The 57,671-nt window shown below is 46.1% G+C and carries 47 protein-coding genes and 1 tRNA gene (1 of these 48 only partly in view); 15 read left to right on the top strand and 33 right to left on the bottom strand.

Going from position 1 to position 57,671, the window contains the following annotated elements:
- The 5 genes from FBY58_RS06635 to FBY58_RS06655 form a co-directional block, all read right to left on the bottom strand.
- Positions 1-473, bottom strand: the 5' portion of a protein-coding gene (locus FBY58_RS06635) for a response regulator (RefSeq protein ID WP_141920094.1). 322 nt of this gene lie to the left of the window's left edge; only the first 473 of its 795 coding nucleotides appear in the window; its start codon is at positions 471-473; its stop codon lies off the left edge, out of view.
- A gap of 234 nt (positions 474-707) precedes the next feature.
- Positions 708-1,463: an alpha/beta fold hydrolase gene (locus FBY58_RS06640; RefSeq protein WP_141920096.1), complete on the bottom strand. Its 756-nt coding sequence runs from the start codon at positions 1,461-1,463 to the stop codon at positions 708-710.
- Positions 1,464-1,682: 219 nt separating this feature from the next.
- The gene (locus FBY58_RS06645; RefSeq protein ID WP_141920097.1) at positions 1,683-2,708 is read right to left on the bottom strand and encodes an aspartate-semialdehyde dehydrogenase; all 1,026 of its coding nucleotides are present in this window, start codon (positions 2,706-2,708) and stop codon (positions 1,683-1,685) included.
- A gap of 100 nt (positions 2,709-2,808) precedes the next feature.
- Positions 2,809-5,034, bottom strand: a complete 2,226-nt coding sequence (locus FBY58_RS06650) for a S9 family peptidase (RefSeq protein ID WP_141920098.1) — start codon at positions 5,032-5,034, stop codon at positions 2,809-2,811.
- A gap of 266 nt (positions 5,035-5,300) precedes the next feature.
- The gene (locus FBY58_RS06655) at positions 5,301-6,101 is read right to left on the bottom strand and encodes an inositol monophosphatase family protein (RefSeq protein ID WP_141920099.1); all 801 of its coding nucleotides are present in this window, start codon (positions 6,099-6,101) and stop codon (positions 5,301-5,303) included.
- A 256-nt stretch (positions 6,102-6,357) separates the two neighbouring features.
- On the opposite strand from FBY58_RS06655, the gene FBY58_RS06660 reads away from it, so the two are divergent.
- Together FBY58_RS06660 and bfr are read left to right on the top strand one after the other, a co-directional pair.
- On the top strand, positions 6,358-6,531 hold the full coding sequence (locus FBY58_RS06660; RefSeq protein ID WP_141920101.1) for a bacterioferritin-associated ferredoxin: 174 nt from the start codon (positions 6,358-6,360) through the stop codon (positions 6,529-6,531).
- Positions 6,532-6,649: 118 nt separating this feature from the next.
- Positions 6,650-7,141, top strand: coding sequence for a bacterioferritin (gene bfr, locus FBY58_RS06665; RefSeq protein WP_141920103.1), 492 nt, complete (start codon positions 6,650-6,652; stop codon positions 7,139-7,141).
- Positions 7,142-7,272: 131 nt separating this feature from the next.
- On the opposite strand, the gene FBY58_RS06670 is transcribed toward bfr, so the two are convergent.
- The 5 genes from FBY58_RS06670 to FBY58_RS06690 form a co-directional block, all read right to left on the bottom strand.
- Positions 7,273-7,704, bottom strand: coding sequence for a Fur family transcriptional regulator (locus FBY58_RS06670; protein ID WP_141920105.1), 432 nt, complete (start codon positions 7,702-7,704; stop codon positions 7,273-7,275).
- Positions 7,705-7,961: 257 nt separating this feature from the next.
- Positions 7,962-8,375: a MucR family transcriptional regulator gene (locus tag FBY58_RS06675; protein ID WP_011241196.1), complete on the bottom strand. Its 414-nt coding sequence runs from the start codon at positions 8,373-8,375 to the stop codon at positions 7,962-7,964.
- Between the two features lie 175 nt (positions 8,376-8,550).
- Positions 8,551-9,027 (bottom strand): ribosomal protein S18-alanine N-acetyltransferase, encoded by a 477-nt coding sequence (gene rimI / locus FBY58_RS06680; protein ID WP_141920107.1) that lies wholly within the window; start codon positions 9,025-9,027, stop codon positions 8,551-8,553.
- A complete protein-coding gene (gene tsaB / locus FBY58_RS06685) occupies positions 9,024-9,650 on the bottom strand; it encodes a tRNA (adenosine(37)-N6)-threonylcarbamoyltransferase complex dimerization subunit type 1 TsaB (RefSeq protein ID WP_141920109.1) in 627 nt (208 codons plus the stop codon). The genes rimI and tsaB overlap by 4 nt, the downstream gene beginning before the upstream one ends.
- Positions 9,650-10,201 carry a NifU family protein gene (locus FBY58_RS06690; protein ID WP_141920110.1) on the bottom strand — a complete coding sequence of 184 codons (552 nt, stop codon included), beginning with the start codon at positions 10,199-10,201 and terminating at the stop codon, positions 9,650-9,652. Before FBY58_RS06690 ends, tsaB begins: the two co-directional genes overlap by 1 nt.
- Positions 10,202-10,650: 449 nt before the next feature.
- Between FBY58_RS06690 and FBY58_RS06695 the strand changes: the two genes are divergently transcribed.
- Complete coding sequence (locus FBY58_RS06695) at positions 10,651-12,039, top strand: DEAD/DEAH box helicase (protein WP_141920112.1); 1,389 nt, start codon at positions 10,651-10,653, stop codon at positions 12,037-12,039.
- A gap of 297 nt (positions 12,040-12,336) precedes the next feature.
- On the opposite strand, the gene ubiA is transcribed toward FBY58_RS06695, so the two are convergent.
- Positions 12,337-13,272, bottom strand: coding sequence for a 4-hydroxybenzoate octaprenyltransferase (gene ubiA, locus FBY58_RS06700; protein WP_141920114.1), 936 nt, complete (start codon positions 13,270-13,272; stop codon positions 12,337-12,339).
- A 256-nt stretch (positions 13,273-13,528) separates the two neighbouring features.
- On the opposite strand from ubiA, the gene purE reads away from it, so the two are divergent.
- Together purE and FBY58_RS06710 are read left to right on the top strand one after the other, a co-directional pair.
- Positions 13,529-14,068 carry a 5-(carboxyamino)imidazole ribonucleotide mutase gene (gene purE / locus FBY58_RS06705; RefSeq protein WP_141920116.1) on the top strand — a complete coding sequence of 180 codons (540 nt, stop codon included), beginning with the start codon at positions 13,529-13,531 and terminating at the stop codon, positions 14,066-14,068.
- Positions 14,065-15,153 (top strand): 5-(carboxyamino)imidazole ribonucleotide synthase, encoded by a 1,089-nt coding sequence (locus tag FBY58_RS06710; RefSeq protein WP_141920118.1) that lies wholly within the window; start codon positions 14,065-14,067, stop codon positions 15,151-15,153. Before purE ends, FBY58_RS06710 begins: the two co-directional genes overlap by 4 nt.
- Positions 15,154-15,230: 77 nt before the next feature.
- Here the strand turns inward: FBY58_RS06710 and FBY58_RS06715 are convergent, their stop codons facing one another.
- Together FBY58_RS06715 and FBY58_RS06720 are read right to left on the bottom strand one after the other, a co-directional pair.
- Complete coding sequence (locus FBY58_RS06715) at positions 15,231-18,128, bottom strand: pitrilysin family protein (protein ID WP_141920120.1); 2,898 nt, start codon at positions 18,126-18,128, stop codon at positions 15,231-15,233.
- 131 nt (positions 18,129-18,259) lie between these two features.
- Positions 18,260-21,106 carry a pitrilysin family protein gene (locus FBY58_RS06720; protein ID WP_141920122.1) on the bottom strand — a complete coding sequence of 949 codons (2,847 nt, stop codon included), beginning with the start codon at positions 21,104-21,106 and terminating at the stop codon, positions 18,260-18,262.
- 192 nt (positions 21,107-21,298) lie between these two features.
- On the opposite strand from FBY58_RS06720, the gene clpB reads away from it, so the two are divergent.
- The gene (gene clpB, locus FBY58_RS06725; protein WP_141920124.1) at positions 21,299-23,893 is read left to right on the top strand and encodes an ATP-dependent chaperone ClpB; all 2,595 of its coding nucleotides are present in this window, start codon (positions 21,299-21,301) and stop codon (positions 23,891-23,893) included.
- A 143-nt stretch (positions 23,894-24,036) separates the two neighbouring features.
- Here clpB and FBY58_RS06730 read toward each other — a convergent pair whose 3' ends face one another.
- Complete coding sequence (locus FBY58_RS06730; RefSeq protein WP_141920126.1) at positions 24,037-24,627, bottom strand: thiamine phosphate synthase; 591 nt, start codon at positions 24,625-24,627, stop codon at positions 24,037-24,039.
- 158 nt (positions 24,628-24,785) lie between these two features.
- Here FBY58_RS06730 and FBY58_RS06735 point away from each other — a divergent pair, with 158 nt between their 5' ends.
- Positions 24,786-25,211, top strand: coding sequence for a JAB domain-containing protein (locus tag FBY58_RS06735; RefSeq protein ID WP_141920128.1), 426 nt, complete (start codon positions 24,786-24,788; stop codon positions 25,209-25,211).
- Positions 25,212-25,435: 224 nt separating this feature from the next.
- Entirely contained in the window at positions 25,436-26,374 is a 939-nt protein-coding gene (locus FBY58_RS06740) for a diacylglycerol kinase family protein (protein WP_260432133.1), read from the top strand.
- A gap of 121 nt (positions 26,375-26,495) precedes the next feature.
- On the opposite strand, the gene FBY58_RS06745 is transcribed toward FBY58_RS06740, so the two are convergent.
- The 9 genes from FBY58_RS06745 to FBY58_RS06785 form a co-directional block, all read right to left on the bottom strand.
- Positions 26,496-28,202, bottom strand: coding sequence for a TolC family protein (locus FBY58_RS06745; RefSeq protein ID WP_141920130.1), 1,707 nt, complete (start codon positions 28,200-28,202; stop codon positions 26,496-26,498).
- Positions 28,199-29,290, bottom strand: coding sequence for an HlyD family secretion protein (locus tag FBY58_RS06750; protein WP_141920132.1), 1,092 nt, complete (start codon positions 29,288-29,290; stop codon positions 28,199-28,201). Before FBY58_RS06750 ends, FBY58_RS06745 begins: the two co-directional genes overlap by 4 nt.
- Positions 29,291-29,298: 8 nt before the next feature.
- Positions 29,299-29,532, bottom strand: coding sequence for a DUF1656 domain-containing protein (locus tag FBY58_RS06755; protein ID WP_141920134.1), 234 nt, complete (start codon positions 29,530-29,532; stop codon positions 29,299-29,301).
- On the bottom strand, positions 29,529-31,559 hold the full coding sequence (locus FBY58_RS06760; RefSeq protein ID WP_141920136.1) for an FUSC family protein: 2,031 nt from the start codon (positions 31,557-31,559) through the stop codon (positions 29,529-29,531). Before FBY58_RS06760 ends, FBY58_RS06755 begins: the two co-directional genes overlap by 4 nt.
- A 448-nt stretch (positions 31,560-32,007) precedes the next feature.
- On the bottom strand, positions 32,008-33,021 hold the full coding sequence (gene holA, locus FBY58_RS06765; RefSeq protein WP_141920138.1) for a DNA polymerase III subunit delta: 1,014 nt from the start codon (positions 33,019-33,021) through the stop codon (positions 32,008-32,010).
- Between the two features lie 8 nt (positions 33,022-33,029).
- Positions 33,030-33,629 (bottom strand): LPS assembly lipoprotein LptE, encoded by a 600-nt coding sequence (gene lptE, locus FBY58_RS06770; RefSeq protein WP_141920140.1) that lies wholly within the window; start codon positions 33,627-33,629, stop codon positions 33,030-33,032.
- Positions 33,630-33,640: 11 nt separating this feature from the next.
- Positions 33,641-36,184: a leucine--tRNA ligase gene (gene leuS / locus FBY58_RS06775; protein WP_141920142.1), complete on the bottom strand. Its 2,544-nt coding sequence runs from the start codon at positions 36,182-36,184 to the stop codon at positions 33,641-33,643.
- A 17-nt stretch (positions 36,185-36,201) separates the two neighbouring features.
- On the bottom strand, positions 36,202-36,642 hold the full coding sequence (locus FBY58_RS06780; protein ID WP_141920144.1) for a DUF3576 domain-containing protein: 441 nt from the start codon (positions 36,640-36,642) through the stop codon (positions 36,202-36,204).
- Between the two features lie 313 nt (positions 36,643-36,955).
- Positions 36,956-37,588, bottom strand: coding sequence for a LysE family translocator (locus FBY58_RS06785; RefSeq protein WP_141920146.1), 633 nt, complete (start codon positions 37,586-37,588; stop codon positions 36,956-36,958).
- A gap of 198 nt (positions 37,589-37,786) precedes the next feature.
- On the opposite strand from FBY58_RS06785, the gene FBY58_RS06790 reads away from it, so the two are divergent.
- A complete protein-coding gene (locus FBY58_RS06790; protein ID WP_141920148.1) occupies positions 37,787-38,248 on the top strand; it encodes an Lrp/AsnC family transcriptional regulator in 462 nt (153 codons plus the stop codon).
- A gap of 48 nt (positions 38,249-38,296) precedes the next feature.
- Here the strand turns inward: FBY58_RS06790 and FBY58_RS06795 are convergent, their stop codons facing one another.
- The gene (locus FBY58_RS06795) at positions 38,297-39,082 is read right to left on the bottom strand and encodes a deaminated glutathione amidase (RefSeq protein WP_260432182.1); all 786 of its coding nucleotides are present in this window, start codon (positions 39,080-39,082) and stop codon (positions 38,297-38,299) included.
- A 57-nt stretch (positions 39,083-39,139) separates the two neighbouring features.
- On the bottom strand, positions 39,140-39,979 hold the full coding sequence (locus tag FBY58_RS06800; RefSeq protein ID WP_141920152.1) for a porin: 840 nt from the start codon (positions 39,977-39,979) through the stop codon (positions 39,140-39,142).
- Between the two features lie 469 nt (positions 39,980-40,448).
- Here FBY58_RS06800 and FBY58_RS06805 point away from each other — a divergent pair, with 469 nt between their 5' ends.
- Positions 40,449-41,549 (top strand): FAD-binding oxidoreductase, encoded by a 1,101-nt coding sequence (locus FBY58_RS06805; RefSeq protein WP_141920154.1) that lies wholly within the window; start codon positions 40,449-40,451, stop codon positions 41,547-41,549.
- Between the two features lie 61 nt (positions 41,550-41,610).
- Here the strand turns inward: FBY58_RS06805 and FBY58_RS06810 are convergent, their stop codons facing one another.
- Positions 41,611-42,501, bottom strand: coding sequence for a hypothetical protein (locus tag FBY58_RS06810; RefSeq protein ID WP_141920156.1), 891 nt, complete (start codon positions 42,499-42,501; stop codon positions 41,611-41,613).
- A 295-nt stretch (positions 42,502-42,796) separates the two neighbouring features.
- Here FBY58_RS06810 and FBY58_RS06815 point away from each other — a divergent pair, with 295 nt between their 5' ends.
- Positions 42,797-44,119 carry a lipopolysaccharide biosynthesis protein gene (locus tag FBY58_RS06815; protein WP_141920158.1) on the top strand — a complete coding sequence of 441 codons (1,323 nt, stop codon included), beginning with the start codon at positions 42,797-42,799 and terminating at the stop codon, positions 44,117-44,119.
- Between the two features lie 368 nt (positions 44,120-44,487).
- On the opposite strand, the gene glyS is transcribed toward FBY58_RS06815, so the two are convergent.
- On the bottom strand, positions 44,488-46,536 hold the full coding sequence (gene glyS / locus FBY58_RS06820; protein ID WP_141920160.1) for a glycine--tRNA ligase subunit beta: 2,049 nt from the start codon (positions 46,534-46,536) through the stop codon (positions 44,488-44,490).
- 3 nt (positions 46,537-46,539) lie between these two features.
- Complete coding sequence (locus FBY58_RS06825) at positions 46,540-47,412, bottom strand: glycine--tRNA ligase subunit alpha (protein WP_141920162.1); 873 nt, start codon at positions 47,410-47,412, stop codon at positions 46,540-46,542.
- A 328-nt stretch (positions 47,413-47,740) separates the two neighbouring features.
- Between FBY58_RS06825 and FBY58_RS06830 the strand changes: the two genes are divergently transcribed.
- The gene (locus FBY58_RS06830; RefSeq protein ID WP_141920164.1) at positions 47,741-48,778 is read left to right on the top strand and encodes a TraB/GumN family protein; all 1,038 of its coding nucleotides are present in this window, start codon (positions 47,741-47,743) and stop codon (positions 48,776-48,778) included.
- 180 nt (positions 48,779-48,958) lie between these two features.
- Here FBY58_RS06830 and FBY58_RS06835 read toward each other — a convergent pair.
- The 3 genes from FBY58_RS06835 to FBY58_RS06845 all read right to left on the bottom strand — a co-directional run bounded on the left by FBY58_RS06835 (position 48,959) and on the right by FBY58_RS06845 (position 51,323).
- Positions 48,959-49,035, bottom strand: a tRNA-Pro gene (locus FBY58_RS06835).
- A 54-nt stretch (positions 49,036-49,089) separates the two neighbouring features.
- Positions 49,090-49,473, bottom strand: a complete 384-nt coding sequence (locus tag FBY58_RS06840; RefSeq protein ID WP_260432134.1) for a hypothetical protein — start codon at positions 49,471-49,473, stop codon at positions 49,090-49,092.
- 338 nt (positions 49,474-49,811) lie between these two features.
- Positions 49,812-51,323, bottom strand: a complete 1,512-nt coding sequence (locus FBY58_RS06845; protein ID WP_141920167.1) for a mannitol dehydrogenase family protein — start codon at positions 51,321-51,323, stop codon at positions 49,812-49,814.
- 526 nt (positions 51,324-51,849) lie between these two features.
- Here FBY58_RS06845 and FBY58_RS06850 point away from each other — a divergent pair.
- The gene (locus tag FBY58_RS06850; RefSeq protein WP_260432135.1) at positions 51,850-53,262 is read left to right on the top strand and encodes a deoxyribodipyrimidine photo-lyase; all 1,413 of its coding nucleotides are present in this window, start codon (positions 51,850-51,852) and stop codon (positions 53,260-53,262) included.
- Positions 53,263-53,373: 111 nt separating this feature from the next.
- Here FBY58_RS06850 and FBY58_RS06855 read toward each other — a convergent pair whose 3' ends face one another.
- Complete coding sequence (locus tag FBY58_RS06855; protein ID WP_260432136.1) at positions 53,374-54,468, bottom strand: purine nucleoside permease; 1,095 nt, start codon at positions 54,466-54,468, stop codon at positions 53,374-53,376.
- A 165-nt stretch (positions 54,469-54,633) separates the two neighbouring features.
- Positions 54,634-55,806, bottom strand: coding sequence for an MFS transporter (locus tag FBY58_RS06860; protein WP_141920168.1), 1,173 nt, complete (start codon positions 55,804-55,806; stop codon positions 54,634-54,636).
- A 245-nt stretch (positions 55,807-56,051) separates the two neighbouring features.
- Between FBY58_RS06860 and FBY58_RS06865 the strand changes: the two genes are divergently transcribed.
- Together FBY58_RS06865 and FBY58_RS06870 are read left to right on the top strand one after the other, a co-directional pair.
- Positions 56,052-56,663 (top strand): recombinase family protein, encoded by a 612-nt coding sequence (locus tag FBY58_RS06865; RefSeq protein WP_141920170.1) that lies wholly within the window; start codon positions 56,052-56,054, stop codon positions 56,661-56,663.
- Between the two features lie 267 nt (positions 56,664-56,930).
- Positions 56,931-57,539, top strand: a complete 609-nt coding sequence (locus FBY58_RS06870) for a LysE family translocator (protein WP_141920171.1) — start codon at positions 56,931-56,933, stop codon at positions 57,537-57,539.
- The last annotated feature ends 132 nt before the right edge of the window (positions 57,540-57,671 follow it).

Below are 57,671 nucleotides of genomic sequence, written 5' to 3' on the forward strand. Positions count from 1 at the left end.
GTTTCGATATCGAAAGCGATAATCGGCTCATCTTCGACAATAAGAACCTTGCTGTGAATCTGACGATCGATTTCGGCAATGGCTTCTTGTAACCACTGATCGATCTGAGCATCGGAAACACCCATCAGATAGGCAGCATCCTTGGGTGAGAAGCCTTCCATTGCGGTCAGGAGCAAAGCCTGCCGTGATTTCGGCGTAATCGGTGACAGACGGCTATAGGCGATACCAGCCTTGCCTTCTTCATCGTGATTAGCTGCCGACAGGCTTTCGGTATGTTTTTGCCATAAACGATGGAAAACCGTGTAAAGGCCAAGGCGCGGTTCGACGTCACGCGGGAAAATTTCGGGTGCCGCAATAATGGCTTCCAAAGTAGCCCGAACCAATCTGTCACCTGACGTCTGATCTCCAGTAAGAGCCCGTGCATAACGACGGAGTAAAGGGAGATATGGCGCTATTTGCTGTCCCAATGGCATAAAGATGAAAACTCCTGCAAAAAAAAGACCAAAAAATTGGGTAACTGTAAAAATGAAAGTGATATTACAAAGCCATTATATCTCTACCCGAGAGCAGCAGAATTCGCGAATCAACCATTGTAACCTAGCAAAAACAGTTATTACTGTTGAGCATTATAAAATTTATCCATCTCTGAAAAAAGCCAGTTCATTCACTTTCTGAGTTTTAGAAAATCACTGACAAAGACGTATCCATTACGGTTTTTTTACAAAATCAGCTATTTTAACGGCTAATGCCCCCTGCCCCACGGCGCTCATATGATCACCCGGCACCCATGCAAGCATGGCATCCGGTAGCGTTTCTTTCAAATTGAGCGGCGATCCATTAAAGCGATCTTTCTCTCCCGATAAAACCAATGTCGTGACGGCTATTTGTGATATTTCATCAGGCGATAGCGGGAACTGACTTTCAAGCAAAGCTAGCATCGCCGTTTTGTTACATCCAGTCTGGCGAAGAAAGCTTTGTATGAAACGTTCCGAAGAGCCTTGGGGAAAGCGATCCTGACCAAGTGCGCGTTTAAAAAGCGCAAGATTAAGGCCAATATCGGTCAAGCCTGTTAGCCCCATCCCTGCGAGGATCAGTTTTTTGGGAAGATTTTTGCCCAAGCAAAAATGAGCGGAAATACGCGCCCCAAGGGAGTAACCACCCAGAATCCAGTTTTGCAATCCAAGATGGTCGATTAGGTCGTGGCAATCCTGTGTCAGAATAGCTTTTGGCCAAGAGGGAGAAGGCGAATATCCGCTTTCACCATGTCCCCGTAGATCCGGCATAATGACCCGAAAGCCTGCCTGTGCCAAAAAGGCAGCATGACCAGGTTGTATCCAGTTTACCGAGGCTGAAGAAAAAAGCCCATGGAGTAAAACAAGGGGAATACCGTCACCTATTTCGTGCCATGCCAATTTGATGCCATCATGAGCCGTAAAATATGCCGTTTGCAGTGAAGCGGCCATAAAACCATTCCAGTTTACACATTAAATCAAAATCTATTGTTGGAATAAGTTTATAATACAAAAACAAGAATTATGAAAATCTATTTCAAGAAAATTGAGAAAATATTTTTATGTATTTTAAATTACATGTAATTTTAACTTAAACTTTAAAACAAAAAGGCGGCCTATTCTAAATAGTCCGCCTTTTAAAAAATTATTATTTATGTGTTCTTAAGGGTATCAGCCTTTTTTCAAATGGCGACGTCCCAGCAATTCAGCAATCTGGACAGCATTCAAGGCTGCACCTTTACGGAGATTGTCGGAAACAACCCAGATAACCAAACCGTTATCAACCGTCGGATCTTCGCGAATACGGCTGATATAGGTAGCGAAATCGCCTACGGCTTCTGCCGGGGTGATGTAACCACCATCTTCATGCTTATCAACGACCATGACACCCGGAGCTTCGCGCAGAATTTCACGAGCCTGATCGGCGGTCATTTCATTTTCAAATTCAATATTAACGGCTTCAGCATGGCTGACGAAGACCGGAACACGGGCACAGGTGGCAACCAATTTGATCTTGGGATCAAGAATTTTTTTGGTTTCAACGACCATCTTCCATTCTTCTTTGGTGAAACCATCATCAAGGAAGACGTCGATATGCGGAATGACGTTGAAAGCGATCTGCTTGGTGAATTTTCTCGGTTCGATCGGGTCGCCCACAAAAATGGCACGGCTCTGTTCGAACAATTCATCCATGCCCGCTTTACCAGCACCGGAAACCGACTGGTAAGTCGTTACAACAACACGTTTGATTTTGGCAGCGTCATGCAACGGCTTTAAAGCAACCACCAACTGAGCTGTCGAGCAGTTCGGGTTAGCGATGATATTCTTCTTTTTGTAAAGATCGACGGCTTCCGGATTTACTTCCGGCACCACCAACGGCACATCCGGATCCATACGGAATAAAGAAGAGTTATCGATAACCGTGCAACCTGCGGCAGCGGCAATCGGTGCATATTTTTTAGTGGCTTCTGATCCGACAGCGAACAGGGCAATGTCCCAGCCCTTCCAATCGAAGTTTTCGATATTCTGAACCTTCAGGGTTTTACCAGAATCACCAAATTCAACTGGCGTTCCCTGGCTGCGTGCTGATGCCAGAACAGCGATTTCGTCAATCGGGAATTCACGTTCAGCCAAAATCGCTAACATTTCACGGCCTACATTACCGGTAGCGCCCGCGACTACGACCCGATATCCCATTATTTTCTCCACTTATACTTATCAGTCTAAACCGTATTAACGCGCCATCCTTTATATTATTTTATCTAGGATGGAATGACTGATATAAAAAAAGAGTTATTTATCGTTGCTCACGACATTTTGTTGTTCTATCGAGAAATTTCTCAATCATATGCCATAAATGGCGTTGTTTTTGTTCACCGGCGATTCGATGTGTTTCACCCGGATAGGCCATAAATTCGAAAGATTTGTCACCTTCCTGTAATTTCGAGACCAGAGCAACCGAGTTATCGAATACAACATTATCATCGGCCATACCATGAATAAGCAGCATCGGATCCGATAATTTCAAAGCATCGGTAAGCGCATCAGATTGTTGATAGGGCAACGGATCGGTTACCGGATTCCCTAAAAAACGTTCGGTATAATGGGTGTCATATAATTCCCAGCGAATGACTGGCGCACCAGAGACCCCTGCACTATATTGACCTGGGGCTTTTTGTAGTAATTTTTGCACCATATAGCCGCCGTAAGACCAACCGAAGACAGCGATCCGTTTGGCATCCACATAGTTTTGCGATTTCAGCCAATTCAGCCCCGTTAACTGGTCTTCAACTTCGACAGTTCCCATGGCTTTATAAATCGGGTCTTCAAAGGCTTTGCCGCGTCCAGGGGAACCACGACCATCTATTGAAAAGACAATCCAGCCTTTGGAAACCAAATATTGATGTAAAGGCGGCGTCCAGCCTTGCAGTACCTGACGTCCAACATCGGGGCCGTTATAGACTTGAATAAAGACAGGGTATTTTTTGCCAGCGACTTTTTGTGGCGACAGCATTTTATAATAAAGCGGCGTGCCGTCATTGGCTTTTAGACTACCAAATTCAGTCTGGGCATGATTGGCAACATAAGGCGCATAAGGATGGGAAGCATCCAGCTTGTTTTCTTCGATCCAGCTAAGGCGCTTGCCTTTGGTGTCAGCTAGATAAACCTGTGGTGGCTGTGCCGTATTGGAACGGCCAACGAGCACGCGATTAGCCTCTTTATCCATGACCGCACTGTTATACCATCCGGCTTCGGTGAGCTGGCGTGGCTCGGAAGGATGGCGATAATCTATGACATAGAGATGTTGTTCGATTGGCGTGGATTTATTCGCAAGGAAATAAAGGAGGCCTTTTTTCTGATCGAGGCTGACTACGCCAAAAGTCATCCATTTACCTTGGGTAAGTGGCGTCCATTCGCCGTTTTTCCAATGGTAAAGATGGCGGTAGCCGCTTCTTTCAGAAGCCCAGATCAAGCTGCCATCTTTTAAGACCCGAAGATCACTATGGAGATTAATCCAGCTTTTTGAGCGTTCAGAAAAGAGGACGCTGCTCTCTCCGGTCTGGCTATTGACCTTTAATAAGTCGAGATGTTGTTGGTCGCGGCTTTCCCGTTGGACATAAACAGTTTTACCGTCCGGCGCCCAGTCGACCCGAGCCAGATAGATGTCATCATTATTGCCGAGATCGACTTTTACTTTATCCGAGCCATCTGGATTCATCAGATAAAGCGCGATTTTTGCGTTAGGGGTGCCTGCTGCTGGATAGCGTTGTTGATAGGTTTGCGTCCCGTTGGCACCAATTGCAGCGCGGGTCACAATATGCACCTGACTTTCATCGACTCTGGCAACGGCAATCCGGCTGTCATCCGGCGCCCACCAATGGCCTTTTGTCCGGTTCATTTCTTCCTGTGCCACGAATTCAGCAGAGCCCCATGTCAGGCTGCCACCGCCATCTTTGCTTAAGGCTTGTTCATGGTTGTTTTTGAGGTCAATGACGAATAAATTCTGATCCCGAACAAAGGAAAGGTAATGGCCGGTAGCCGAAACCTGTGCATCGACTTCGGTCGCGGCGGTATGGGTTACTTGTTTGACCGAACCATCAAGAGAGGCAAGATAGAGATCACCATCTAAAGGCACCAAAATGCTTTTACCGTCGGGTGACCAATTATAGCTGACAATGCCTAAGGTGCCGCCTACCCGCGCCCTTTCCCGCCGCATCTTTTCAGCTTCGGAAATTTCAGCACCGGAGCCGACTTTCTTGGAATCAATCAGCATCCGTCTGTCGCCTGTGGTGGTATCAATCGCCCATAAATCATAACGATTAAGATCATCAGGACGAGGGCGCAGCAAAGTCGCGTAACGCCCGTCGGGTGAAAGGGAGAGCGCCCGTGGCGCTGAACCGGATAAGGACGGGCTGGCAAAGACCCTGTCTAAAGTTAAACGGTCTGCCAAAGCAGGGGTGGACATCATAACAGCAGCAATCGCGCCTATCAGAATTTTGGACATGGGCATTAGGTAAAGCATGTCACTGGTTAAAACGCAATTGCCTCACTTGAAAGAAGCGCAAAGCCTTCTGAAAGTTTATTTTGAGATATCGTAATTTTGAATGGGCTTATTTGGGGATGAGAAAGCCGCATTTAGCGAACGCTATCAAGCATCTGGACTGTTTGTATCTCTATTTAAGGTGAATAACCGGCGGCCAATCCAGCTTTGATTGAATGTCTATATTAAAAAAAGCGGACTTTAAGTAAAAAGCCCGCTTTTATGCGCAAAAACTTATTTTATAAAAATTAACGTAAAAGCGATTCTGCGACATGATCCCACATTGCAGGAGAATTCGCCCCTAGCATGCCATGGCTACAATCGGAGGTTTGATAAGCAGATCCATCAAAACGTGCCAATTTGCCACCGGCTTCTTCCAGAAATAAAGAACCTGGAGCGTGATCCCAAGGCCAGCTGCGCCAGAAAACGGCAGCATCATTTTGACCCAGAACAATCCGCGGGTATTGTTCACCTGCACAAAGGGGAGATGGTGCTAAAGTAATGCCGTGGCTGAGGGGATGATGCTTGTCAAAATCAGGATGGAGATTGTCTTCTGTCACCCGTGCAGACAAGGCCACAACGGGGATATCCTGCCCTGTGCTTCGGGTGGTGACGCGTTCACCGTCAACAAATGCACCGTCACCTCTGGAAGCGTGACACATCCGCCCCGAGACAGGATCAAGAATCCAGCCAGCCTGTGGCACACCATCGCCCAGCAAGGCGATCATCATGGCATAAGGCGTTTTACCCGCTGCATAATTGCCAGTGCCATCCAGTGGATCGACCGTCCAAGCCAAGCCTTTTTTAAGATTTTTTAATAAGGACGTATCAGCGGCGGTGGCTTCTTCACCCACAATATAAGCTTCAGGCAGAAATTTGGCTAACTGCTCGGTGATGCGTTTTTCCGATTCCTTATCGACTACGGTGACGTAATCACCGGGTTCTTTTTCGGCGATTTCATTTTCCGATAAATGACGAAAACGCGGGACAAGTAAATCATTAGCGACTTCATACATCAGAGTCGCAACAGCTTTATAAAGTGGATGCATCAGTTCCTCCGGCAAATAGCCTGGTCATTACCTGCCCTTTTCCTCTATTTATTGGGCGGCAATCAAGGGAATTATGTTGAAACACCCCTGCCATTTTTTCGGTCAGTCAAATTAAAGTGCTGAAAAGCACAGAAATTTTCCAAAATATTTTATAAACTTTTGCGAATATCAATATTGATACTTGTTATCATTATCACAAATGCTATGTTTTAAGGAGAAAATGCTTTGTAAATATTGAGGAAAAAGGGGTTTCAGAGTGATTATTTGCCATTGTAACACTGTCAGTGATCAAGCGATCAAAGCGGCCGTGCGGCAAGGTGCAGTCACACCGGGACAAGCTTATAAAAAAATAGGGATAAAATTTTGCTGCGGAAAATGTGGTAAATGCGTCCAAAAAGTTATTTCAGAAGCACAACAAGAGACAGTTTAATTTAATTTTTATTATTTTATTATAAAAATAATGCACAGAAAAAATATTATGTGCAACTCGATAAGGGCTACCTCGTTTATAACCAGATAGGGTTGTTAACAGGAAAAGGTAGTATCTTATGAAGGGCAATAAAGAGGTCATTGACCATCTTAACGCACTTTTGAAAAGTGAACTGACTTCAATCAATCAGTATTTTCTCCATTACCGCATCGTTGAAGATTGGGGTATCGATAAGCTGGCTGAGCTTGAACGATCCAATTCTATTGATGAAATGAAACATGCGGATAAATTGGCCAAGCGCCTTTTATTCTTAGAAGGCTTCCCGAATTTTCAGGATATGGGTCACCTCAGAATTGGTGAAAATGTCGAAGAGGTCATTAAGGCTGATTTGGCATTAGAAGCCGAGGATGCCATTCCGCTCTATAAAAAAGCGATCGAATGCTGTGAAAAACACAGCGATTTTGGAACCCGCGATCTTCTTTTATCAATTTTGACGGAAGAAGAAGGCCATGCCGATGGATTGGATACTCAGCTAAAATTGATTAAGCGTATGGGTATTCAGGGATATATTCAGCTTAACAGCCAGACAGCGGAAGCTTCTGAAGAATAAACGCAGATAGAATTATCGCGAAACAAGAAAGGCGACAGGCGCAAAGTCTGTCGCTTTTTTATTTGATAAACGAAAGACAATCACAAGATATAAGCCAAGAAGAGAAAGCACTCGGCTCGTAATGAGAATGTTTATTTAGATAATTTGACCGGACGGTCTAATGGGACACCGTATAATTCGAGACGGTGATCAACCAATTTATATCCCAGACGCTCAGCGATCATTTTTTGCAGAACTTCCATCTGTTCATCTGAAAACTCGATGATGCGGCCAGATTCTACGTCAATTAAATGATCATGGTGGTCTTCAGGAGAAGCCTCATAGCGAGCACGGCCATCGCCAAAATCATGTCGCTCTAGAATACCGGCTTCTTCAAATAAGCGCACGGTACGATAAACTGTGGCGATAGAAATACCGGAATCAATCGCAGATGCCCGTTCATAAAGAGATTCAACATCAGGATGGTCTTCGGCTTCTGATAAAACCTGAGCGATAACTCTTCTTTGACCTGTTATCCGCAGACCTTTTTGCGCACAAAGCGTTTCAATATTGATCTGTCGCACAACCTTCTCCGTCAAATTCTTGAATTACCCCAGCAAAAAATTAGAGAAATCTGCGCGGTTTGAAGGCGCAGGCTCCAATTATTTCTCTTTATAAATTTGCTCTTACTTTGGCAATTTAAAATCATACGTCGCCCCCAGACGTTGTGATTTTTGATTACGCCATAATAGAGGCTTCCCTAATGTATAGCCAGAATTATAAACGTTGTTTACGCTGCTTTGTTATTTTTTTATATTTTTTTAAGCAGTGAAACTTGTAATTAACGTTTCCGGCGCTGTGTACCGAGACCGATTTTCTTGGCCAATGAACGGCGCTGATCGGCATAATTCGGTGCAACCATCGGATAATCTGCCGGCAAATTCCATTTTGCGCGGTATTGTTCCGGGGTCAGCTGGTAATGAGTTGCAAGATGACGTTTCAGCATTTTCAGCTTCTTACCGTCTTCGAGGCAGATGATGTAATCGGGTTTAACAGATGCCCGAACAGAAACAGCCGGTTCCGGCCGTGCTTCCGGTTCTGCGTTAGCTTCACTTAAAGCAGAAAGTGCATGATGAACATTCTGGATAAGCTGGGGAACGTCGGCAACAGAAACACTGTTGTTGCTGACATGGGCTGAAACAATATCAGCCGTTAATGTAATAAGGGTTTCAGACAAAGCATTGTCATCGCTCATAGAACAATCCTTTTTTAGAAAAAAAGTGGGAGAATATTCTATCTTTCCGCGGCTGCATCAAAGCTTTTACCTCGAGAAAGATCTCGGTTGATCTCCCAACGTTTACGGACTTTATGATTGAACAAATTCTATAGAAAATGCAACTAAAATTATTGCTTCTTCTAAATGTCTTGCCTTAAATTACAATTAAGCTGAGAGTTATCGCATTGTATAAATCGCCATTTAACGATTTATAATAATTGATTCGACGGCCGACCTCTCTAAAGCCAATATGGTAATAAAGGTTTAACGCTGGATTTTTTTCTCTGACTTCGAGATGAATATATTTGGTATCTTCGCTCTTAGCTTTCTCAATCAGCTTTTTAAGAAGTGCCGCCGCGACACCTTTTCTTCGAAATTCAGGACGAACAGCTAATAATAATAGTTCGCATTCGTCAAAAACGGTACGAGATAACAAAAAACCGGCGGGTTTCTTATTTATTATTACAACTAGCCCATAGACCCCTGGTAGCCCCATAATGCTGCTACATTGATGACGATTCCACGCCTCGCAATAAAAAGGGTCAAAGGCTTCCGTCATGATGGTCATGACATGGTCTAAAAGAGAATCACCTTGATCTAAAAAAGCCCAATCATCGGGGTAATCGCTCATGCCGGTATTTTCGCATCAGGCAGGCGACCATAAATTGGGGTAGCAGGAAGTGTTGTAGCTGTTTTTGCCAAAAATCTTGCTTCATCAGCGAAAGGCCAAGCTTCTTCCGATTCGCCCCACCCTCTTGCCTTAACCAAAGTAGCGGCAGCCGAACCGGCTATAAGCGAATCTTTGACCAGTGGAGCAGCGTCTTCCGGTCGCAAGGATTGGATTGGGGTTAGTGCAGTCAAATGTAATGAAGGTCGATCACAAGAAAAAGACTGAATAAATATTTCGCCATGACCACCAATGAATGCAACCGTCAGATTGGATGCGTTGAAATGCCGTCTAAAAGCTGCGGCGGCAACGACATCTAACGCGCCATAGCCAGAGACCGGAACATCCCATCCGAGCCCAAGAGCCAGTGCCGCAGCAATACCGACACGAATGCCGGTAAAACTGCCAGGTCCACAATCGACAATGATTTTATCGGCGCGCCCCTGATCAGGTAATGCGGCAATCATGGGCAACAGCTTTTCAGCATGCCCCCGACCAACAATCTCTTTTTCACAGGCGATGATATGATCGCCCTTTATCAGGGCGACCGAACAAGCGGCTGTGGCCGTATCAATGACAAGTTGCATTAAATAGCCCGAACTTCGATTACTTCGGGGACAAAATGCTTCAACAGCGTTTCGACGCCTTGTTTTAAGGTTGCAACCGAAGAAGGACAGCCTGCACAAGCCCCACGCATGGATAAATAGACGATACCGTCTTCGAATTTTTGAAAGACAATGTCACCGCCATCACGAGCGACCGCCGGACGGACGCGGTCATCAATCAGATCTTTGATCTGAAGAACCACATCGTCATCTTCTTCACCATTCTGTTTTTCGGTATTTTCAGAATTTTCATTCAATAGCGGAATGTCGTTTTCGAAATGATCCGAAATAATCATGATCACTTTTGATTCAAACTGAGACCATAAAGAAGGTGAATCGAGTGTAACCGATATAAAATCCCGCCCGTAGAAAACAGAGGTGACATGTTGCAGGTCAAAAAGTGCAACAGCCAAAGGCGAATCGGTAGCTTCCTCTTTATTGACGAAATAACGGGATTCTCGTTCCATTACCGGACAATGAAGCAAAAATTTAAGCGTGGCCGGATTCGGCGTATTTTCTGTCTCGATCAGCATGGCTCTTATTTGGTGAAACCACGCGCCCCAATCAAGATTATTTATGTTACAAATGTATAGTTTTTTGAATTATATCTCTGCTTTCATCCAATAATTGTCCTTTTTCGCGATGATATAATAATAATTTGTTCATAAATGAGGAAAAGCCTTGCGTTTCCTCTGCCCTATGGTCATTATTAAGGGATAAGCATCTGTGTCCGTGAGAATAAACGGACATATGCACGGAATTTGCGTGTTCCACCGCCATACACCTGACAGCTGTTTTTACCATTTAGAGGGTTAGAGAACAGCCTTCCTCAATATGCGCGTTGCCAAGTATTCCTCTTTAGATGCCTAATAGCAGCAGGCTTTCCCGTTCACGCAAGCCTGTTTTTCAGGTCTTAAACGAGTTCTTACTCGTTATCTTAGCGCGCCCTAGTTGCGCCTATTTCAAAAACGGAAAGCCTTTTATGACGGAAACATCAGTTTCGTTCAAAACCCTAGGTCTCGACTCATCACTTGTGCAGGCATTGGATGCCTTGGGATACAGCAAACCAACCCCAATTCAGGCGCAGGCTATTCCTCACCTGTTAGAAGGTAAGGATCTTTGCGGTATTGCCCAGACCGGTACCGGTAAAACCGCTGCTTTTGCGCTGCCTTCTATTCATTATTTAACCGCTAACCCGCAGGCACGTCCTCAGCGCGGTTGCCGGATGCTGATTTTATCGCCAACGCGTGAACTGGCCAGCCAGATTGCTCGCGCTTGCACCGATTATACCCGCAACCTGCGTATGTCTGTAAACGCCGTATTCGGTGGCGTCCCCATTGGTCGCCAGATGAGAATGCTGGATCGTGGTACGGACATTCTGGTCGCAACCCCAGGTCGTTTGCTTGATTTGATCGATCAGCGCGCTTTGGTTTTGAAGGATGTTGAAATCTTCGTCCTTGATGAAGCCGATCAGATGCTTGATCTCGGTTTCATTCATGCACTGCGTCGCATTGATAAATTACTGCCGAAAAATCGTCAGACCCTGTTCTTCTCGGCTACCATGCCGAAAACGATTCAGGAATTGAGCAGCCAGTTCTTGTCTGATCCGGTTACGGTTTCTGTTGCACCTCAGTCTTCCACCGCAGAACGGGTTGAGCAGTTCGGTGTTTTTGTTAACCAGTCTGAAAAGCAGGCTTTGTTGACGATTACCCTTAAGGACACCCCCGGACTTGATCGTGCATTGGTCTTTACCCGCACGAAACATGGTGCAGACAGAGTGGTTCGCCATCTGGAAGCCGCCGGTCTTCCTGCTGCTGCCATTCATGGTAACAAAAGCCAGCCACAGCGTGAGCGCGCCTTGAATGCGTTCCGTAATGGACGGTTAAAAATTCTGGTCGCAACCGATATCGCTGCTCGTGGTATTGATGTCCCAGGCGTCAGCCATGTCTTCAACTTCGAATTGCCGAATGTTGCAGAACAATATGTTCACCGTATTGGTCGTACCGCCCGCGCCGGTCGTGATGGTCAGGCAATCAGCTTCATCGCTAATGACGAACGCTCATATCTCCGTTCTATCGAACGTTTGACCCGCGTCAAATTGCAGATTCTGCCGTTGCCGGAAAACTTCGTCATGGAAAAAGAATTGCTTCCGCATCCGGCTCCGATGCGTCCGGAACGCGATAGCCGTGACAGCCGTGGTCGTGGTGGCCCAGGTCGTGGCCGTGGTGGTTTTGGTGGTGGTGCACCGAAGCCTGGCTTTAACCATGCACATAGTAATAAAGGTGGCGATGACCGTGGCGGCAGTGGCGAACGTCCCCGTCGTCCGCGTCGTCCGATGACGAAAGGCGTTCGGGCGGTTGGCCGTAGCTAAACGCCGTTTGTCTTTTTAAAAGATTAACAAAAAAGAGGTGTTTTCTGAAAAGAAGGCGCCTCTTTTTTATTGAAAGCTTCGGTTTGGAACCCTGTGTTATCACGCGGGATAAAGTCGTCTTTCCAGCCGTTGAACTTGCCTTCATTGCAGCGGGCAAAGATAAGCCTTTTAGGATGACTTAGGTATTCCATTGAGAGAAGATATTAGAGGTCTTAGGCGAAAGCCTGCTGCCGTACGAAATGCACGCGATAAGCTGAGCCTAAAATCTTATAATGAAGCCTTAGATCAATGCGCCCTTCAATAGACTGAAAAATTATTAGCCATGCCGATCGTTACACAAGCCAGAAATAATAAGAATCCGATCTGACGATTAGAACGAAAACGGATGAGAGCATTATGCCCGTCATTTGTGTCTAATGTTACCATTTGCCAGATAAAATGTAATGCCAAGGGGCATAAAGTTAAGAGAGCCAGAGCTTGCGGACGGACGAGCCAAATAGCGCCCCCCCAACCAAAAACGGCCAAGGCAAAGAACAGGCTGACCCCAAGACGTAAATGGTTTTTTAAAGCCCTTGCCGATGATTTGATACCTGCCAAGGCATCGTCTTCGATATCCTGAATGGCATAGACTGTATCAAAACCGATAACCCAAAAGATACAACCACCATAAAGAAGCAGCGTTGGCCATTCAAAGTGCCCCCAAATAGCGACGCTGCCGACTAAAGCTGACCAACTAAAAACTAAGCCGAGCCAAGCCTGTGGCCACCAGCTTATTCGTTTCATAAAGGGATAGACGGCGACTAAGGCTAAACTAGCGATAGCTGTCCAACGCGCAATCGGGTTGAAAAAGGCCAAACATCCCAAACCAATAAGACAAAGAGAGACCAGAAAAAAACAGGCCGCTTTGACGGATATAAAGCCCGATGCCAGTGGTCGATTTTTTGTGCGGGCGACTTTCCTATCCAAATCACGATCAACAATATCGTTATAAACACAGCCAGCAGAACGCATTACAAATGCCCCGACAAAAAAAGCAGGAAGCAAGAACCAATGTGAGATCAGCCCGCCCGCGAGGGCCACAGCAGCAGCCCCCGGCCAAAAGAGCAACCAAACGCCGATAGGGCGATCTGCCCGTGCAAGGGAAATATAGGCGGCCAATTTCGGGGGTAAGCGTTTAACTATTCCCCTCACCTCGCTATCGGAAACAATATGGGAATCTGGCTCTGTTGACACGATATCGCCTTGCTAAAATATCCGAGGGAAATACCCTTTCCCTGAAAAGAAAGAACTATTATCGATATAATAGGACAAATTCATCAAGATAAAATGATTTGTCAGGCTAGCTATTCGCTTTTTTATCGGAATATAAGGCAATAATCTGAATATCAGGAATTGCCGCTTTTCACATCTTACCGTAGAGCTTCTGTTAAATTTTTACAGGATTCATCATTATTTGCCTGCAAGGGCCAATGTCGACCCGGAAAAATATATGAACAACCAGTCCCCGCCTATAAATGAACCTACAACCGCTCCCGTGATTGCTTTGATTATGGGTAGCCAATCCGATTGGGAAACGATGCACCATGCCGCGGATGTTTTAACCGCGCTTCAGATTCCCCATGAGACCCGTATTATTTCTGCCCATAGAACCCCGAAACGATTATATGATTATGTCGGTTCGCTGGTTTCCAAAGGCTTTAAAGCGGTTATTGCGGGTGCTGGTGGTGCTGCCCATTTGCCGGGTATGGCAGCGGCAATCACAAGATTGCCTGTTTTCGGGGTGCCTGTGCAATCAAAAGCACTGAATGGTATGGATAGCCTGCTTTCTATTGCCCAGATGCCTGCCGGAATTCCTGTTGGAACCCTTGCGATTGGCCGCGCAGGTGCTATCAATGCGGCTCTCATTTCTGCAGCCATGCTCGCCAATAATGACGAAGGTCTGGCCGAAAGGCTCGATCAGTGGCGGCAACGTCAAACGGCTGATGTTCCCGATAGGCCAGATACTCTGCCAAGGATCACTTCTTTATGACCCAAACACTTCCGCCCGGTTCCAAAATTGGTATTATTGGTAATGGCCAGTTGGGGCAAATGATGGCGATCGCGGCCACACAGCTGGGATATTTTTGCCATGTTTATGCCCCCAATCAGTCGGGGCCTGCCAATGTCGTCGCGGCAAAAAGCTTTGTCGGTGGATATGATGACATCGATAAGTTGCAGGAATTTGCAGCTTCGGTCGATGTTATCACCTATGAATTTGAAAATATCTTTGCAGCGCCTTTAGTTGAGCTTGCCAAACGGATCGCGGTTTACCCGCCGCCTCAGGCCTTAAAAGTCGCGCAAGACCGCTTAACCGAAAAGAATTACGCCGCCGATTTGAAAATCCGGCCTGCGCCTTTCCGGTCAGTCAGTTCTCCCCGCGAATTGTCCTATGCACTTTTGGAGTTGGGTGTCCCTGCTATTTTGAAGCAGCGCACCCAAGGATATGATGGACGGGGGCAAGTCGTTGTCAAAAAGGCAACCGATGCACATCTGGCCGAAATATGGAGCACCCTTTCTTGCAAGGAAGCGGTTCTCGAAGGGCTTGTGAAATTCGAATATGAATTTTCTGTTTTGGCTGTCCGTGATACCAAAGGTCAGTTTTTGACATGGGATATTCCGGTTAACACCCATAACAATGGTATTTTGGCAAATTCCGTTGTGCCTGCGAATGACTTTATTTTGCAGCAGGCCAATGCTGCGATTAACGCGACCAAGAGAATTGCAGAATCGCTGAATTATGTCGGCGTGTTAGCGGTTGAATTTTTTGCGACCCAATTTGGCCCTATTTTCAACGAAATGGCTCCACGGGTACATAACAGCGGTCATTGGACAATTGAGGGTGCCGAAACATCTCAGTTTGAAAATCATATCCGCGCAATTTGTGGCCTGCCTTTAGGATCAACGGCCTTGACCGCTGAACGGGTCGAGATGAAAAATCTGATCGGAACGCAGGTTAACACATGGGAAAAAATTCTGTCCCATCGGAATGAATATCTTCATATTTACGGAAAAGGGGCAGCAAAGCCTGGTCGTAAAATGGGTCATTCTACCAAATTGGTAAAACGGGTCGTCTAATCGAAAGATAGAAAACCTATAAAAAAAGGTGGCTCCCTTTCAGGAGTCACCTTTTTTTTGTGTCTGGATTATCCGGTTTATTTCACATCATCAGCTGACATGGTTTCAATCGGCATGCCTGTTTTTTCGAGCTGCGGTTTCACCACATTGGCATCACCCACAACGACCCATAAAAGTTTATTGGCATCCAACCACCGACGAGCGGTTGCATCCAAGGTCGCAACGGTCAATCCGCGATAACGGCTGGCCAAGCTATCGAAATAAGTGTCAGGGCGACCGAACCGGTTCAATGTCATCATACCGGTCAAGACATCGTCACCGCTTTCAAAGCTGCCCGGAAGCTGGCGAATATCGCCAGTAAGGGTATCTTCAAGTTCCTTGGCGGTGATGCCCTGATCTGTCAGGAAGCTGACTGTGTCGGCTTTTAAGGTCGATACAGCAGGACCGGTCTGGTTGGTTTGGACAGGCGCACGAATCATAAAGGCGGAAGGCCCGACCATTTTATAAACGCGACTATGGACGCCATAGCTCCAGCCTTTGCTTTCGCGCAGATCCATATTCAATCGTGCCAAGAACTGGCCACCCAGAATATCATTCGCAACGGTCAGATCGAACAAGGTCGAGTCATCACCCTGCCCTTTTAATGGCAAAGCCGATCCGGCCAAGATCAAAGACTGCGGCGAATTTGGACGGTTGATTAACAGAATACCGGATTTCTGCGGAGCTGGAGCGGTGTTGACTTCTTTCACACCGGCTTCCGCTTTGGGATTCTGCCAATGACCAAAGCGAGCATTCAACAAGGGCAGAATATCCGATAACGGCTTATCCGATACGATGAAGATATGCGCCTTATCAGGCCGCAGCCATTGCGTTTTGAAGCGGGTGATATCTGTCTTGGAGATTTTCTTGACAGATTCTTCCGTTCCCGAAGGCGACATAACATGGGCGTAAGGATGATTTTCGCCGTAGATGCTGGGGCCGAAAACCCGAGCGGCCAAAGGCGCCGGAGAACTATGTTCCATAGCAATATTGGCTAACTGTTCTGACCTGACGCGTTCCAGCTCTTTATCCGGGAAAGACGGCGCCAACAGCATTTGCGAAGCCAAAGACAAGGTCGCACCGATATTGGGCGTTGGGCTGCGTAAGACCATATTAGTACGGTCAGCATCGCTGTCAAAAGCAATGGTTGCGCCCAAGCGTTCGCGATCAATAGCCAGTTCAACCGCATTTTTACCAATCGTGCCTTCGGTGAGCATCGAAAGCATCATCGCTTCGGTACCCGGAAGATCTTTCAGATCGGCGGCATTACCGGCATCAAAGTCAAAAGCGATGCGGGTCAATGGCACAGCAGAACGCTGGGCATAGGTAACCTCGACACCGTTTTTGAGCTTAGCATGGCTGATATTCGGGAATTTCAGATCAGGAATGGTTCCGACCTGAGGCAGATGAGAACGATCAACCCCTTCCGACACCGTTTTTGAAGCTGAATTGATCGCTTCAGCCGTGGGCGGTGCGGTGGGCACGGGCTGAATAGCAATCGGAGTATCAGCACGGCTGCCACGTTTTGATTCCTGATAAGCTTTCCGTTCACCCGGAAGAACCGTTAAGGCATAGACCGGACGGCTTAGCCATTTCTTCATGGTGGCAGTGACACTGGCAGGCGTTGCCGCCGCTAAGGTCTGTAATTCGTTTTTATAATGATTGGGGTCATTGGCATAAAGCAGGCCTTCCGCCAAAGTCGGTGCCTGACCACTGAATCCGCCAACAGATTCCAGTCCAGCGATTTCAGAAACCATCGTATGGGTTGCTGCCCGTTTGACTTCATCCGCGGTGGGGCCTTGGTTGATGAAATCGTTCAGGATTTTATCAAGCCGTTGTGACACATATTGCGGGTTAACGCCTGGTTTGACATTGACCGTAATTGCAAAGATGCTCTGGCTTTCAGAAGGATCAACATCAGCCAAGACGCTGACCGCCAATTGTTCTTGCCGCACCAGAATTTGATCCAGTCGGGAAGAAGCCAAGCCACCCAGCACTTCGGCTGCGATATGGAGGTCAGGTAATTCTGAACTGGCGAAACCCGGCACCGTCCATGTCCGATAAAGACGAGCAAGGGCGACATTGTCGGTTAAGACTTCGTCTTTTCTAGCCGGTAACGTCCAGATAGGGGCCGCTGGGTGAACGACATCGCGGCCACGTGGGATATCACCGAAATAGCGGGTAACCAGTGTTTTTGCCTTGTCGAGGTCAATATCCCCAGCAAGAACCAGCACGGCGTTATTGGGGCCATAATTCTGACGGAACCAGTCTTTCACCGTATCAAGGCTGGCGGCATCAAGGTCTTCCATCGAACCAATAGTGGTATGGTGATAAGGATGACCTTCCGGTGACAAGGCTTCTGTCTGGGCATATTGAACCAAACCATAAGGCTGGTTATCGCCCTGACGTTTTTCATTTTGAACAACGCCGCGTTGGTTATCGAGCTTTTGCTGCGTAATGCCGCCCAGAAGATGACCCATGCGGTCACTTTCGAGGAATAAAGCCAGATCAAGTGCAGGTGTTGGCACAGTTTCAAAATAATTGGTACGGTCAAGCCATGTTGTACCGTTATCATCAGTGGCACCGGCCTGACGCAAAGGTTCGAAAAAGTCGCCCGGGGCGTTTTCAGAACCATTAAACATCAGATGTTCAAACAGATGAGCGAAGCCAGTTTTACCGGTAGGTTCGTCTTTGGAACCGATATGATACCAAACCGAAACAGCCACAATCGGGGATTTATGATCGGGATGAACAATAACCCGCAAACCATTCGGCAAGGTAAAGCTTTGCCATGAAAGGTTAATCTGATTTGCCAATGTGCTGAGCGGCACGGCATTATTTTGACCGGTTGCGGGTTTTGCAGCATTCAGAGATACCGGACTAAGGGCTGTTGCGGCCAAAGCCGCCGCCGCTAGCCAACGATGATTAACCCCCATGAAAAACTCCTCGCTATCTGTTTTACGAAAGACCGTGCCAATATGGCTGGGTTCCGAAGAAACAACAGCCCCTTTTTAATGTCAAACAATCTTTATGTTACAGCGTAATAAAAATTTATATTATAAATAGGCTATTTTATTTTATCGCTTTCTATCTGTTTCACAGACAGTCCAGACTTTTCAAGTTGTGGTTTAACGAGGCTAGCATCGCCGACCACGACCCAAGTTAAGCCTTTGCTATTTAGCCATTGGCGAGCAATTTTATCCAAGGCTTCTGGCGTCAAGGCACGATAGCGCTGGTTGAGCGTATCATAATAATTGTCGGGGCGGTTCATTAAGGCGATATCAACCATCCCCAAGAGGATATTGCCGCTCTTTTCATAGGCGCTGGGTGTCCGGTTGATGATGTCGGTCACGGTTTCCTTTAATTCAGTAGGCGTAATGCCTTTATCCGTTAGGAAATGGGTCAAATCATCCTGAATAGCGCTGATTGAAGCAGCGGTTTGGTTTGTTTGCACGGGTGCGGCAACAGTGAATAACGAGGACAATGTTCGGGCGTTGAGTTGGCTACCAACGCCATAGCTCCAGCCTTTTGATTGTCTTAAATCCATATTCAATCGGGAAAGGAAGTTGCCACCCAAAATGTAATTGGCAACACTGAGATTAAACAGGGCATCCTGATTTTCTCTCTCTTTCAAAGGCAAAACGCTGCCTGCAACAATGAGAGATTGGGGCGATTGTGGGCGGTTTATCAAAACAACGTCTGATGCATTTTCGACGTCTTTAATGGGTTCTTTTTTCGTTTCGGCCGCAGAATTTGGCACCTGCCAATGGTCAAAAACAGTATTCAGAACCGGCAAGATTTTATTCAAAGGCTTATCTGAGACGATAAAGACATGCGCTTTGTAAGGGCGCATCCATTTTTGCTTGAAATCCAATAAATGCTGGCGTGTGATTTTCTGGATATTTTCTTCGGTAACCATGTGGCGATAGGGATGTCCTTCGCCATAGAGATTTTGCAAGATAGCCCGTCCAGCCAACCATCCGGGGGATTGGCGGCCAGCTGCGAGACTTGCCAAGGTTGAAGCCTTTAAACGTGCCAGTTCTTTTTCAGGGAAAGTCGAATTAAAAAGCATCTCGGAGGCTAATTTCGACGTCTGTGGGAAGGTGACACTGGGGCTTGAAAACGTCATCGAGCTATAATCATCGCCTGCCCCAAAGCTGACAGAAGCACCAAGGCGTTCTTTTTCTTTCGAAAGCTCGATAACATCTTTATTTTGTGTGCCTTCAGTCAGCATCGAAAGCATCAGATTTTCAGTGCCAGGTAAATCGGTATCAGCCATAATCCCGCCGTCAAAGCTGACCAATACCGTTGTTAAAGGCATGGTTGGCCGTTGGGCGTAGCTGACAGCGATGCCGTTTTTGAGCTGGCTATGCGTGATGGTTGGGAAGCGGACGTCAGGAACGATTCCAACATCAGGTAAAGCCCCACGGGAGGAAGGATCTTGCGTATCAGCGGCCGTGGTTAGCGGAGTTTTATTAGTATTATCGGCCTTGGGGGAAGCCGCCGCCGTCCCCATCTGATTTTCTTGATAGGCTTTGCGTTCGCCTGGAGAAACCATCAGGGCATAGACCGGACGAGACAGCCATTTTTCGGTTGCTTTTTTTATGGCTTCCGGAGTGGTGGTGGCAACCGCATAAAGCTCTTTTTTGTAATAATCGGGATCGTTGAGGAAGAGCTGCCCTTGCGCAAGAATGGGCCCTTGTGTGTTCACGGATTCAGCCACATTGTCTGAAAGAATATCCATGGCTGCACGTCTGACCTCGTCACTGTCAGGGCCAGTTTTCAGATAATCTGTCAGAATTTCATCAAGGCGTTGTGATATATATTGCGGGTTCGCACCCGGTTTGACCGTCACCGAAACGACAAAGCGTCCCTGCCCTTCAAAATTTTGGGTGCTGGCGCTGACATTGACCGCCAGTTGTTCTTTGTGAACCAGAATTTGATCCAATCGGGAAGACGCCAGACCACCAAGGATAGAGGCACTCATATCAAGCGGGATCGTGTCGGGGTGGTAGCTGGGGATACTCCACGCCCGATAGATTTTGGTTAAAGCGACCTTATCCGTTATCACTTCGTCTTTACGCTTGGGCAAAGTCCAGATCGGAGTAGCTGGATGAACGATATCCGTTCCACGAGGAATGGCACCGAAATAATGCGTAACCAAAGCTTTGGCTTTGTCGAAATCAATATCCCCAGCCAGAACCAAAACGGCGTTATTGGGGCCGTAATTCTGACGGAACCAATCTTTCACCGTATCGAGGCTAGCGGCATCGAGATCTTTCATCGAACCGATAGTGTCGTGATGATAAGGATGTCCTTCTGGCGTTAAGGCTTCCGTCATTGCATAGTTGACCATACTGTAAGGACGGTTATCCCGCTGCCTCTTTTCATTTTCGACAACCGCGCGTTGGTTATCCAGTTTTTCCTGTGTAATACCTTTTAGAAGGTACCCCATCCGGTCGCTTTCCATAAACAAAACACGGTCAAGCGCTGAAGTCGGAATGGTTTCGAAGTAATTCGTCCGGTCAAAATCGGTTGTGCCATTGCTGTTCGTGGCACCCGTTTCCTGTAGCGGTTTCCAAAAGCTGCCATGCACATTTTCCGAGCCTTCAAACATTAAATGTTCGTAGAGATGGGCAAATCCGGTTTTGCCTGCGGGTTCATCTTTGGAACCGACATGATACCAGACCGAAACGCCAACAACCGGCGCTTTATGATCGGTATGCACCAAAACTTTTAGACCATTAGGTAAGGTGAAACTTTGCCAAGGTAAGTTAATCTGCTGTGCCAGTGATTGCAGCAAAGCTGAGGCATTATCCGTCTGTTTTTGGGCGGGGTAAGCCATGGTGGCCGGTGGTGTCAGCAAAGTTGATGACAGAATACAACCGACTAGAACCCGATATAATTTTTTCACGTACCCGCCCCTGTTAAGTATAAAAATTAAATAAAACAGAATAATAAGTAATTTTTATGTCCGATTATAACAACAACATAATTTTTATAGCGGGACAATATCCATCAGACGAAATCGTAAATTTTTACATCTGAATACTTGAGTTGTCCAATATCGCCCCCATCTTGCCTTTTAAGTCAGGAGACGGTCATTATGAATTTTGAGAAATTAACAGATCGAGCCAAAGGCTTTATTCAATCGGCGCAAACGGTGGCGATTCGTCTCAATCACCAGAGAATTGCACCGGAGCATTTGTTAAAAGCCTTGTTAGAAGACGAACAGGGAATGGCATCCGGCCTTATTCGGCGCGCGGGTGGTGACCCTGCTGTTGCTGTACGTGAGACAGATGCCGCATTGGCTAAAATCCCGTCCGTTTCTGGCAGTGGTGCAAACACCCCTCCGGGGTTGGATAATGATACTGTCCGTCTTTTGGATCAGGCCGAGCAGATAGCGGCCAAAGCAGGTGATTCCTACGTCACGGTCGAAAGAATGCTTTTGGCTATGACGTTGATGCAGGAAGCCCAAGTCGGAAAAATCCTGAAAGACGCAGGATTAACCGCAGAAGCATTAAACACGGCTATCAATGAATTACGTTCGGGGCGCACGGCCGATACGGCAACAGCAGAAGATCGGTATGACGCTTTGAAAAAATTTGCCCGTGATCTGACGGAGGCTGCCCGTGAAGGCAAGCTTGATCCGGTTATCGGCCGCGACGAAGAAATCCGGAGAACTATCCAGATTTTGGCACGGCGCACGAAAAACAATCCGGTTTTAATTGGTGAACCGGGTGTCGGTAAGACAGCTATTGTTGAAGGTCTGGCGCTTCGCATTGTAAATGGCGATGTGCCGGAAGGCTTGCGCGATCGTGCCTTAATGGCTTTGGACATGGGATCATTGATCGCTGGTGCTAAATATCGTGGTGAATTCGAAGAACGATTGAAAGGCGTTCTTGACGAAGTCAAGCAGGCCGAAGGTCACATCATTCTTTTCATTGACGAAATGCACACCCTGATCGGAGCAGGTAAATCTGACGGGGCGATGGATGCCGGTAACCTGTTAAAACCAGCTTTGGCACGCGGTGATTTGCATTGTATTGGTGCAACCACCCTTGCTGAATATCAGAAATATGTTGAAAAAGACCCTGCCCTGCAACGGCGTTTCCAGCCGGTTTATGTAGGTGAGCCAACAGTTGAAGATACCGTTTCAATTTTGCGCGGGTTGAAGGAAAAATACGAAGCCCATCATGGTGTCCGTATTACCGATGCGGCTTTGGTATCGGCGGCAACCTTGTCCAACCGTTATATCACCAATCGGTTTTTGCCGGATAAAGCGATCGACCTTGTTGATGAAGCGGCCAGCCGTCTGAGAATGGAAGTTGATTCCAAGCCGGAAGAAATCGAAAATCTTGACCGTCGGATTATTCAGCTCAAGATCGAGCGTGAAGCGCTTTTGAAAGAGAATGATGACGCTTCGCGTGATCGTTTGACGACGTTAGAGCATGATTTGCATGATCTGGAAGAGCAATCTTCGGAACTGACCGCTCGTTGGAAAAATGAGCAGGACAAGATCAAAGCAGAAGCCCGTTTGAAAGAACAGCTGGATCAGGCTCGGATTTCTTTGGATCAGGCCGAACGGATGGGCGACCTCGCGAAGGCGGGTGAAATCAGCTACGGCATCATTCCTCAGCTTGAAAAGCAGTTGGCGGATGCCCAGAATGCTGCCGAAGGCGCAATGCTACGCGAAGAAGTGACCAGTCAGGATATCGCTTCTATTGTGTCCCGTTGGACGGGTATTCCGGTTGATAAAATGCTGGAAGGCGAACGTGAAAAACTGATCCATATGGAAGATTGGTTGGGCAAACGCGTCATCGGTCAGGAAGATGCGGTTAAAGCGGTCAGCCGTGCGGTCAGGCGTGCCCGTGCAGGTTTGCAAGATCCCAATAGACCGATGGGTTCCTTCCTGTTTTTGGGCCCGACGGGTGTTGGTAAAACCGAGCTGACAAAAGCTTTGGCTAGTTTTCTATTTGACGATGATCGGGCGATGGTTCGTATCGATATGTCCGAATATATGGAGAAACATGCCGTATCACGCTTGATCGGTGCGCCTCCGGGATATGTGGGTTACGAAGAAGGCGGCGTCTTAACTGAGGCTGTTCGTCGTCGGCCTTATCAGGTGATTTTGTTCGATGAAGTCGAAAAAGCGCATCAGGACGTCTTCAATATCCTGTTGCAGGTATTGGATGATGGCCGCTTGACCGATGGTCAGGGTCGAACGGTTGATTTTTCCAATACGATTATCATCCTTACCTCCAATTTGGGTGCGCAATATCTCGCCAATTTGGGAGATGATGAATCGGTTGAAAGCGTCGAGCCTAAGGTTATGGAAATGGTCAGAGCGCATTTCCGCCCTGAATTTTTAAACCGGCTTGACGAAATCATCTTGTTCCATCGTTTGGGACAAAGCCATATGGGCCCGATTGTTGACATCCAAATTCAGCATTTGTGCCGTTTGTTGGCTGATCGGAAGATCACGTTGAAATTGTCCGATAAAGCGCGGGCATGGTTGGGACGTGTCGGTTATGATCCCGTCTATGGAGCGCGTCCGTTACGGCGTGCAGTTCAGAAATACCTTCAGGATCCATTGGCTGAAGATTTGCTGAAAGGCACGGTACGCGATGGTCAGACCGTTGATGTGGACGAAGGCGACAGCCATCTGATTTTCAAAACGGAAGATACTGTCGCTTCTTAAATAGTATAACGCGGAGCAGCCCTTTCCTTTCTTTAAGGAAGGGGCTGTGTTGTATTTTGAGAAAATAATCGAAGGATTTAACTGTTTTCAAAAGCGTTTGGATTTTTGAGAAACGGTTAGAGACTTAGAGAGAGAAAACAGCGTCAGGCTTGCTGATTTGTCCAGAAAGACCATAGCCGATGATGGTGAAATTGGTCATTTTGCCAAAGATCAATTCCGGCAAAACCGTCACATGGCGGTAAAGCGTGAAGTGTGTGGGTATTGATACCGCCCAAGGCAATGACTTTTTGTTGAAGTCCGCGTTTTAATTGCAGAAATTTTACCCGCCCTAACGAAGGTTTTCCAGGATGGGAACGGGTCGAAAAAAGCGGGGATAACAAGACAAAATCTGCATTTTTGCAAGCAATGCCTTCGCGTCTGTTATGCACAGCTTGACTGCGGAGCAATGGACGTGCCGTTCTTTTGGCAGATAACGCACCATGCACACCATCGGCTTTCCATGCGGCGGCAAGCTGGGGTGTTCCGGCAAGAAACAGAACGAGCTTTCTTTTCTTGGTTATCTGCCGAATTTTTTCAAATAAGCTTTTCCGAATTGTAAAAGGCAGCCGATAATGACGAAAAACAACCGCACTGCCTCGAGGCAGCCGTTTGATGGCATCTATCAAACCATTTTCGAGCCGTTCATCTGTCATTAGCCATAGGCGAGGCCATGCATTTTTTGAATTATTATTCATCCTAGGTTCCGGAAAAATCCATTATGAAGCAAAAGCTGCTGCATTTATGCAGCGGTTGAAAATAAAAAACATTATCTTTCATCATTTTATTAAAAAGATTTCCAAAATGGATAGTGTCCTACTAGCAAATTTTTTTAGAAGACCAATAAATTAGGAATATGAAACTTTCATTTGCCATTGACGATCGGCATACTTTGAAGCGTTATCAAGGCTGCGTCCAAGGTCTTGAGGATGCTATCGATTTGTTTAAATGGCGCTTTGTCGGATTAGATATTGAACAGGCCTATATCGCTTATCTAACCGCCGAAGGTAATATTCTTGCTGTTATAGGAGAAAATGTCGGAGATTGTCTGGCATCCTATTTGGACATCCGGAATATTTTGAGACATGCCATTATCCTGAGTGCTGATAGCCTGATTTTGGCACATAATCATCCTAGTGGTGATCCTACCCCCAGCTACATGGATCGGGACACAACAAAGAGATTGGCGCTCGTAACACGTATGGCCGGTATAAAATTATTGGATCATCTTATTTTTGCGAATAAAAAATGCCAAAGCTTTCATAGCATTGGCCTTTTATAGGCAAGAATAATTTGTGAAACTGCATAAAAGCACTGCTTCAAACCGAAACAGTGAACAGTTTTCTGCAATTTGCCTTTTTTGCTATTTTGTTAAGGTAATTGCTCGTAAAACCATGCTCAATAAAGGGTTAAAGCGCCCTTTTTGTTTGTCATCATTTCTTTAGAACCCCCCTTCTCCGCTTATGGAATGAAGCAGAAATAGCGGAAACGGCTTTTTTACGTTAAATGGCGGGCGTTATTGGAACGCTATTAAACGGAGTGGCATCGTCAATGGTCAGTAAGCGGATCGCTATTATTGTGAATCCGATCGCCGGAAAAAGGCGACCTCATTCTGTTCATCGTTTTGCCGGATATTTAAAGCAGGCCGGATTCGATGTCCGTATAGAAAAAACCTTATTTCCAGGCCATGCGACTGAATTAGCGCGTCAGTTGGTAGAATCCCGTCAATATGGCTACATCGTTGCCGCTGGAGGCGATGGTACTATTGCTGAGGTCGCTGAAGCGGTTGTCGGTTCAGAGGTTATCTTTTGCATTTTGCCGATTGGAACGGCTAATGTTTTAGCGCATGAATTATCGATTAATTTTGACGAACGCCAGAATGCTTCCAATATTATCAAAGGCTACTCAACAACCATCTGGCCAGCCTTTCTTCAAAATGACGGTAGAGAAAGTCTGTTTGTTCAGATGTTGGGTATCGGGATAGACGCCCATATCGTCCATCATATTTCATCACGGTTAAAACGTGTCATGGGTAAAGCCGCCTATGCGCTCCAGATGCTGCGTTCTTTATGGCAGTATGAATTACGCGAAATGTCGGTCTCGATTGATGGTCAAATATATGAAAAAGCGACTTCGGTAATCATCTCAAAGGGCGCTTTATATGCCGGAGAGCATAGATTACTGCCAGAATCCAAGCAAAAAGACGAGGTCTTTGCGGCTGTTTTATTTCAGTCCCGCAACAAGATTGACTATCTGCTTGCTGCCAGTGCTTTTTTTATGGGTAAGGTCAGCCACTGTCGCCACATCAAGGTCGTAACAGCGAAAAGCGTAGAGATTAACGCGCCCGATAAGCTACCGATACAAAGTGATGGCGATATCAGGGGATTTACCCCAGCAACCGTCACGATCTCAACCAAGGCACTGAAAGTGGCAGCACCTATATAAAATAAAAGCTATGTCAGCTTTTGCAGGCTTTGTAGCCTGACTATAATGAGAAAAAAGCCTGCCATTCATGAAGAATGACAGGCTTTTTAATAGGTTTCGAAAGAACCGAAAAAGCAAATTGCTACTCTTTCGGTCTTTCTAATTCGCCTTCGTCATTAAGGACGCCCTGAGTATTCGTCAGCGGTTTTGGCGGTTGAACCGGTTCCGGTGCTTTACTGCTATTGTTAGTATGAGCATCTTTCTCATGAGAGAGATCCCCGCCCTTACCAATTTCAGCACGGATACCCGTGATATCACCAATCTGTTGAATAATACCCTTGGCTTTGACAATCCGTGGCGTTGGAGCCGTGCCGGTCGTCCGTTCACGTTCGATCTGGTCTTTGTCACGAGACCAACCGCCACCCAAGGCCAGAAAGATTCTGATCTGATCATCTGAAATCTTGCCATCGGCAGAGACAAGTTGCTGCTCATATTGCAGCAGAGTTCGGTCTGCATCCAAAACGGGCAAAGCATTGATACGACCCAATGAAAATAAGCGATGAACATCTTTATCGGCAGCATCAGCGCGATCACGTGCCAAGGCAACTTCTTCCCGATGATCAAGGTCATGCGTATAGGTCGTTAACGCGGCTTCGGTTTCCTTGATAGCGTTTAAAACCGTCTGATCAAATTGTGCCGAGGCAATGCGCGTTTCAGACTTTGCTGACAAAATTTCAGCACGTGCTCTGTTCCGGTTTGGAACCTGCCAAGTGAGCCCCGGCCCGAGATTGAATTCACGAGTGTGACCGCCAAACATGTGTTTGGCCATACCGGTCGAACCGGCGGCCGCACCCAATGTAATTTTAGGCCACATTTCACCCATGGCGACACCGATTTCGGCTGTCGCTGACTTCAAGCGAAATTCAGCGCTACGCACATCAGGGCGACGGTTTAAAAGAGATTCACCATCACCCACCGGAATAGGTTGCCGTAAAATAGGTTCTTCTTCGCAATTAGCGACTTCTGCAGGAAATTCGGCGGGTGGCCGGCCTGTCAGAACAGCAAGACTGAAAAGAGCGATCTGTTTTCTGGCAACCTGTTGCGGCAAATCAGCCTTGATCTGGGCTTCCAAAGCCATCTGCCGTCTGACATCCGTGGTCATGGCGCGCCCTTCGGAGCGCATACGGGAAATCAAGGCCGTCGAACGTTCGGAAAGCGCAATCAATTCTTTAGTAATGGCAATATCATGGCCGGTAGCACAAACTTCGACATAAGCCTGTGCTGTATTGGCTGCGACAGTAATACGCGCCATATCATAGGCTGAACGGACGGCTTCTTCATCCGCATTGGCGACTTCGATAGCGCGTCGCAACTGTCCGAGGTAATCGACCTGATAGGAAACAATCGCATCCAAGGACGTCGCAAAGGCATCAGGAATATGCGGCCGATTGGCACTGTTAACCAAATATCTTTGATCCGAGAATTCGATGTAGTTTGCCCATGTATTCAGATTCGTGCCGATACGCTTGGCATCTCGAGCACGTGCTAAGGCCGCCGTTGAACGTGTAATGTCAGCGGCTGCGACCTTCAGATCATTATTATGGGTAAAGGCTTCTTCAATGAGCTGATCAAGTACCGGCTCATCATAGAGATGCCACCAATGATCGGGAAGATCGGGCATTCTTGTCAGCGCTTTATTTTGGCTGCTGACAAAATTGCCCTTGGCGGTTGGACGTTCGATAGCCGCATTTTGGGAGCGCTTGTATTTCGGCCCCAAGGTACATCCGGCCGTCAAAGACGCCAAGACGGTTACTGTTGTCAGCAGTGATGATAGCCGCCGCAATTTCACCTTACATGCTCCTCAACCTTCTTCACTGTTTTTTGAACAGTGGTTGTTTTCTGCACGGAAGGTTTTGCCGATGATGGGGTTGCGATTACTTTTGTTTCGGAAGTGTTCGTCACAGTTTCCGTGCTGTTATTACCAAGGGTGTTAACAACACTGTCAGAGACGGTTCTATCTTCCAATATTTCAGGGACACCCCCTGTAATAGCAGGTGGCAAGATAGGCCGGACATGTGAGTTATAGTGAACCGAGACAGTAGCCGTTCGACCAGCGACCAGACGGAGACCTTCCGGCACATGATCAATGGCAATACGGACAGGAATACGTTGTGGCAAACGAACCCACGTGAAAGTCGGATTGACATTGGCCATCAAAGAAGACGTCGGGTTGAGTTCGCGATCGGCGATACCGCGTGCGAGAGAATCAACATGACCTTCGATGATATTTTTTTCACCCATCAGGCGGATAGAAACTTTATCGCCAACGCGGATACGCGGCAGTTTGGTTTCTTCAAAATAACCGACCACACGCAAGGAATGGCGATCCAAAAGAGCAAATTCAGGTTTACCGGCGGTGGCATAGTTACCAGGGCGAAGGGAAAAGTTCGTGATCCATCCGTCAACCGAAGCACGGACAATCGAACGAACCACATTGACGCGAGCCGTGTTGAGATTGGCCTTGGCTCTTTCCAGTTCGGCAGAAAGTTCATCTACCTTGGAAGCGCCTTGCTCCAGAATTTCGGTTGAGACCAAATCGCCTAACCGGATATTACGCCGGTTTTCACGCTCGGCCTGTTCGAGACGGGAGGCAACATTGGCGACTTCGGCCTCTGCAGCTTCCAATGCCAAACGGAAACGAACCCGATCAACGATAAAGAGTGGCGTTCCTGCTGTCACATACTGGTTTTCGCGGACGAGCACATCCGTGACCAATCCCGAGACATCGGGCGTCACATTTTCAACATCGACCTGCACACGACCATCACGCGTCCATGGTTCACGTTCATAGTAGAACCACATTCGCAGGCTGACCCAAACGGCCACTAAAACGACAAACAGCGTTACAAGAACGCGTAGGACGGATCTCCGATCCATGCCTCCCCCTACAAGCGAAAAAAAGCCATAGGGTTACCGGCCAAAGCAATGTAGCCGGTAATTATACCCCAAACAACGATCAGCACTGCGGTATCAAATAAACCGCGATGCCAGACGAAACGATAAAGATTAAGTTTACTTAATAACAAAGTAAGAACCTGAGTAATCAGGATCGCAATAGCTGCGCCTACGACAAGTGGGTGCATATAAACACCCACAATATCAAATTCTCCTGTTATCATGCCGGACTCCGTTGTTTTATGAACCCTGGTGCATCAGGAAACATATTGCGACGTAAGCTTACCAGTGCAGTTAGCCCTTCCCGGCGATCAATGGAATTACGCAGGTCGACAAAGCTATCAATAACGCGATCAATATCTGTCAGAATAACTTCTGACGATTTGGCATCTGATGACCGTGACAACTCATCGTAATAACCGGCGATCGCCTGTGCCAATGTCGATATCTGGTGACGGACATTTTCATCAACACGGGCTGCTAATTGCCGCAAACGTAACATACAGATACCAATACGGAGGTCACGGATACCGTCATCCCGAACGACATTCTGGTCTGTGCCGGTTGCAGAAACGCGTGGTGCCATAAGGCCGATACGATCTAGCATACGGCTCGACCAGTCGACGATATCAGGTGCGCCCGGCCGTTTCAGGGTAGCCGAAAGATCACGCCAGCCGGACTGCAACAGCCGCTTTACCATCACATCGGCACCGATCACACGCATTACTTTAAAACCGACAAGCGAGATACCGCAGCCAGCAATAATGGCGAGACCATTATTAAAATAAAGTTCGAAATCAGCGGAGTACGCCGGATGAATGGCCATCGTCAGGTTGAAAACAACCATAAATGGCCGAACAATCGGTAGGTAATCCTGATCGGCAGTCAGATAGCCGGTAATAAACAGCACCGGGAACATCGTCAGCATAACCAATTCAAATTCATGAATTTGGGGCATGATCGCAAAAAGGTAAAAACCTGCCAGAATCACACCGATAACAGCCCCCAATAGATAATGGGTTTGCTGTTTAACTGGATCACCGGCTTGTGCGGACAAGCCGAAAGACATGGCCGCCAAAAGGCAGCCTGTTGAGCCATTAGGCCAGCTCGTCATGATCCAGAAAGTGGATGAGGCCATAATAACCATGAACAGCGTCAAAGCTGTTAAGGCGGCCATACCGTAATCCCGATGCATAGAACGGACACGATGGGCGCTACTTAAAGCCGCGATCATAGCAGGTGGATGATCTTCTGGATGGCTGACCGCTTCGACAAGCAAGCGGGTTGATTGTAAGGCTTCAATCAAATGGCGAAGCCGTCCGATCATGTTCAGTTCGAGAAGTTCGCGCCAGTTTTCAACCCGTAATTTTTCACCCAATGCATTGCCACGGGCAATCAGGCGACTGGCTTCGGCCGCATCATCCACAGGTGGTTCAGCAACCCATTGCCGGACAGATTCAACATAGGCAGTGATATCTTGCGACATACCACCCGCATCATCAATTTCACGGGTTCGATCTTCCATGGCGGCAATAACCGGCATTAACAGGATGATTTGATCCTGCACCGCCGCAAGAGCCATACGCGTTGGTCGCAATCCTGCGGTATCGTATGGAATATGCGTTCCAAGGAAGTGGACATTTGTAAGGTCAACCGTCAGATTTTGGCGATCTTTGGCATCGATATCGGTCATATCCCCCGCCAAAGCATGGCTAGCCCAGCGCTCGCAGTCATGAAGAATATGATCAAGCTGGCGCGATAAAAGGTTACTAACCGAATGGGGGAATAGAACCGAATGCACAAAGCCTGCGGAAACGACCCCAAAGCAGATTTCCTGAACTCGAAGAGAGGCAATGTGGAAAACGTTAATAGGGTTTTCGACGCTTAGAAAGCCGATAACTGAGGCGGTAACAATACCCAAAAAGAAAATGTAAGAACGGGGTGAGCGGTCAAGAACAACGATAAAAATGCAAAAAGAAGCCCATAGTCCCAAAACCATACATAGAAAGAGCGGCGCATTGTCGAATTTCGGCACAACAGCCAAAACAAAAGTGGCTCCTAAGAAGGAACCAATCACGCGATAGAATGATTTAGAACGTATAGCCCCCGTAAGCGGGTGGCTGACAATATAGACAGTAGTCATCGCCCAGAAAGGACGTTCGAGCCCAATCCGCATAGAAACATAGAGGCCGAGCATTGCCGCTATATAACAGTTAAGCGCAAAAGTTGCCTGCCGTAAATTAAACAGCATCGCAGTCGCCTATGATATTAAGGGTCGATAGGCGCAGTTGCCTATTCTTTACCCTTGCACAATGATTATAATGTAAAACGGTCATATCATACATAATCGGGCAGACATCACCTGTTAAGAAAAGCGTTTTATTCCTATTTTAGCAAAAATAGGTAATAAAAATCTTCCTAGTCCTCTCCCCCCCCTTTAATCCAGTGGTTTTATACAGTCACTTAAATTTAGTGGCAGGAAAAGTTTATGTGCCTTAAAAAATTATTCTGAAGGATGTTTTTTTGAAAAGAAAAGCCCAAAAACCCTAGAACTATGGAGATTTCGGGTTGCAAATTTTATCGAAAAAATCCGCATAATATTTTCGATTGATAATTTACAAAAAAATTGAGGTAATGAAAGTTTTAAAAAAACAATAAAAAATATTATTATTTTACAACGCAATAAATAAAGATAACTTTTATGAAAGCCGGCTTATCAATAATAACAATTGCTGTTCGATGTAAAACATCCCGATCATTTTGCCTTGCTTAATCTGACATTCCAGCGAAACGAGATAGGTAATGAGCTGGTTGAGGTGATGGACGCGCCATGAATATAGGGCTTTCGCGATTTCCCCCTTTTCTTTCCAGAAAATTTTCCGGCCAGCAGATTCGATTACCTTTTGAATCGAAAGCCCTTTGGATAACATCCCAGACAAATCGGCCAGTAATAACGCCCGACGGAGCAGAACCCGAATAAGCACGATAGGTTCGACACCCACATCAGCAAGTGCCGCTAGTTCCTGTTCCAAAAGGGATGTATTCTTTGAAAAGAAGATGCCGGTAAAGCGTGCAAGATTACCTTCGTTATTATCAGCGCCAATCAGGCTGATAACCTCGTGAGTTAATTCTAGAATATTGTCTTTGCTGCTATCGAGATAAAGCGCGTATTTTTCAATTTCGGAAACCAGTAGCGCTCGATTATTTTCGGCATAAACGAGCAGCCGTTGAGCGACATCAGGTCTTATCCGCAGCCCTTTTTCTTCCCCCAAAGTGACAACAAGACGATTGGCATTTTCGCCTTCTGGAAGATAGCTGGCATAGGCCATGACTTTTTTATCAGCCAAAGCCAATTTAAGCAGTTTGGATTCACGTTTGAGATTACCGGTAACAATCACAACTGAGTTATTGATCGCCGGAACGTCTATCAATAACGTGAGAGCAGACAGGATTTCATCCCCGCTGGCTTCCACCCGAATATAGCGGGCTGCACTGAATAAAGAGATAGAAGCCGCTTCGTCCGTTAAAATGGCCGGATCATTTTTTAGAGCCGCGCCCGAAAGTTCAATTTTTTCAATTTCGGGGAAGCGGTTTAATTTGTCGGCGATGGCGCGAGATTGCGCCATGTCCGGCCCATAGAGAAGAATAACAGCATTCTGCCCGCGACCAATGGCCGCAATGGCAGTGTCAATTTGAGAGCGGTTACTTTTCACTAAATTCTTTAAGAAATATTCTGCGGCTTAACGGCCTGAACAGCCTGATTTTGTGGCGTGCTGGCAGGAGGTGTTGCGCTATTCGCTGGCAAGCGATCTGCCTTATCACGCCGTTCGGCATAAAGCGCCAAATGGGTGATAATCTGATCAGCCACATTTTCAGAGATCTGCTGCAAAGCCGTATCTTCAGCGGCAATCGTCGCATATTCGGAGCTGACCACGTCAATACCGGCATCAGATGAAGCCGTCGCATCCACGACAACCTGATTATCGCGAAGATCGATCAGTCTGTAACGGGCGCGTAAGGTACGACGTTCACGGTTGACGGTGTTATCCCGCCGGATACCAAGACCATCAATTCGGTCATCGACTTCTACTTCCAATTGATAATGAGGACGTATGCCAACTTCCGGCATCAGCCGATCTTGCAAAGCCCCATGCAGGAGATAACCCGATTTGCCCGGGATAGAAGCCACGTGAACCGAACCCAAGGTTTTAGCAACCGGTCCAGATTTGCCCCCCTTGTAAAGAGGATGCAGGCCACAAGCAGGGAGTGGCATGCAAAGACACAGAAGAAGAGCTAATCTGGACGGTTTACTAAAATGCATTATTCAGGCCTTTACGCGACAATATTGACCAGTCGGTTAGGAACAACAATCACTTTTTTTGGTGACTTCCCTTCCAACATTTTAACCACTTTGTCTGAAGCTAATGCCAACTTTTCGGCTTCGTCTTTGGGAAGATCCCGTGCGACAGTTAAGGTGTCCCTTAATTTACCATTGACCTGAACGGCAATAGTTATTTCATCTTCCACCGTCAGAGCCGGATCAAATTCAGGCCAGTTGGCTTCTGCAACGAAGCCTTCTTTTGCCAAAAGATGCCATGTTTCTTCGGAAAGATGAGGCACCATCGGGGCGACCAAGCGGAACAAGGTCAGAGCTGCTTCCTTGCGGGTAGCGGAAGCTTTGGCCTTTTCAATGGCATTGACCAGATCATGAACTTTGGCGATGGCCTTGTTAAAGGACAGACCTTCGATCGCTTCACCGATATCTTTGATCGCGCAATGTAAACGGCGTTGCAAATCTTTATCGATTGCGTCAGGCGTATCTTTTTCATCGGCGATGGCAGCAACACGCCATAAACGCTGCATAAAGCGCCAGCAACCTTCGATACCAGATTCTGTCCAAGCAAGATCGCGTTCGGGCGGGCTATCTGAAAGCATGAACCAACGGACAGCATCTGCGCCGTATTGATCCAGAATAGGGGCTGGTTCGACCACATTCTTTTTAGATTTGGACATCTTTTCAACGCGGCCAACCGAAACGGTTTGGCCTTTTTCCGTTAAAAAAGCACCCTTTTCATCTTTGTGAATCTGTTCAGGGGCTAACCAATGACCTTCGGGGTCTTTGTAGGTTTCATGCGTAACCATGCCTTGTGTAAACAGACCAGTGAACGGTTCTTTTATATCAAGCCGTCCGATAGACTGTAAGGCACGCGTCCAGAAACGGGCGTAAAGAAGATGCAAAATAGCATGTTCAACACCGCCGATATATTGACCTACAGGCAACCATTTTTCAGCCGCTGCCTTGTCAAAAGGCTTGTCATCTGGCTGGCTGGCGAAACGTATGAAATACCATGAAGAATCGACAAAGGTATCGAGCGTATCCGTTTCACGGCGTGCTGGTTTACCACATTTAGGGCAAGTCACATCTTTCCAAGTTGGATGACGTTCCAGAGGGTTACCGGGTTTATCGAAATTGATGTCGTTGGGTAAGGTTACGGGAAGCTGTTCTCTTGGGACAGGCACAGCACCGCAACTATCACAATGGATAATCGGGATCGGCGTACCCCAGTAACGTTGGCGCGAAACGCCCCAATCTCTTAACCGGAAAACCGTGGTGCCTTCACCCCAGCCTTCTTTTTCTGCACGTTCGATGACCGTCTTTTTGGCATCTTCGTTGGAAAGACCATCGAGGAAAGCCGAATTGACCATGATGCCGGAACGGGTATCGGCCTTTTCACCGATAACTTCGTTGCTTTCGGCATCGGAAGCGGCAACAACCCGCGTGACAGGCAGGTTATATTTGCGGGCAAAGTCAAGGTCGCGCTGATCATGCGCGGGGCAACCGAAAACAGCGCCGGTACCATAATCCATCAGCACAAAATTGGCGATAAAGAGCGGTAATTTCAGTTCAGGATTGAGTGGATGGACAAGTGAAAGGCCTGTATCAAAGCCTTTTTTCTCAGCCGTTTCGATGTCTTCGGCCGCCGTTCCCATTTTTTGGCAATCAGCGATGAATTCAGGCAGACCGGCTGTCTTTTCAGCAAGTGCCTTGGCAATCGGATGATCGCAAGCAATCGCGACAAAGCTGGCACCGAATAAGGTGTCGGGACGGGTCGTAAAGACTTCGACTTTATCAAAGCCTTCTGGTGCCATATCAAAATTGAAGTGGAATTGCATGCCTTGGCTGCGACCAATCCAGTTTTCCTGCATGGCGCGCACTTTTTCAGGCCATTGATCAAGGTCTTTCAGACCATCCAGAAGGTCATCTGCAAATTCAGTAATTTTCAAGAACCACTGATTGAGTTTTCTTCTTTCGACCAAGGCGCCAGAACGCCAACCGCGACCATCAATCACCTGTTCGTTCGCAAGAACGGTATGATCGACCGGATCCCAGTTTACCGCAGATTCTTTACGATAGACCAAGCCTGCTTTGTAAAGATCTAGGAAGAGCGCCTGTTCGTGGCCATAATAGGAAGGTTCACAGGTCGCGAGTTCGCGGCTCCAGTCGATAGCAAAACCGATGCGTTTTAGCTGTTCCCGCATGGTGGCGATATTGGACATCGTCCATTCACGCGGGTGAATTTTCCGTTCCATAGCGGCATTTTCAGCTGGCATACCGAAGGCATCCCATCCCATCGGGTGCAGGACTTCATGGCCTTTCATCCGGTAATAACGCGCCAGCACATCGCCCATGGTATAGTTACGGACATGCCCCATATGAATCCGTCCCGAAGGATACGGAAACATTTCGAGAATGTAGCTATGTGGCCGGTCTGAATTATCTTTCGCGTGGAAGCAGCCGCTTTCTTCCCATTTTTTTTGCCAGCGGCTGTCAATAACATGCGGATTAAAACGCTGGGAGAAACCAGACTCACTCATCAATCGAAAACCTTTTTTTATTGACCGGACATAGCTGTCCGACGGAGATCCCGAGCGCGAGTCAGCACAACATCTTCAAGCTTTTGAATCGTGCTGGCATCTACCGCATCATCGACCCAGATACCGTCCCGCAAAATCTGGCGGGAAGCCGAAACCCGTAAGGCATCGGCGCGAAGGTCATCTCCGAAAATAGCAACAGCCACCCGCATCCGTTCATTCGGACTGGCCGGATTAACATACCAGTCGGTAATAATAACACCGCCATTCGCATCGGTTTGAACCAAGGGCATGAAGGAAAAAGTTTCCAATGCAGCCCGCCAAATATAGGCGTTAATTCCGATGGTGGTTATTCTTGAAGGTGCCAGACCCGCAACTTTCTTCTGATTACCATGTCCACAAGCAGCCAAAGGTAAAATGGCAACAGCCATAAAAAGAGACAAAAAGCGGCGACAAGGCATAAAATAACAATCCCCAAGAAATAATGGCGGTATGACAGCTTTGCTTATAAATGCTCTTCTCTTCCTAGCAAGAGGAAGAACGCATCAAGCGGCTGATTCAGAAAAATTTCAACTGGATATAATGCGAGACCTAAATCGAATATGAATAATATTATCCGGCTATCCTGTCTGAATAGAGCTGGTTTTCATCATATCTAGGGTCAGGCAAACCAATTGACGGTCTCTTTATACACTTCATAGCGCATTCCAGCCGGTTTCCTATGGCGTTTTCATGCCGGACGCTATTATTTTTATTCTTCGCCCCATTCTAACGCTACATTTCGCCCAAAACATACCGTTCGACCAGTAGAATAACCGATATCGTCATCATGGATACGGCCGAAAATCGGCTGAGAGCCAGATTGATCTGCGGGTATTTTTTCAAAAGAGCGCGCGCCAGAAATCCGATTAACAGATAAAAGCTACCGCAGTTAAAAGCATGGATGATGCCGAGGGTGAAAATCTGAAGCGAGAAAGGCCATGCCGCTTTGGTTGAAGTAAATTGCGGCAAAAACATCAGAAAAAACAGAAACATTTTAGGGTTTAAGCCGCTGACACAAAAGCCTCGTTTAATCCATTGGGCATTACTGGATTTTGAGTTCAAAGAAGGCGTGTCATTTTGTAATGCAGGCGGTTTTCGCAAGAGACCGATACCAAGCCAGAACAGATAGATTGCCCCCGCTAAAGTAAGAATATCAAAGGCAAAAGGCGTTTTGGCAATCAAAGCCGCCGCCCCGACTGCAACAAGAATAGTGGCAGCAATATAGCCTAGCACTAGCCCGAAAACAGCGGAAATAATGGTTTTATGGTTTGCGCCAACAGAAAGGACATAAGCCCAGTCCGCCCCCGGAATAAGAACAAAAAGAACCGAAACAGCCCAAAAAGCCACCAATATTTCTATTGGCATATTTTTTCTCCTTAAGAGACAAGACAAAGCGCCTTGAAAAAGAGCATCCGAATATTTTGAAATTTTTAGGGGTAAGGAGGGGTGTTCAAGCGAGAAAATCCCTCTCAACCGCTGTTAATCGGGATAATATCCCCGAATATGCGCAATATCTTTCTAATTTATTGTTTAGAAGCGATATTTTGGAGTATATTTTTTTATATGGATCAAATAGACCGCAAGATACTTGCTGAATTGCAAAATGACGCTCGCCTGACGTTAACCGAATTGGCGGACAGAATCGGTTTAAGCCTGTCCCCTTGCCATAGGCGGGTGCATGCTTTGGAAAAATCGGGAGCGATACAGGGCTATCGTGCCTGTATTGATTACAGGAAGTTGGGATTGGCTTTTTCGGCGATTGTTTTTGTGACTTTGTCCGAGAGCAACAAGCAACTGGTGCAAGGATTTGAAGAGGCTTTGCTGACTATTCCAGAGGTCATCAGTGCCGAAAGATTATTCGGGACACCAGACTATATCCTTCACATCATTACAAAAGATCTGTCTTCGTTTCAGAAGTTATATGATGAGCAATTATCATCGCTTGCAAGCGTTAAAAAGCTGACATCGACGATTGTGATGAAGGATATTTTTCAAGGCAGAAAAGCCTCATATCCGACTTTTTGAGCCGCGTATTCAGGAGAACAGAAGCCTATTCCTGTTCTCCCGATAGGATTAGATAAATTTCGGTGGCAAAAAGCGCCGATTATGAAGAACCGGCAGGATATCCCGCGCATGGGTAATTCGTTTATGGAAAAGCTCTGCCATAATCATAGCAGGTTCTTCCCCTGCCCTTGCTATGGCGACCCCTAGGGGATCAACCACCATACTATTTCCAATATTGCGTTGGCCGCATTCGCCAACGGCAATCATATAGCAGGTATTTTCTAAGGCTCTCGCCTTGACCAGAATATCCCAATGGGCTTCTTTCCCTGCGCCTTTCACCCAAGCGGCGGGCAGAATTAAAGCATCAGCGCCTTCTAGCACCAAACGTCTTGCTAATTCCGGAAAGCGAAGATCGTAACAGATCATCAGCCCGACTTTAAAACCGGCTATTTCAACCAAGGGTGGCAAGCTGTCGCCAGCAGTGATGGAACGGGATTCTTTGTAAGAAAAAGCATCATAGAGATGCAATTTTCGGTATTGAGCGATAATCCGCCCGTTTTTGATAACCAGTAACGTATTATAGAACCGATCTTTCCCGTCAGGTATCGGTAGACATCCAGCGATGGTGAGCGTGGGATGCTGCATTGTGGCGGATGTAAGACGGGTAATAAAAGGTCCATCAATAGGTTGTGCTGTTTTGGGAATAATATCGGGATCGGCCATATCTTGCGCCAAGATCCCTTCTGGCAACACAAGCAGATCGGCTTCATTTTGGGCTGCACGTTCAATCAGATCGCAGCAGATAGCTAAATTATCATGCCAATCAGGCTGAACGGCAAATTGCCCCAGCGCCACTTTCAAGAGAATAACTCCCTTTTAAATTTTTTGTTATTTTAAACAGCAAACAGGATATCAGAAATTAAAGCTGGTACCCAGATAAACCGCCTGCCCGTCTCTTTGTATATCAGGAGCAGAAGGCACAATATGGCTATTCTGTTGCATCGTATAACGAAGGCCACCCGAAATCTTTAGGCGATGGTTAATCATATAGGAACCGGCAACATCAAGAGAATAATTAGAATTATCCCCAATGGCCGATGCTCTTTCCCCGCTATTCCGTGCAGAATTCATCTGTAGCCGCGTTGACCAATTGTGATGCGTATAATTCAATCCAACGTCGAAGGCATCTCGACCGCCCATAATGGGCCCTTCATTCACATGACCAACATCACCGCTGAGGGTGAATTCTTTCCAGCTAAGCGAGGCACCCATATTATAGGCTGTGCTAGGAGCGATACTCAGGCTTTGCGGGGTGCCATTCTTCTCCCCTGTCGATGGCAAGATATGTGCCCGAACAGCCACCGTTACCGCCCGTTTATGACCGGGGACAGAAGATGGCGTAAATTGGAAGCCGGATGATAGAGTATTATTCGAAGATTGTGCAAAAGCCGCAGCCAGACGCGGATCACCGATAGAAGGCGTAAAGGAACCGATCGGCGCATTGCTGTTGCTGCTTATGCGTCCCAGAAGGCGGTTATTCTCTTTGGCTTCTGAGCGGCGGCTAGTGTGATTTGTCCGAACCGGTTGAAAGACGCGGTTCGATGAGATTTCAGGACGAGGCGGTCCGATCAACGAAACCGGTGCAGCGATAGCTATCGGCTGAAGGAAAAAAGATAAAAGGCATCCACCCAATGCATAAGCAAAGGTCTTTTTCCTCCCAGTCAAGCCGATATCAAGCTTGCCCCACGTCATTGTCTGATTTTTATCCCCTTATCCGAATGAAAAGTTTCTAACTAAAGATTGATATATTTTCTATATTTATAAGGGGGTTTTGTCTTTACTTTTGTAGAAAATCCCCAAACTGTGGCTCAACTGCACTGTAAATATAGCACAATTTATAAAATATTGGATATTGTCGTTATTTTTAATAATTTTTTAATATTCTTATACTAAAATATTAGAATTTAATATATTTTGACGATAAAATTTAAACTAAATATTCAAAAAATTACCATCACACAAAAACAAATTATAAAATAATGTAATTTTCAGAAGTATAATAAGAGCAAAATATCGCCATTTCTCCATCGCGCGATTTGTCAGAGCAATAACTTTCCTTTCTATTTTTATTCCAAAATGGCAATGAAACCGTTGTCTGCCAGGATCTCTGCGGACAAGAGCTTTTTCGCCCTTGGTCACAGAGATCAAGATGGAGAAAAGAATGTCAGAGATTTTTGATATTGCCATTATCGGAAGCGGAATTGCAGGCGCCGGATTGGCGGCTATGCTTGGAGATAAGGCAAGTATTTTATTGCTGGAGGCGGAATCTGCCCCCGGTTATCACGCAACAGGAAGATCGGCGGCCTTTTGGTCAGAAACCTATGGAGGGCCTGCCGTTCAGCCATTAACCAGCGCAACAGGCCCAAAATTAAAAGCGGGTGGTTTTTTATCACCGCTCGGTATTTTTCATGTTGCCGATAAAGATGGATTGGCCGCGTTAGAAAAATTGCAGGCCAGTTTTGCCGATACATCCGTTGTTTTAACACCGCTTGATCGTGCGGATATTGAAGCAACGGGATGCCGCCTGAAAGAAGGTTGGGATCACGGTTTAAAAGAAGGCAGTTGCGAAGGTATTGATGTCGCAGCCCTGCATGCGCATTTTCTGTCAAAAGCCCAGAAAAGCGGAACCCGTTTAAAAACCTATAATCGTGTAACGGGTTTGACGCGTCAGAATGGTCATTGGCAGATTAAAACAACCCATGACGAATTCAAAGCCGTGCGTGTCGTCAATGCGGCAGGAGCATGGGCAAGCGAAGTGGCGGCTTTGGCAGGCGCTTTGCCGATTGAGATCACGCCCTACCGACGCACCATGATCCAGTTACAGGTCTCCCCCACGCCTCCATCTGATATGCCTTTGATTATGGATGCCTTGACCCGTTTCTATTTTAAACCAGAAGAAGGTAATCGGATTTGGTTAACCCCTCATGATGAACACGCCCAACCACCGGCGGATGTCGCGCCGGAAGAAATCGATATCGCCATGGCTATTGATCGTTTTAGCCAAGCCGCCGACTGGAAAATCGAAAAGGTAGAGCGCTGTTGGGCAGGATTGCGCAGCTTTTCGCCTGATCGCGCGCCTATCTATGGAGCCGATCCATTGGCAGAAGGCTTTTTCTGGTGTGCCGGACAAGGAGGCTTTGGTATTCAAACCTCGGTTGCGGGGTCGATGCTGGCCGCTTGTCTGTTACTGGGCGAAGACTTGCCTGACTGGATGAACGGGATTGATCCTGAAAGATATCGACCCGATCGCTTCCAGTCATAATCATATGATTTTATAGATGAATAGCCTCATACAGCCCATAAATTTTATGGTTTGTATGGGGTTATTTTTTGAATTCTCTTATAATTTGGAGCCACACGCCTTTTACGGAAAGATCGGTTTTCTTTGCATCGATAATGGTCATATCGCCCACAGCCGACAGCGTATGCATGCCTTCAACATAGGGCGCTAACGAAGGCGGTATCTCGATCTGTTCGCCAACCGAACAAGTGATTAAATCAGGGTTTAAGTTATCGAATAACAACGGTCTGATCGCGAGACCATATGTTGAGGTGCAATCCTGAACGGGTAGTGTGAGGCCATTGGGGACGATAACAGGCGTTCCACCCGGACGGCTATGCCCGGCCCCTTCTATCACAGGGTTGTTTTTATAAAGCGTCCATTTACCGGTGATTTGGTCGGCATAAGCGGCATGTAATTCCTGCTTCTTCTGTGATTTTCCATTGGCCGACATATAGAATAGCAACCAGAGGCCATTATAAAAAACAGGGGTCGCGTCGATAGCGACATCACCGCCTAAATCGATATCTGAAATTTTTTCCCATTGGTCTGGAAAGGATACTGCCCGATAGAGGGTTAGTTTGCCGTTACGCGATGCCTCGGGCAGCATGTAGATTTCATTGTTGTCTTCAAAGACATAGGGGTATGACAAATGCCATGCCTCTGAAAGCACGGTTTTACGAGAAAGAAGCTTTAAATTTTTATCAAAGCATTGGCATTCAATAATGCCTTTTCTGGTTCGGTAATCGTAATATTCCGCAAATATATAAAAGAGGCCATTTTTTTCTATTCCGAATGGATCCGCCAAAAAACAGTAGAAATCTAAATTACGGGTTATGTCGATTATCTCACCCGTAATTTTGCCAAATTGAAGAATATCGGCGACGGGTTGTCTTACAAGGAAAGTTTTCCAGAGGTCTTTTCGGATACCCATTAACTGACTTTCTTCGGATTATTTTAAAAGGCGCGTCTTGATGAGCGCTAAGATATCGGCAATCCATAAAGAAGGAAATAAGATTATCTATTTACTCTATCAAAGGATCCAGAGGGAGACGGTTATTAACAATATTAGATATTGCTTATAAAACAGTCTTCTTTAAAAGACAGATTATAAAATATCGCTATAGAATTGTGATAAGGCTCTGCCGACTGTTTTTTACATTATAATCGCATAAATCATCAGAATTTTTATTCCATCGCTGCTATCCAGTGATGTCTGCTTGGATGTCATGCCCAAAAAATCTCAATCTGTCTTTTCCCGTATCATCAGTAATACAGGCATCCTGATTGTAGGCCGTGTTCTGAATGCTATATGCAGCTTTGTCTATGTTGCATGGACATCCCAAGCATTGGGATTGAATATCTTTGGCGTGATGCTTTTGATTACGACTTTTGCAACCCTGATTTCGGATATTACCCGTTTTCAGTCATGGCAGACCTTGGTGCATTATGGTTCAAAGCCGTTTCAAGAAAAGCAGTTCGATCAATTCGATGATATTCTGGCCTTCTGTGTTAGAGCCGATTTTTTAAGCGCTGCCTTTGGCATGTTCGTTGGCTTATCCGGCATCCTCATTTTGGGTACTTCGACCTTAGGATGGCCAACGGCCGTTAAACCGGATGCCTTGCTTTGTATGTTGATTATACTTTTTATGAATATTGGTTGGTCAACAGGCATGTTGCGTCTGTGTAACCGTTTTAAACTAGTGACGGTCTATGAATTTATTACCACCTGCGTCCGAACGGGTGGTTGTGGCATAGGCTATCTGCTTCATATGAAATTGGGCTATTTTCTGTTTGTTTGGTGCATGACCCAATTCACGCTTTTCGTGACATGCAGTTGTGCTGGTCTTTATCTGTTGTACCAGCATACTGGACGGACGTTACCGATAAGAAAAATTTTCACATTTGTAACCCCGATAAAAGGTATGTGGCAGTTCACATTAAGTGTGAGCTTTAATCAGATTTTGGATTCCGTTTTTCAGCAAGGTGGCACCCTAGCAATTGGGAGTTCTTTGGGCGCCGGAGAAGCCGCTGTCTATCGGGTTGCACGGCAGATCAGTAATGGCCTGTCAAAACCGGCACAGATGATTATTCCAACGTTATATCCAGAATTTATTCGTTTTCGGGATAAAGGCGATTGGCAAGGTATGCGCCTTGTAACCCTGAAAATATTCGGTCTGGTTTTAGCCTTTTCTCTTCTGGTGTTTTTCCTGACACTTTTGGTTGGTGAGCGCCTGTTTACCTATATGCTGCATTATAGTTGGCCGGGTGAAAAAACCATTCTTGTGCTGCTGGTTTGTAGTGCCTTGTTCGATATCTGTCTGGTTCCGATTGAGCCGCTGTTAACTGTGATGAAACGGATCTCGTTTGTATTAAAAACGCGGATATCGATTATCGCCTGCTATTTTCTATTTTTATACGGGCTGATGCATATTGCAGGGATTAATGGCGCCGCTCTTTCAAGTGTGATTACGTCATTTTTGATGCTGGCGATTTGTGCCATCCCTGTTGTCAGATGGTTTACACGCTCAAAGGCAGAAGAAAGTGAATAGAAATTCGCCTCTTAGCAGATTTCGTTTTCTTTTTATTTTATAGATATTAACGAAATTTCTTATAATAGTTATTATATAACAATATTGAAGAATATATAGTAATAGATTTTAATCCAAGAAATGACAGCATATTCATTTTATTGAAGGTTATAAATCAAAGACATTTTTTAGAATAAAACAAATCTTTAAATAATTTTTTTGTTTTTGGAATATAAATTTTAGCCAAAATAGTATTTTTATTATTTTTTGAAAAATAATGTTATTTTTATATGTGGAAATTTTTCTTTTGGATTTGTCATTATTATACATAAAAAAAGGCGGCTCAAAATTATGAACCGCCTTTCCTTAATGCGTAAGCTCTATTGTATTTAGCGTTTACGCTCCGAAGCTTCAATAGTTAAAGCTTCAACAACTGAAAAATCAGCAACCCGATGCATCGCGATGCGAATTTGTTCCAATAAAGCCAAACGACGTGACCGAATGCCGAGGTTATCGTGATTAACGATGACCTGATCAAAGAACTGATCAATCGGCTGACGAAGGCTGGCTAATGACGTCATAGCAGCAGCATAATCTTCAGCTTTTAAAGCCTGTTCCAGCGGAGCTTCGATCGCTTGAAGGGCGTTTTGTAAATCCTGTTCAGGCTGTTCGATATCATCCTGACTGATTTCAGCCTGTCCAGAAGTTTGGCTGCCCTTTAGAATATTTACTGCCCGACGATAACCGGCCAAAAGATCGCGGCCATCTTCGCTTTCAATGAAGCTTTGCAAGGCCTGAACCCGTGCCAGAAGACGGATAATATCGTCTTCATAACCGAGTGCTAGCACAGCATCAATCAGATCATAACGGATACCGGCTTCACGCTGTTGCACCTTCAATCGCTCGGTAATGAAGGCTAACAGGCTTTCAATTTGATCCCCTGCCCCAGCTTTTTCAAATAAAGGCGTTAAAGGCAGGCGCAATTGATGCGCAATGATGGTCTGGATAATCTGCACAGCCGCACGACGAAGCGCGAAAGGATCTTTTGAACCCGTTGGACGGATATTGCGGACAAAGAAACAAGCGAGACTGTCAATGCGGTCAGCCAGAGAGACCGCCGCCGAGACACCAGCACCGGCTTCAGCCTGATATTGGCCATCGATAGCAGAAATAACCGCAGGATCTTCGTTACCGGCTTTAGCGTAATAGCCACCCATCACGCCCTGTAATTCAGGGAATTCACCAACCATATTGCTGGCAAGGTCAGCTTTGGCGAGAAGTCCTGCCCGTTCGGCCTGTTTTCTGTCGGTACCAATCTGATCAGCAATATAGCCAGACAAATGGGCGATCCGTTTGGCTTTATCGCCAACCGATCCCATGCCTTCATAGAACAGGACGGAATCCAGTCGAGGAAGCCAGTTTTCGAGCGGAATTTTTAAATCTTGTTCCCAGAAGAAACGGGCATCTGCCAAACGGGCAGACAGCACCTTTTCATTCCCTTGGATGATTTCTTTACCGCCATCCTGTGCTTCCATATCGGCAACACAGATGAAGACCGCCGCCAGATTTCCAGAGGAATCGGTGCAGGCGAAATATTTCTGGTTCGTCCGCATCGTCAACTGAATGACTTCTCTTGGCACGGCGAGATAGGATTCATCAAAGCGACCCAAAAGCGGCACTGGCCATTCGGTTAAACCCGCATTTTCCTGTGCCAAGGCAGCATCTTCGATCAGGGTTAAGCCTGCTTTTTTAGCTGCTTTTCTTGCCTGATCGGTAATTTTGTGCACCCGCGTATCGAAATCTATCATCACATGGGCGGATGCCATTTTTTCAGGATAGTCTGAAGCTTTGGTAATCGTAACCATTTCAGGGTAATGGAAAGGATGACCTTTCGTTTCGTTACCTGAAATAATGCCGTCCAGATCAACAGGCACAAGCTGTTCATCAATAAGGGCGATGATGCCTTTTAACGGTCTGACCCAGCGCAAGGATTCGCTGCTGGCCGAGAAATTGCCCCAGCGCATTGATTTTGGCCAAGGGAAAGTTCGGATAATCGCCGGAATTGCTTCACCCAGCAAGGCAATCAGCGTCTGCCCCGGTTTTTCGATATGGGCATAGAAGAAATTGCCTTTAGGCGTTTCACGTAATTCCAGTTGTTCTTTGGTAAGACCGGTTGAACGTAAGAAACCTTCCAAGGCCTTTTCAGGCGCATCGGCACGAGGCCCACGCCGTTCTTCTTGAACGGCTTCTGTTTTTTCTGGCAAGTCGCGCATCAACAGAGCGATGCGGCGTGGCGTTGCATATTTTTCGATTTTGGCAGGTTTGATACCGGCGTCTTTCAGCTTTGCTGAAAGCAATTCAGCCAGCTTTTCAACTGCCATTTTTTGCAAACCGGCCGGAATTTCTTCGGAACGGAGCTCAAGCAGAAAATCAGCCATCGTTTATGCCTCCCATCCGTTATAGGTCATCCATGCCGCCGCGACTGCTTTGGTTAATTCCCGCACGCGACCGATATAGGCCTGCCGTTCGGTGACAGAAATCATGCCGCGAGATTGCAGCAAGTTAAAGATATGGCTGGCTTTGATCGCCTGATCATAGGCCGGTAAAGGCAACGGTTTGTCCCGTTCCAGAAGGGCTTTACATTCCTGTGAAGCTTCTTTGAACCAGCGGAACAGCGTTTCGGTATTGGCTGCTTCGAAATTATACGCTGAAAACTGGCGCTCATTTTCGAGAAAAACATCGCCATAGCTGACACCCGCATCATTGAAGCGGAGATCATAGACGTTATCAACGCCCTGAATATACATCGCCAGTCTTTCAAGACCGTAGGTGATCTCGCCAGAAACAGGTTTACAATCGAAGCCGCCGATTTGCTGGAAATAAGTGAACTGCGTCACTTCCATGCCATCGCACCAGACTTCCCAACCCAGTCCCCATGCACCCAAAGTCGGGCTTTCCCAGTCATCTTCAACAAAGCGGATATCGTGGCGACCAAGGTCGATCCCGATGGCTTCCAATGAACCAAGATAAAGCGCCTGAATATTATCAGGGGAAGGTTTTAAGATAACCTGATACTGATAATAATGGCAAAGTCGGTTCGGGTTTTCCCCATAACGCCCATCTGCCGGACGACGGCAAGGCTGGACATAAGCCGCTTTCCACGGATTGGGGCCAAGGGCTTTCAGGCTGGTGGCCGGATGAAAGGTTCCCGCCCCCATTTCCATATCATAAGGTTGTAAAATGACGCATCCTTGCTTGCTCCAGTAATCATGGAGTTTCAGGATGAGGGCTTGGAAGGACAGACTATCTGGCATTTTTCCTCGAATGTTGCCCGTGGCAACAGGGACAAATCTGTGCCGGATATACCGGCGAAAAGAACACTCTATTCCATTTTTCCGACAGGAAAAAAGAACTTTTACGCTCTAACCAGTAACAAAGCAGAATTGAAGCCTATTCCGTTAAAAATCTGTTTTTCCCTGCTTTTGAAAAAGAAAAACAGCGTCAAATACGCGCTTTCGGTTTTCCTGTCGGGTGATTTATCGGGCAGAATAGCGTAGAAATCGAAAATATTATTTCTCTGCCCCTTGCCATACAGGGTAGCGCAAGCAAGAAGAGTTTTAAAAAGCGTAGCAGGAGAAGATTATGATAACGCCGATAATATCTTGCATCGGGATACTCTCGGCTTTGTTAGCTGCCTCGGCGCATCCGCAACCGCATAGAATACAAGCGGCCAGTCGGGTGAAGAAAATATCATCGGCAAAAACACCCGCTAAGAAACCGGTAGCGGTTGTGGCCAAGGGAAAACTGCCTGCGCCCGCCAATAACAATCATCCTGAAAATACGCCTACCGCTGCAACGTCATCTGTTGTTGTCGATGCCCATCCCGCATTATGGATGATTCATAAAAACAATACGACGATTTATCTTTTTGGCACCATCCATATGCTTGACCCGCGTTATAGTTGGTTCAATCATCATGTTCGTGAAGCGTTTGAACAGTCATCAGAATTGGTTATCGAGACCAAGGCACCGCCAGCCGATCAAGTTCAGGCAATTGTTTCCGAATTGGCGACCGATAAATCGGGTTTACCGCTTGAGAAAAGATTGCCGCCAGCGTTAAATCGGCGTGTTCAAGCTGAATTGACCCGTTTCCATATGCCGAAAAACAGCATGGATCATTTTTCACCATGGTTTGTGGCAGTCACCCTGACTCTGCTTCATTATCAAAAAAGTGGTATTAAAACGATGGCCGGTGTCGAACCGGTCCTGATTTCACAGGCGCAAAGTGAAGCCAAAAATATTGGTGAATTAGAAGATTTTAAGCAGCAGCTTTCTTTCTTGTCTAATTTGTCTTCAGCCGATCAGATATCTTTTCTTCAATCTAGTTTAGAAGAAGACGAGCAAAGCTCTTTCATTATCCGCTTGTTGATAAAGGCATGGGCTTCGGGAGATGAAGACCGGTTAGCTAATATGGTGAACCAGACTTTAGGACAGATTCCGCATTTACAGACAATTCTTGTCGAGAACCGGAATCGGAGATGGGCAGACTGGATCGAAAATAGACTTAAAACGCCTGGCACTGTCTTTATGGCTGTCGGTGCGGGGCATCTGGGCGGTAATTATAGTTTGAGAAAAATTTTAGCAGAGCGCCAGATTTACGCTGTCAGAATTGCCAATTAGCTTTCGCTAGGATGGCAGTTTATTTAAGCTATAGATTAAAGATAGTTGAAGGTAACGGCTCAAGAAGACCGGTTACGGTTCAGAGAACAATGAATTAAATGGGATGTTTCATCGGTTTTAGCGAATAAAGCATTTGAAAAGATGCTATCGCTTATTTGAAAAAATACCGATGTAAAGAGATGGTCGGGGAGACAGGATTCGAACCTGCGACCCTCTGCTCCCAAAGCAGATGCGCTACCAGGCTGCGCTACTCCCCGATCGCTGTCCTCCTTAATGAGTTTTATCCGATAGTCAATCAGAAATGTAGAGAATTACTCAGAAAGAAGCAAAGAATGCATTCTTTTTATGTCTCTTTCTATCGCAGAGGCGAGACTTCCGGCGGCTAAGGCGGGTGATGCGCCTGCCTGACGGGCTTTAATCAGCACTTCCACACCGGCTTGTGCCATATTCAAACATTCATCCAACAATATTTTAGCCTGATAGGTCAATAAAGCCGGAGCCTTTTTATAGGCCTGATTTAGCTGATAAATCTGATCATCGGAAAAAATTTCGGTTTTATAAGGTTCAAACTGCCCTGCTGGATTGTGAGCGGCCTGACTAGCCTGCTTTTCTTGGCACCATTCCTGCAAAAAATCGGCAATATACTGTATCTGTTGAAGGCTTGTTCCGATATCAAAAGTAATTTTATCAGTCACCGACACAGCTTCTATTCCTGTTCTGGCACCATAACAGAGGGGTCAAAATATGATCTTGCCTTCTTCGCTATCATATATTTACCTGTGCCGATATCGTAAACATATCGACTTCTGATATGATAATTAACCATTTCCTTTCCGAAGAAAGAGCATTTTGACATATCGGAGCCAAGACTTTCGATAAGTTGAAAGATCAAGGAGGCTTATGCGTTTGCGTTAAAAGCAAAGGGTGCCTGATAGACACCCTTCCCTTTTGGATAATAGCTTTTGAAACATAGCCATCCGAAAAAGTCATCTTCTAGAATGGCTATATTATTAAAGGTAGAATTTACCTTAGCTTAAAGATTTTTGAGTGCGCCGAGTACGCCTTGGGGTTTGAGCAAGGATACAGCGTAATCAAAAGCTTTGACGAAAGCTTCGTTGTCGGCCAGCGACAAAGATTCCAGAATACGACAGCTAAGAAAGCCCTCTGTATTTTCACTGCCCCATTCTGCGCGCTCTTCTTTCGAAATATGCGGTTCAATGGGCGTGAATTTGTTACCTTTGTCATCAACGCCGCGAAGATAGCGACGAAAACAAGCAAGAATAAAGGCCATGCGCCGCAAATCACGACTGCTGGTATCTTCATCTTCGGTATGTTCATTGATAGTCGGCAATAAAAATGTCGGCAATTTATTGGCACTGTCACCGGCAATGCGCACCAGCTGATCTTTCAAGGCTGGATTGCTGAAACGGCTCAACACCATATCACGATAATCGGTGAGTGAAATACCGTCAGGCCCCTTTATTACCGGAATAACGTCCTTGGTTACGAAGTCATAAACCAAGCGATGAATATCGGGATCGTCCAAGGCTTCATGGACATATTCATAACCAGCGATAACACCTGGTAAAGCAATCGCGGTATGGGATGCATTGAGCATCCGACCCTTCATATGTTCGTAAGGGGCTACATTTTTAGTAAATTCTGCACCGACCTTTTCAAAAGGAGGGCGGCCATTACAGAATTCATCCTTGATTACCCATTGAGAAAAATTTTCGGCAATAACAGGCGTTTGGTCGTCAATGCCGGTAAGTTTTCTGACGGCATCAGCTTCTTCATCCGTGACGGTTGGGGCAATCCGGTCAACCATACTGTTTGGAAAGCTTACATTTTTTTCGATCCATTCGGCTAATTCTGGATCGCGTAATTTGGCAAAGCTGATAACTGCCTGTTTAGCAACGTCACCATTCCCCCGCTGGTTATCACAAGAAAACACTGTAAAGGGCTTGGTGCCAGCCTGACGGCGTTGTGCCAAAGCTTCGACAATATAGCCGAATGTATCCTTCGGATGCTGTGGGTCTTTCAAATCCGTCTGAACATCTTCGGCATCAGACTGAAAATTACCTTCGCTATCGAGATGATAGCCCCCTTCGGTAATGGTCAAAGAAACGATACGAATAGCAGGATCGACCAGCATTTTCATCGTTACTTCGGGATTTTCAGGAGCGTGAAGATATTGGATGATCGAACCGATAACGCGCGCAGAAGGCTTTCCTTTGGCATCGTATTCAGTCAGCGTATAAAGGCAATCCTGATCCTTCATTGCTTTGGCTTTTGCCTTTGAAGAAGGACGATCGCCCAAGCTGATACCGACGATGCCCCAGCTTTCATTGCCTGGAATAGCCAGACAATCATCAATATAGCGCGCCTGATGAGCGCGATGGAAGTTACCAACGCCGATATGGGCAATACCCGGTGTCACTTTTGATCGGTCGTATTGGAAAATTTTTACTCGTTTGGGATCGAGATTTGCCAGTGCTTTTTTGTTAAGCTTTGTCGCTTCTTTTGATTGAGCGGTTGCTGTCATAATCTGTCTCCTTGAAAATTTGTTCAGGCGCACAAAAGCGCGTACATTTATCCTTCTATTAAGAACCTGAAATTATGGCCGGACATATTGTTCTGGATAGAAATAAACTAGAACCTATATAATATAAAAAATCTTAAAAATCCATAATGGCTTCATAAAAATTTTATGGAGAAAAATTTTAATTAAAATTTTGAAAAATTAGGCATATATTTAAGTAATATAATAGCTATATATTCAAATATACTTTATTATTATTTATATATATTTATTTTTTTAAATTATCAAAAATTTAGCTTTAAATGTAAAATTATAAATAATAAAAACTTTAAAAATTTGAGTTAAAATTTGTTTTTTATTTATTGTTAAGAAAAAATATTGGCAATTTTTTAGAAAAACTGACCAAAGAAAATAGTAGGATTCCCAAAAAACACCAAAAAGCTTGGGCTATCAGCCTTAGCAGCGACTGCATTATTCTTCAAATTCAAAGTGATTGCGTCTTTTCCCTGTGAACCGAGTTTACGTCTATATGATAAATGATGCCCGCCCTGCTTTAATATGGTTTCGCCATGATCTCCGTTTGCATGATAATGCGGCTTTGACCGCGGCCGTCCAAAGCGGATGCCCTTTGATCTGTTTTTACATAGATGAAAGGCCTTCGGGAAAGCTGGTAACGGCAGCCGATTGGTGGGTTAATGAAAGCCTTCAAGCTTTACATCGGCAGTTGAAGGATCAAGGGGGTGCGCTGCATCTTTTTCGGGGTGACGCTAAAGAAATTTTACCTGAAATTGTGAAGCAAGTTGATGCGAGCAAGCTTTTTTGGAATAGGCGCTATGACCACGCAGGAAAAGAAACCGATCAAGCTTTGAAACAAGCTATTAAGGCTACCGGGATTGATGTCCATAGCTTTCCTAATAACCTTTTACATGAGCCTTGGGTTATCAAAAATAAAAGTGGCCAAAGTTTTAAGCTTTTTTCGGCTTATTGGCGCGCGGTTCAACGGGATACGGTTATTCCTAAACCATTGCCCTGCCCTGAAAAATGGGTCTTTTCAGAAAAGGATATCAGCCATTGTTTCGGCTATAGCGAGATAGCTTTATTAGAAAAAGAAGCGAAAAAAACGACTTGGGCGAATAAATTGAAAGCAGAGCATAGCTTTGGCGAAGGCGGAGCCCATCATCGGCTAAAAGAATTCATCGAAAACGACATCGCGCATTATACCAAGGAAAGAGATTTTCCGGCTAAAAATAGGACATCTTTGCTATCGGCTTTTTTGAGAACAGGGCAAGTTTCTTCCAGACAAATATGGCATGAAGTGACTGAAAATTGTTCAGGCGAAGGGGCTAGTAAATTTTTGGCGGAACTCTGCTGGAGAGATTTTGCTTGGTCGTTATTATGGGATTATCCTGATTTAGGGCAGCAGAATTTACGCCCAGAATTTAATAAGATGCCGTGGCGTCATGATCCAGACGATCTTCAACGCTGGAAGGAAGGTAAAACTGGATATCCCTTTATTGATGCGGGTATGCGCGCCTTATGGCAAACAGGCCTGATGCCTAATCGTTTACGAATGGTGGTTGCCTCTTTTCTGGTGAAGCATCTTTTGATCGATTGGCGCGAAGGTGAAAAATGGTTTGCCCAGACTTTGATAGATTACGATCTCGCTTCCAACGCCATGAATTGGCAGTGGGTGGCTGGAAGTGGCGTAGAATCTGCGCCTTATTTTCGGATTATGAACCCTATTCTGCAATCGCAGAAATTTGACCAAAAAGGCCTTTATATTCGACAATGGGTAGAAGAATTGGCGCAGGTTTCAGAAGATTTCATTCACACGCCTTGGCAAGCCAACAAGCAGCCGATGGGTTATCCTTTGCCTATTATCGCCCATGCAAAAGGTCGAGATAGAGCCTTGGCTGCATGGAAAGATATTCGGAACGCGTAAAGTACAAGTATAGGATCGCATTTTTGTCGAGAGATAGTCAGCAAAAAATGAATACTGACTATCTCAAAAACCAGATAATATTATTTTGAGACGAAAAGCCGGATATCCATTTTATTCAGAAAGTGAAGGGATATGTTCTCGATATTCCTTCCATTTTCTGACAAGCGCGTTGACGACAGGTTCTCCGGCTCTCTCGTTGTTATCAAAGGCGATGACCTGACCGGGTTCTTCGTCACCAATAGACTGTGTAATAGGGACTCCTTTGGGTGGCATGCTAAAATTGCTGCCCGAACGGAGCACCAGAATACGGTTGAGATCAATATAGCCTAGTTCGGCGAGGACACGCATTTCGCGCTGATTAATCTGGCTTTCTTCGTTGGTCATAACGAAGCGCCCCTGCCCTTTTGTCCATAGTTTAACCCAGTTTTCAGCCCATTGGTTGCGCCGATCACCATGCCAGTAACGATGGGCGCCGAGCGTTTCGCCTTCGAGAAGCATGGGTGATTTTTGAGCCAAAGGATAGCCTGTCCATTGTTGTTGCCGTTGACGCGCAATAACCGGATCATCCTTTAAGGCAACATCACGGCTAAGCATATAAGCCCAATGTTCTAATCCGCGATTAAGAGGATAGGCTTTGGTTAATTGAGCAACATCAGTTACCGAACCATAATGATTGGGGTCAACCGGAAGGCTGTTAGGTTTGTCTGCGCCAATGGCATAAAGACCATATGGCCAATCTTTCGGGGTATCACGATCATCAATTTCACGAAGCGCATCGCCATCAACGACCCATCTTGACCATGCAACGCTACCGACTGAAGCGATATTAGGGTTAACGCCGGAAATACCAGTAAAAATCCAATAGGTATGGCGGAGATCAAAGCGTTTATCCAAGGCCAAAGCCGCCAGGTCAGTCACGCCGTCTTTTACAACTAGACCGTAAACACCATCACTGTTTCTGCGGAGAATTTGTGTTGAGATGCCTGCAACCGGAACCTTCTGATCTAGATGCATCCGTTCAACCCAGAATTGATATTCACCTGGCTTATCACCTGTATCAGCACCATTTTCCCAGCCTGCAACCACGATGACTTTGGGTTCGATTTTTTTGATAGCAGTGGCAGCCTTTACCGGAGAGATTAGCCCTATAGCTGTCATGGCCAAAGACATCCCCAAGGCCGCCGCCTTTAATATTTTTTTTCTCATCCCCAGCTTTCATCATGGTTTTGGCTATGCAAAAGGATAGCCGATTTCAGGAAGTTTTATTCTATTATGTATCTTGGTTGAAATATTTATACTGAATTTCGCGCATTAATACAAAAAAATGGGGGTTTTCTTAAGGCAATCTAAGATGGGACAATCCCCAGATGGCTATGGGTTATTTAGCTTTTTCTTATTTTCGCGCGACTGCAAATATCCAGCCAGACACACTAGAATGACGCCGATCGCAACAAAATATGAAGATAAAAGCGGTAAATAGCTATAGGCGGCTGAAGCACCGATTATCAAGCTGCCCGCCCAAGAGCCTATTGCATTACCTAGGTTGAAAGCACTTTGATTGACAGCAGCGGCAATATTCGGGGCAGCTTCGGCACAAGTCACCACATAAGATTGCAAAGGCGCCATAGGGGCATAGATAAAGATCCCCCATAAGAAAAAGAGTAGCGCGGCGCTCCATACATGAAGGCTGGCAGGCACTAATAACAGCTGAATAATGATAGCGATGCCTAGCAGGCCACCACAAGATGGTAGCATCTTCCAATCAGCAAGCCGACCACCCAGAAGATTTCCAAGGCATAATCCGGCACCAATTAATAAAAGAACCAGATCTGTTGCATGAGCAGAGAGAGCTGTTCTGATTTCAAGAAAAGGCGTGATATAAGTGAAAATTCCGAACATACCTGCCGCCGTGCACATCGAAACCAGCATCATGATAATTACCATCGGATGGGTCAAAGAGCGAAATTGATCATAAAGGCGTGGCGCATTTGCCGTCTGCACATCTTGGGGGATAAGGCACCATATGCTTATCCATGCCAAACTACCGACAGCGCTAATCAGCCAGAAAGAAACTCGCCAAGAGGTGAATTGAGCAACCAAGGTTCCAAGAGGCACGCCAAGCACCATGGCCAAGGTCAGCCCGATATAAACGATAGATAAGGCTTCTGCTCTTTTTTGCGGTGGCACGATTTGACAGGCAACAATCGATGCGGCTCCGTAGAAAGTGCCGTGAGATAATGATGTCAAAACACGGCTGGCCATTAAGAGTTGGTAATCTGGCGCCAAGGCGCTGCAGATATTGCCGAGCACAAATATCGCCATCATGAAAAGCAAAGTTTGCCGCCGGGAATATCGATTCGTCATAATCGCCATAAGGGGCGATGCGATCGTAACACCAATGGCATATCCAGAGACAAGCAGCCCTGCTTTTGCAATAGAGACATGCAAATCATGAGACAGTTCGGGCAAAATACCCATGACAATGGTTTCGGTCGTTCCCAAACCAAAAGCGCCAATGGCCAAGGCCAATAATGCAATAGGCAAAGCGCATGTCTCCTTATGAAAACGGCACCCTTTTTGCCGTCTATCAATGCGCTCCCCTCAATCACTTTTTACCAAAAAGCGCAATAAGAAGATGTGCCTTCTATTGGCCTTGTGAGTGTGTGTGATTTCAAAGGCTTTTACGAGGCTTTTTTATCGCATCATCAAGCTTGGCATTATTTGGATGGTAAACCGTGTCGGATTGATTAAACATAGTCATAACACCAAATTCTATAGGATTTTTGTCTATGCTCATTGGCTATATGCGTGTGTCATCAGCTGATGATCGCCAATCTGTTGATTTGCAGCGAGATGCTTTGATTGCCGCAGGCGTTGATGAGCGCCATTTGTTTTTTGATAAAGCCTCTGGCGCACGGGATGATCGCCCAGGGCTGAAAGAATGCCTTGAATATCTGAAACCCGGCGATGAGTTGATTGTTTGGAAACTTGACCGATTGGGAAGATCGCTTCCGCATTTGCTTTCAATTATTACCGACCTGAAAGCGCGCGATATCGCCTTTCATTCGTTAACCGAGCAGATGAATACCAATACGCCCCATGGCGAACTACTTTTCTCGCTATTTGGAGCCTTGGCTCAATATGAACGCGCCCTCACCCGCGAACGCATTATGGCTGGATTGGAAGCGGCGAGAAAACGGGGCCGACGTGGTGGTAGGCCGCCAACGATAGACAAGGAACAGTTGGAACAGATCAAAATTGCATTGGAAAGCGGTGCCAGCAAAGCGTCTGTTTGTCGCAGCTTCAAAATACCCCGTTCGACCTTGATTGATACGCTTAAACGGAGCGGATGGTCGGCTTCATTTCAGAAAGTAAAAGAGCCGAAGAAGTCTAAGAAATAGGACTTATTTTTGCTAAAATGCGTGGAATCGGCATTCTGGATTTTTAGAAATGAATGCCGTTTTTTTGTGAAGACAAAGGCATAGGCAAAGCTGATTTTTGCGGAGCGTATGCTCCGTGTTTGTATCGCGCCTACGCATTTTAGCGCCACCGCGAGGTCGGTTACATCATCACAGCCATAGAAAAAGTAAAAAGCCATTCAAAAGATGTTTCTGTTCATCAGAGGCCAGAATGTTCTATCTCGTGATGCCTTTAAAATAGAATGATCTATGATCTACATAAGGGGGGGCAATGATATCCACCACATTATCTTTTCTGGTTCCGATATTGGCTTTTGGTGCGGCATGGGGGCTGTCTTCGGGATCATCACGGGGTTAAGTGTATGGGGAATAGGCACCATTTTTGGTGTCAGTGCCATTATATCTGCTTCGAAAACAGCTTTTACCGTCATCGAATGGGCAGGTGCGCTTTATCTGGTCTATTTAAGTATCAGGCTAATTTCGCAGTCTATTAGAGGTCTTTCAGTAAAAGAAGCAGCTGAAGCATCAGAGGCCGAGACAAAGACAGATCTAAAAACGCCAGATTCTTTCCGTGAAGGCTTTAAGCGCGGTTCATTGACGACGCTGTTAAACCCATTAGTCGGCGTTTTTGATATGACCGCTTTTCCTAATTTTATTCCGTCCGATCATAATGCGATCACGTATTCTTTTATTCTGGTTATCTCCCAGCTCGTGACAACCTTTTTGTGGTATTCGGCATTGGCAGGTATGGCGCTTTCTTTGGGGCGCTTTTTTTCAAATCCCAAAACGATCCGCATCTTAGATATGATTACTGGGATCTTCTTTTTCTTTTTTGCCGTTAAGCTCGTTCTAAACTAGAGATTTTGATATTGTCTGGTGTTCAATTTGGCACCAGACAGATGATTTTTAGCCGGATGCGTATAGAATAATCAGGCATTGAAAGACTGATTTTATTCCAGTCGTCTTGGCTTTTTATCTTTAAAATATCCT

It is taken from the genome of Zymomonas mobilis, from assembly GCF_006715975.1.
In the GTDB taxonomy this organism is placed as follows: Bacteria; Pseudomonadota; Alphaproteobacteria; order Sphingomonadales; family Sphingomonadaceae; genus Zymomonas; species Zymomonas mobilis_B.

What these genes read in the sequence shown, in the direction of transcription:
- FBY58_RS06640 (WP_141920096.1), bottom strand. Translation starts at nt 1,463, where the DNA reads ATGGCCGCTTCACTGCAAACGGCATATTTTACGGCTCATGATGGCATC.
- FBY58_RS06645 (WP_141920097.1), bottom strand. Translation starts at nt 2,708, where the DNA reads ATGGGATATCGGGTCGTAGTCGCGGGCGCTACCGGTAATGTAGGCCGT.
- FBY58_RS06650 (WP_141920098.1), bottom strand. Translation starts at nt 5,034, where the DNA reads ATGCTTTACCTAATGCCCATGTCCAAAATTCTGATAGGCGCGATTGCT.
- FBY58_RS06655 (WP_141920099.1), bottom strand. Translation starts at nt 6,101, where the DNA reads ATGCATCCACTTTATAAAGCTGTTGCGACTCTGATGTATGAAGTCGCT.
- bfr (WP_141920103.1), top strand. Translation starts at nt 6,650, where the DNA reads ATGAAGGGCAATAAAGAGGTCATTGACCATCTTAACGCACTTTTGAAA.
- FBY58_RS06675 (WP_011241196.1), bottom strand. Translation starts at nt 8,375, where the DNA reads ATGAGCGATGACAATGCTTTGTCTGAAACCCTTATTACATTAACGGCT.
- rimI (WP_141920107.1), bottom strand. Translation starts at nt 9,027, where the DNA reads ATGAGCGATTACCCCGATGATTGGGCTTTTTTAGATCAAGGTGATTCT.
- tsaB (WP_141920109.1), bottom strand. Translation starts at nt 9,650, where the DNA reads ATGCAACTTGTCATTGATACGGCCACAGCCGCTTGTTCGGTCGCCCTG.
- FBY58_RS06690 (WP_141920110.1), bottom strand. Translation starts at nt 10,201, where the DNA reads ATGCTGATCGAGACAGAAAATACGCCGAATCCGGCCACGCTTAAATTT.
- FBY58_RS06695 (WP_141920112.1), top strand. Translation starts at nt 10,651, where the DNA reads ATGACGGAAACATCAGTTTCGTTCAAAACCCTAGGTCTCGACTCATCA.
- purE (WP_141920116.1), top strand. Translation starts at nt 13,529, where the DNA reads ATGAACAACCAGTCCCCGCCTATAAATGAACCTACAACCGCTCCCGTG.
- FBY58_RS06710 (WP_141920118.1), top strand. Translation starts at nt 14,065, where the DNA reads ATGACCCAAACACTTCCGCCCGGTTCCAAAATTGGTATTATTGGTAAT.
- FBY58_RS06715 (WP_141920120.1), bottom strand. Translation starts at nt 18,128, where the DNA reads ATGGGGGTTAATCATCGTTGGCTAGCGGCGGCGGCTTTGGCCGCAACA.
- clpB (WP_141920124.1), top strand. Translation starts at nt 21,299, where the DNA reads ATGAATTTTGAGAAATTAACAGATCGAGCCAAAGGCTTTATTCAATCG.
- FBY58_RS06730 (WP_141920126.1), bottom strand. Translation starts at nt 24,627, where the DNA reads ATGAATAATAATTCAAAAAATGCATGGCCTCGCCTATGGCTAATGACA.
- FBY58_RS06735 (WP_141920128.1), top strand. Translation starts at nt 24,786, where the DNA reads ATGAAACTTTCATTTGCCATTGACGATCGGCATACTTTGAAGCGTTAT.
- FBY58_RS06740 (WP_260432133.1), top strand. Translation starts at nt 25,436, where the DNA reads ATGGCGGGCGTTATTGGAACGCTATTAAACGGAGTGGCATCGTCAATG.
- FBY58_RS06750 (WP_141920132.1), bottom strand. Translation starts at nt 29,290, where the DNA reads ATGGATCGGAGATCCGTCCTACGCGTTCTTGTAACGCTGTTTGTCGTT.
- FBY58_RS06755 (WP_141920134.1), bottom strand. Translation starts at nt 29,532, where the DNA reads ATGATAACAGGAGAATTTGATATTGTGGGTGTTTATATGCACCCACTT.
- FBY58_RS06760 (WP_141920136.1), bottom strand. Translation starts at nt 31,559, where the DNA reads ATGCTGTTTAATTTACGGCAGGCAACTTTTGCGCTTAACTGTTATATA.
- lptE (WP_141920140.1), bottom strand. Translation starts at nt 33,629, where the DNA reads ATGCATTTTAGTAAACCGTCCAGATTAGCTCTTCTTCTGTGTCTTTGC.
- leuS (WP_141920142.1), bottom strand. Translation starts at nt 36,184, where the DNA reads ATGAGTGAGTCTGGTTTCTCCCAGCGTTTTAATCCGCATGTTATTGAC.
- FBY58_RS06780 (WP_141920144.1), bottom strand. Translation starts at nt 36,642, where the DNA reads ATGCCTTGTCGCCGCTTTTTGTCTCTTTTTATGGCTGTTGCCATTTTA.
- FBY58_RS06785 (WP_141920146.1), bottom strand. Translation starts at nt 37,588, where the DNA reads ATGCCAATAGAAATATTGGTGGCTTTTTGGGCTGTTTCGGTTCTTTTT.
- FBY58_RS06790 (WP_141920148.1), top strand. Translation starts at nt 37,787, where the DNA reads ATGGATCAAATAGACCGCAAGATACTTGCTGAATTGCAAAATGACGCT.
- FBY58_RS06800 (WP_141920152.1), bottom strand. Translation starts at nt 39,979, where the DNA reads ATGACGTGGGGCAAGCTTGATATCGGCTTGACTGGGAGGAAAAAGACC.
- FBY58_RS06805 (WP_141920154.1), top strand. Translation starts at nt 40,449, where the DNA reads ATGTCAGAGATTTTTGATATTGCCATTATCGGAAGCGGAATTGCAGGC.
- FBY58_RS06810 (WP_141920156.1), bottom strand. Translation starts at nt 42,501, where the DNA reads ATGGGTATCCGAAAAGACCTCTGGAAAACTTTCCTTGTAAGACAACCC.
- FBY58_RS06815 (WP_141920158.1), top strand. Translation starts at nt 42,797, where the DNA reads ATGCCCAAAAAATCTCAATCTGTCTTTTCCCGTATCATCAGTAATACA.
- glyS (WP_141920160.1), bottom strand. Translation starts at nt 46,536, where the DNA reads ATGGCTGATTTTCTGCTTGAGCTCCGTTCCGAAGAAATTCCGGCCGGT.
- FBY58_RS06825 (WP_141920162.1), bottom strand. Translation starts at nt 47,412, where the DNA reads ATGCCAGATAGTCTGTCCTTCCAAGCCCTCATCCTGAAACTCCATGAT.
- FBY58_RS06830 (WP_141920164.1), top strand. Translation starts at nt 47,741, where the DNA reads ATGATAACGCCGATAATATCTTGCATCGGGATACTCTCGGCTTTGTTA.
- FBY58_RS06845 (WP_141920167.1), bottom strand. Translation starts at nt 51,323, where the DNA reads ATGACAGCAACCGCTCAATCAAAAGAAGCGACAAAGCTTAACAAAAAA.
- FBY58_RS06850 (WP_260432135.1), top strand. Translation starts at nt 51,850, where the DNA reads ATGATAAATGATGCCCGCCCTGCTTTAATATGGTTTCGCCATGATCTC.
- FBY58_RS06855 (WP_260432136.1), bottom strand. Translation starts at nt 54,468, where the DNA reads ATGAGAAAAAAAATATTAAAGGCGGCGGCCTTGGGGATGTCTTTGGCC.
- FBY58_RS06865 (WP_141920170.1), top strand. Translation starts at nt 56,052, where the DNA reads ATGCTCATTGGCTATATGCGTGTGTCATCAGCTGATGATCGCCAATCT.
- FBY58_RS06870 (WP_141920171.1), top strand. Translation starts at nt 56,931, where the DNA reads ATGATCTACATAAGGGGGGGCAATGATATCCACCACATTATCTTTTCT.